The organism is Bradyrhizobium canariense, from assembly GCF_019402665.1.
Taxonomy (GTDB): domain Bacteria; phylum Pseudomonadota; class Alphaproteobacteria; order Rhizobiales; family Xanthobacteraceae; genus Bradyrhizobium; species Bradyrhizobium canariense.
The window spans coordinates 1-57671 of the sequence record NZ_VSST01000016.1 but is presented as its reverse complement, the minus strand read 5'-3'; the positions used below and the strand labels follow the sequence as shown (position 1 = coordinate 57671).

At 64.5% G+C, this 57671-nt stretch carries 43 protein-coding genes (1 of these 43 running past the window's edge); 26 read left to right on the top strand and 17 right to left on the bottom strand.

The features are described from left to right. The 5 genes from FXB41_RS08415 to FXB41_RS08395 all read left to right on the top strand — a co-directional run. Window positions 1–312 carry the end of an NAD(P)/FAD-dependent oxidoreductase gene (locus FXB41_RS08415; RefSeq protein WP_219681234.1) on the top strand. Its footprint begins 954 nt before the window's first position, so the window shows 312 of its 1266 coding nt (coding positions 955–1266); its start codon lies beyond the left edge, outside the window; it ends in the stop codon at window positions 310–312. Between the two features lie 9 nt (window positions 313–321). After that, window positions 322–1065: an aspartate/glutamate racemase family protein gene (locus FXB41_RS08410; RefSeq protein WP_219681232.1), complete on the top strand. Its 744-nt coding sequence runs from the start codon at window positions 322–324 to the stop codon at window positions 1063–1065. A 325-nt stretch (window positions 1066–1390) separates the two neighbouring features. Further along, the gene (locus FXB41_RS08405) at window positions 1391–1930 is read left to right on the top strand and encodes a thiamine pyrophosphate-binding protein (RefSeq protein ID WP_007595796.1); all 540 of its coding nucleotides are present in this window, start codon (window positions 1391–1393) and stop codon (window positions 1928–1930) included. After that, on the top strand, window positions 1930–2520 hold the full coding sequence (locus FXB41_RS08400; RefSeq protein ID WP_219681230.1) for a thiamine pyrophosphate-dependent enzyme: 591 nt from the start codon (window positions 1930–1932) through the stop codon (window positions 2518–2520). Before FXB41_RS08405 ends, FXB41_RS08400 begins: the two co-directional genes overlap by 1 nt. A 57-nt stretch (window positions 2521–2577) precedes the next feature. After that, window positions 2578–3360: an SDR family NAD(P)-dependent oxidoreductase gene (locus FXB41_RS08395; protein ID WP_007595793.1), complete on the top strand. Its 783-nt coding sequence runs from the start codon at window positions 2578–2580 to the stop codon at window positions 3358–3360. 148 nt (window positions 3361–3508) lie between these two features. Here FXB41_RS08395 and FXB41_RS08390 read toward each other — a convergent pair whose 3' ends face one another. Genes FXB41_RS08390 through FXB41_RS08380 form a run of 3 tightly spaced genes read right to left on the bottom strand, consistent with a single transcriptional unit; the run spans window position 3509 to window position 7276 of the window. Continuing rightward, window positions 3509–4303: an IclR family transcriptional regulator gene (locus tag FXB41_RS08390; protein WP_219681228.1), complete on the bottom strand. Its 795-nt coding sequence runs from the start codon at window positions 4301–4303 to the stop codon at window positions 3509–3511. Window positions 4304–4320: 17 nt separating this feature from the next. Beyond that, window positions 4321–6054 (bottom strand): FAD-dependent oxidoreductase, encoded by a 1734-nt coding sequence (locus FXB41_RS08385; protein WP_219681226.1) that lies wholly within the window; start codon window positions 6052–6054, stop codon window positions 4321–4323. A 7-nt stretch (window positions 6055–6061) separates the two neighbouring features. Next, complete coding sequence (locus tag FXB41_RS08380; RefSeq protein WP_219681224.1) at window positions 6062–7276, bottom strand: ABC transporter substrate-binding protein; 1215 nt, start codon at window positions 7274–7276, stop codon at window positions 6062–6064. Window positions 7277–7626: 350 nt separating this feature from the next. Between FXB41_RS08380 and FXB41_RS08375 the strand changes: the two genes are divergently transcribed. The 9 genes from FXB41_RS08375 to FXB41_RS08335 all read left to right on the top strand — a co-directional run bounded on the left by FXB41_RS08375 (window position 7627) and on the right by FXB41_RS08335 (window position 18755). Continuing rightward, the gene (locus FXB41_RS08375; RefSeq protein ID WP_219681223.1) at window positions 7627–8928 is read left to right on the top strand and encodes an MFS transporter; all 1302 of its coding nucleotides are present in this window, start codon (window positions 7627–7629) and stop codon (window positions 8926–8928) included. A 263-nt stretch (window positions 8929–9191) separates the two neighbouring features. Then, the gene (locus FXB41_RS08370) at window positions 9192–10541 is read left to right on the top strand and encodes an ABC transporter substrate-binding protein (protein WP_219681221.1); all 1350 of its coding nucleotides are present in this window, start codon (window positions 9192–9194) and stop codon (window positions 10539–10541) included. A 55-nt stretch (window positions 10542–10596) separates the two neighbouring features. Next, a complete protein-coding gene (locus FXB41_RS08365) occupies window positions 10597–11526 on the top strand; it encodes an ABC transporter permease (RefSeq protein WP_219681218.1) in 930 nt (309 codons plus the stop codon). Continuing rightward, on the top strand, window positions 11523–12425 hold the full coding sequence (locus FXB41_RS08360) for an ABC transporter permease (protein ID WP_219681216.1): 903 nt from the start codon (window positions 11523–11525) through the stop codon (window positions 12423–12425). The genes FXB41_RS08365 and FXB41_RS08360 overlap by 4 nt, the downstream gene beginning before the upstream one ends. A 7-nt stretch (window positions 12426–12432) precedes the next feature. Then, a complete protein-coding gene (locus tag FXB41_RS08355) occupies window positions 12433–13539 on the top strand; it encodes an ABC transporter ATP-binding protein (protein WP_007595769.1) in 1107 nt (368 codons plus the stop codon). Window positions 13540–13560: 21 nt separating this feature from the next. Continuing rightward, window positions 13561–14052 (top strand): (2Fe-2S)-binding protein, encoded by a 492-nt coding sequence (locus FXB41_RS08350; RefSeq protein WP_219681214.1) that lies wholly within the window; start codon window positions 13561–13563, stop codon window positions 14050–14052. Between the two features lie 2 nt (window positions 14053–14054). Beyond that, on the top strand, window positions 14055–16442 hold the full coding sequence (locus FXB41_RS08345; protein WP_219681212.1) for a xanthine dehydrogenase family protein molybdopterin-binding subunit: 2388 nt from the start codon (window positions 14055–14057) through the stop codon (window positions 16440–16442). 11 nt (window positions 16443–16453) lie between these two features. Next, a complete protein-coding gene (locus FXB41_RS08340) occupies window positions 16454–17251 on the top strand; it encodes an FAD binding domain-containing protein (RefSeq protein ID WP_219681210.1) in 798 nt (265 codons plus the stop codon). Between the two features lie 16 nt (window positions 17252–17267). Next, the gene (locus tag FXB41_RS08335; protein WP_219681208.1) at window positions 17268–18755 is read left to right on the top strand and encodes an amidase; all 1488 of its coding nucleotides are present in this window, start codon (window positions 17268–17270) and stop codon (window positions 18753–18755) included. Window positions 18756–18758: 3 nt separating this feature from the next. On the opposite strand, the gene FXB41_RS08330 is transcribed toward FXB41_RS08335, so the two are convergent. Further along, window positions 18759–19658 (bottom strand): LysR substrate-binding domain-containing protein, encoded by a 900-nt coding sequence (locus FXB41_RS08330; RefSeq protein WP_027519799.1) that lies wholly within the window; start codon window positions 19656–19658, stop codon window positions 18759–18761. Between the two features lie 202 nt (window positions 19659–19860). On the opposite strand from FXB41_RS08330, the gene FXB41_RS08325 reads away from it, so the two are divergent. Further along, window positions 19861–20658, top strand: a complete 798-nt coding sequence (locus tag FXB41_RS08325) for a fumarylacetoacetate hydrolase family protein (protein WP_219681205.1) — start codon at window positions 19861–19863, stop codon at window positions 20656–20658. A 193-nt stretch (window positions 20659–20851) separates the two neighbouring features. Here the strand turns inward: FXB41_RS08325 and FXB41_RS08320 are convergent, their stop codons facing one another. After that, window positions 20852–21703, bottom strand: a complete 852-nt coding sequence (locus FXB41_RS08320) for an HpcH/HpaI aldolase/citrate lyase family protein (protein ID WP_219681203.1) — start codon at window positions 21701–21703, stop codon at window positions 20852–20854. Beyond that, entirely contained in the window at window positions 21703–22206 is a 504-nt protein-coding gene (locus FXB41_RS08315) for a MaoC family dehydratase (RefSeq protein ID WP_376707487.1), read from the bottom strand. Before FXB41_RS08315 ends, FXB41_RS08320 begins: the two co-directional genes overlap by 1 nt. Window positions 22207–22385: 179 nt before the next feature. On the opposite strand from FXB41_RS08315, the gene FXB41_RS08310 reads away from it, so the two are divergent. Then, window positions 22386–23552 carry an acyl-CoA dehydrogenase family protein gene (locus tag FXB41_RS08310; RefSeq protein WP_007613843.1) on the top strand — a complete coding sequence of 389 codons (1167 nt, stop codon included), beginning with the start codon at window positions 22386–22388 and terminating at the stop codon, window positions 23550–23552. Window positions 23553–23613: 61 nt separating this feature from the next. Here FXB41_RS08310 and FXB41_RS08305 read toward each other — a convergent pair whose 3' ends face one another. From FXB41_RS08305 to FXB41_RS08295, 3 genes are all read right to left on the bottom strand, one after another. Beyond that, window positions 23614–25200, bottom strand: a complete 1587-nt coding sequence (locus tag FXB41_RS08305; protein ID WP_219681199.1) for an AMP-binding protein — start codon at window positions 25198–25200, stop codon at window positions 23614–23616. A 33-nt stretch (window positions 25201–25233) separates the two neighbouring features. Then, window positions 25234–25869, bottom strand: coding sequence for a uracil phosphoribosyltransferase (gene upp / locus FXB41_RS08300; protein ID WP_219681197.1), 636 nt, complete (start codon window positions 25867–25869; stop codon window positions 25234–25236). A gap of 63 nt (window positions 25870–25932) precedes the next feature. After that, window positions 25933–26400 (bottom strand): hypothetical protein, encoded by a 468-nt coding sequence (locus FXB41_RS08295; protein WP_219681195.1) that lies wholly within the window; start codon window positions 26398–26400, stop codon window positions 25933–25935. 422 nt (window positions 26401–26822) lie between these two features. Here FXB41_RS08295 and FXB41_RS08290 point away from each other — a divergent pair, with 422 nt between their 5' ends. From FXB41_RS08290 to FXB41_RS08265, 6 genes are all read left to right on the top strand, one after another. Continuing rightward, on the top strand, window positions 26823–26912 hold the full coding sequence (locus FXB41_RS08290) for a K(+)-transporting ATPase subunit F (RefSeq protein ID WP_219681193.1): 90 nt from the start codon (window positions 26823–26825) through the stop codon (window positions 26910–26912). Window positions 26913–27024: 112 nt separating this feature from the next. Beyond that, entirely contained in the window at window positions 27025–28728 is a 1704-nt protein-coding gene (gene kdpA, locus FXB41_RS08285; RefSeq protein ID WP_219681191.1) for a potassium-transporting ATPase subunit KdpA, read from the top strand. 24 nt (window positions 28729–28752) lie between these two features. Then, window positions 28753–30870 carry a potassium-transporting ATPase subunit KdpB gene (gene kdpB / locus FXB41_RS08280; protein ID WP_219681190.1) on the top strand — a complete coding sequence of 706 codons (2118 nt, stop codon included), beginning with the start codon at window positions 28753–28755 and terminating at the stop codon, window positions 30868–30870. Window positions 30871–30978: 108 nt separating this feature from the next. After that, the gene (locus FXB41_RS08275) at window positions 30979–31584 is read left to right on the top strand and encodes a K(+)-transporting ATPase subunit C (RefSeq protein ID WP_219681188.1); all 606 of its coding nucleotides are present in this window, start codon (window positions 30979–30981) and stop codon (window positions 31582–31584) included. 40 nt (window positions 31585–31624) lie between these two features. After that, window positions 31625–34348, top strand: coding sequence for a DUF4118 domain-containing protein (locus tag FXB41_RS08270; protein ID WP_219681186.1), 2724 nt, complete (start codon window positions 31625–31627; stop codon window positions 34346–34348). After that, the gene (locus FXB41_RS08265) at window positions 34345–35034 is read left to right on the top strand and encodes a response regulator (RefSeq protein ID WP_219681184.1); all 690 of its coding nucleotides are present in this window, start codon (window positions 34345–34347) and stop codon (window positions 35032–35034) included. Before FXB41_RS08270 ends, FXB41_RS08265 begins: the two co-directional genes overlap by 4 nt. Window positions 35035–35162: 128 nt before the next feature. Here FXB41_RS08265 and ku read toward each other — a convergent pair whose 3' ends face one another. Beyond that, complete coding sequence (gene ku, locus FXB41_RS08260) at window positions 35163–36047, bottom strand: non-homologous end joining protein Ku (RefSeq protein WP_007595745.1); 885 nt, start codon at window positions 36045–36047, stop codon at window positions 35163–35165. Window positions 36048–36164: 117 nt separating this feature from the next. On the opposite strand from ku, the gene ligD reads away from it, so the two are divergent. Then, window positions 36165–38834, top strand: a complete 2670-nt coding sequence (ligD, locus tag FXB41_RS08255; RefSeq protein WP_219681293.1) for a DNA ligase D — start codon at window positions 36165–36167, stop codon at window positions 38832–38834. A 93-nt stretch (window positions 38835–38927) separates the two neighbouring features. On the opposite strand, the gene FXB41_RS08250 is transcribed toward ligD, so the two are convergent. After that, window positions 38928–39092, bottom strand: coding sequence for a DUF3309 family protein (locus FXB41_RS08250; protein WP_007595743.1), 165 nt, complete (start codon window positions 39090–39092; stop codon window positions 38928–38930). Window positions 39093–39276: 184 nt separating this feature from the next. Here FXB41_RS08250 and FXB41_RS08245 point away from each other — a divergent pair, with 184 nt between their 5' ends. Next, complete coding sequence (locus FXB41_RS08245) at window positions 39277–39594, top strand: polyhydroxyalkanoic acid system family protein (protein WP_219681182.1); 318 nt, start codon at window positions 39277–39279, stop codon at window positions 39592–39594. A 3-nt stretch (window positions 39595–39597) separates the two neighbouring features. On the opposite strand, the gene treY is transcribed toward FXB41_RS08245, so the two are convergent. Genes treY through FXB41_RS08215 form a run of 6 tightly spaced genes read right to left on the bottom strand, consistent with a single transcriptional unit; the run spans window position 39598 to window position 53601 of the window. After that, window positions 39598–42384, bottom strand: a complete 2787-nt coding sequence (treY, locus tag FXB41_RS08240) for a malto-oligosyltrehalose synthase (RefSeq protein ID WP_219681180.1) — start codon at window positions 42382–42384, stop codon at window positions 39598–39600. Between the two features lies 1 nt (window position 42385). Beyond that, a complete protein-coding gene (gene treZ, locus FXB41_RS08235; protein ID WP_219681178.1) occupies window positions 42386–44140 on the bottom strand; it encodes a malto-oligosyltrehalose trehalohydrolase in 1755 nt (584 codons plus the stop codon). Continuing rightward, window positions 44137–46215, bottom strand: a complete 2079-nt coding sequence (gene glgX, locus FXB41_RS08230) for a glycogen debranching protein GlgX (protein ID WP_219681176.1) — start codon at window positions 46213–46215, stop codon at window positions 44137–44139. Before glgX ends, treZ begins: the two co-directional genes overlap by 4 nt. Before the next feature lie 3 nt (window positions 46216–46218). Continuing rightward, on the bottom strand, window positions 46219–48357 hold the full coding sequence (gene glgB, locus FXB41_RS08225; protein ID WP_007595727.1) for a 1,4-alpha-glucan branching protein GlgB: 2139 nt from the start codon (window positions 48355–48357) through the stop codon (window positions 46219–46221). Next, window positions 48350–51643 (bottom strand): maltose alpha-D-glucosyltransferase, encoded by a 3294-nt coding sequence (treS, locus tag FXB41_RS08220; protein ID WP_219681174.1) that lies wholly within the window; start codon window positions 51641–51643, stop codon window positions 48350–48352. The genes glgB and treS overlap by 8 nt, the downstream gene beginning before the upstream one ends. Before the next feature lie 11 nt (window positions 51644–51654). Continuing rightward, complete coding sequence (locus FXB41_RS08215) at window positions 51655–53601, bottom strand: maltotransferase domain-containing protein (protein WP_219681172.1); 1947 nt, start codon at window positions 53599–53601, stop codon at window positions 51655–51657. Window positions 53602–53805: 204 nt separating this feature from the next. On the opposite strand from FXB41_RS08215, the gene malQ reads away from it, so the two are divergent. Next, window positions 53806–55767 carry a 4-alpha-glucanotransferase gene (gene malQ / locus FXB41_RS08210; protein ID WP_219681170.1) on the top strand — a complete coding sequence of 654 codons (1962 nt, stop codon included), beginning with the start codon at window positions 53806–53808 and terminating at the stop codon, window positions 55765–55767. Window positions 55768–55810: 43 nt separating this feature from the next. Further along, window positions 55811–57610 carry a glycoside hydrolase family 15 protein gene (locus FXB41_RS08205; RefSeq protein WP_219681169.1) on the top strand — a complete coding sequence of 600 codons (1800 nt, stop codon included), beginning with the start codon at window positions 55811–55813 and terminating at the stop codon, window positions 57608–57610. Window positions 57611–57671 lie beyond the last annotated feature (61 nt).

Below are 57671 nucleotides of genomic sequence, written 5' to 3'. Positions count from 1 at the left end.
GGCCTCGAGGCCGCACCGAACTGGAAGCGTGCCGAGATACTGCGCAATAACCTCTTCAGCATGTTCCCGAAACTGCGCACGGACATTCCGGCTTCGCGGATCAAGACCTGGTTTGGCCATCGGCCGAGCATGCCGGACGGACGTCCCTGCATCGGCTACGCGCGGGCATCGCGCGACATCGTCTATGCCTTCGGCCACGGCCATATCGGCCTGGTCGGTTCGGCCCGCACCGGCCGTCTCGTCGCCCAGCTTCTGAGCGGCAAGCCGCCGGAAATTCCGCTTGCACCGTTTTCGCCCGATCGTTTTCTCTGAGATCGTACCATGACCGCTCCAGCCAACTCGTCCCCCCGAATCGCCCGCGGCGGCAAGGCCGTCTATGGAGCACCGCTCGGCATCCTGATGTTGGAGGCGCGCTTTCCCCGCATTCCCGGCGACATGGGCAACGGCACCACCTGGCCTTTCCCCGTGCTCTATCGCGTGGTGAGCGGTGCCTCGCCCGAGAAAGTGGTGCTGAACGGTGCGGCCGGTCTGCTGCCTGATTTCATCGATGCGGCGAAGGATCTGGTGCGGCTCGGGGCGGAAGCCATCACCACCAATTGCGGCTTCCTCTCGCTGTTCCAGAAGGAGATCGCAGCCGCGGTCGGCGTTCCCGTCGCGACCTCGTCACTGATGCAGGTGCCGTGGGTGCAGGCGACCTTGCCGCCGGGCAAGCGCGTCGGCCTCGTCACGGTCTCAGGTTCATCCTTGACGCCGGCTCATCTCGAAGGTGCCGGCGTGCCGCTCGATACGCCGCTGGTCGGCACCGAGCACGGCAAGGAATTCTTCCGCGTCCTGATCAAGGCCGAGAAGGAGGACATGGATATCGCGCAGGCCGAACGTGACGTGGTCGAGGCCGGCAAGGAGCTGGTCGCCAGCAACCCGGATGTCGGCGCGATCGTGCTGGAATGCACCAACATGCCGCCTTATGCGGCGGCGCTTCAGGCCGAAGTCGGATTGCCCGTCTATGATATCTATTCCATGATCACCTGGTTTCATGCAGGACTGCGGCCGCGCCAGTTTGGCTAGAGGTCGAGAAGTTGCCTATGGCTCCTCTTCCTTCTACCCTTGTGGGAGAAGGTGGCGCGAAGCGCCGGATGAGGGGTATCTCTCCGCGCATATAGATGCGGATGAGTGCACGGAGAGATACCCCTCATCCAAATGAGTTTGTATCTGTCAGCGGTGATGCCCTCTCCCGCAAGGGGAGAGGGCGCAGCCATGCGCATCGTGCGCTGTCCCACCGGCAGCGGAAGAGGCAGCTATACAATCCCTCGATACCTGATCGCGCCAGACGGTCAGAGCTTTCGCGCCTGAACATCGTTAGAGTGCCGCTCGAAATCCACGGAGACATGCGGTGCACAGCCTTCAATCCAATCCCGACACGCGCGCAGACAATTGGCCGTCCGAGCTCTACCGCATCCTGAAAGCCGCCGACGTGCGGCAGATGTCATACGTCCCCGATGCCGGCCACAGCCAGCTCATCAGCCTGTTCTCGGCCGATCGCGACGTCACCACCAACGTGCTGACGACGGAAGAGGAGGGCGTCGCCATCGCCGCCGGCGCCTGGCTCGGCGGCCAGCGCAGCGTGCTCTTGATGCAGTCGAGCGGGGTCGGCAATTGCATCAACATGCTGTCGCTGTCGGCGATCGGACGATTTCCACTGCTGATGCTGGTGACGATGCGCGGCGAATGGGCCGAGTTCAATCCCTGGCAGGTGCCGATGAGCCGGGCGACGCAGCCCTCGCTGGAAGCGATTGGTTTGAAGGTGATGCGGGCGGAGACGGCGGAGGATCTGGTCGAGACGGTCGAATCGGCCGCAGCGCTCGCCTACGATTCCGATCAGCAGATCGCGGTCCTGATCGGGCAGCGCCTGATCGGCAAGAAGAAGTGGTGATGCCAATGCAAGCCCAACTCGACCGCCGCGCCGCCGTCGCCGCTCTCCTGAAGAATCGCAACGACACTCTGGTCGTCTCCGGCCTCGGCTCGCCGACCTATGACCTTCATTCGGTCGGCGACCACGACGGCAATCTCTATCTCTGGGGCGCCATGGGCGGCGCCGCGCTGATCGGGCTTGGCCTCGCGCAAGCCCAGCCGGGAAAACGTGTCCTCGCCTTGACCGGGGATGGCGAGCAATTGATGGGCCTCGGCGGCATCGCCACCATCGGAGTCGCGCGCCCGCGCAATCTCGACATCGTCGTGATCGACAACCAGCATTTTGGCGAGACCGGGATGCAGGCCAGCCACACCGGGCGCGGCGTCGATCTCACCGCAATCGCCGTGGCTTGCGGCTTTGCCGCTGCCGGAACCGTGCGGACGATCGAGGAGGTGCAGCGCCTCGCAACCCAAATCGCCGAGCCGGCCGATGGCCCGCGGCTGTTTGTCATCAAGGTTCTGGCGGAAAATCCACCGCGCTCGCTGCCCTCGCGCGATGCTGTCTTTATCAAGAACCGGTTCCGTGCTCATCTCGGCTTCGCGGCGGCCTGAGCCGGGTTTCTCACCCGGCGACAGTCTGCTGTGAAGCAGCTATCCTGGAGTGAGACCATGAAATTATCCGGCAAGGTCGCCGCCATCACCGGCGCGGCGCGCGGTATCGGCAAGGCTTGCGCAAAGCGATTTCTGGATGACGGCGTCAAGGTCGTCATTTCGGACGTCGATGCCGAGGGTTTGGCCGCGACGGCCGCCGAACTCGCGCGGCCGGATGCCTTGCGCACTGTCGTCGGCAATGTCGCCAAGCGTGTCGATGTCGACCAGCTGGTCGCAACGGCTGCAAGAGAGTTCGGCCGGCTCGACATCATGGTCAACAATGCCGGCGTCGCCCGCAACCGGGACCTCCTGGAGATATCCGAAGAAGAATTCGACGAGATCATCGGCATCAACCTGAAGGGCGCCTTCTTCGGCGTGCAGGCGGCGGCCAAGCAGATGATTGCGCAAGGTAGCGGCGGCGGGGTCATCATCAACATGTCGTCGGTCAATGCACTGCTGGCAATCCCGGCACTTGCGACCTACGCCATGTCCAAGGGCGGCATGAAGCAGCTCACATCAGTGGCCGCCGTCGCGCTCGCGCCGCACAACATTCGCGTCGTCGCGGTCGGGCCGGGCACGATCCTGACCGACATGGTGGCGTCGTCCATCTACACCTCGGAGGATGCCCGCAAAACCGTGATGTCACGCACGCCGGCCGGCCGTGGCGGCGAGCCGAGCGAGGTTGCCTCCGTCGTCGCGTTCCTGGCGAGCGACGATGCGTCCTATATCACGGGGCAGACGATCTATCCGGATGGCGGGCGGTTGATCCTGAACTACACGGTGCCGGTGAAGGAGAAGTAGGACTCGGAAGGTTGTCCCACACTCGCTGTCATCGCCCGGCTTGACCGGGCGATCCAGTACTCCGAGATAGCAGCGACAGGGCCGATGGGCCGCGGCGTACTGGATGCCCCGCCTTCGCGGGGCATGACAGCGGTGGTTGCAGGCAACCTCACTCCGCCGCAACCGTCATCCCGTAACCGAGCCGCTTCGAGATCCCGCCGGCGCAGTCGCGTAGCGCGTGGGCGATCGCGCTGTCCCAGCGGGCATCGAACGTGCCTTCCGGCCCCATCGCGGTGATCACCAGTGCGACATGGCCGGAATGGTCGAACACCGGCGCGGCGAACGCATTGACGCCGGGCAGGGGGTCGCCGAGCGCGCGGGCGAGGCCGTGCTTGCGCACTTCGGTGAGCATGTCAGCGAGCTTCACGCCCTTGATCGGCCGCTTCGGGTTATAGCCGACACCGTGACGATCGAGACCGCTTGCGAGTGCGGCGTCGATGGTCTTCTCCGGCAGGAAGGCGGCAAAGGCGCGGCCGGTCGCGGTCTCCAGCAGTGCCATCACCGAGCCGGCCCGCATCACGATGTGCACGGGCTGGCCGGGTTCTTCGAGCTGCACCACGGTCGGGCCATGCGTGCCCCAGATCGCCAGCGAGACCGCGTGCCCAATCTGGCTCGCAAGCGCCGCGATCTTCGGTCCGGCGATACGCACGCCGGAGAGGCGGCGCAGGCTGATCAGGCCGAGCTCCAGTGCCAGTGCGCCGATCTCGTAGCGGCCGGTGGCCTCGTCCTGCTCGATCAGGCCGATGCGGGAGAAGCTGGCGAGATAGGGATGCGCCTTGGCCGGCGTCATGCCGGCCTCGCGCGCGAGATCGCGCAGCATCATCGGCCCGCCGCTTCTCGCAAGCGCGCGGAGCAATTCTCCGCCGACCTCGATCGACTGGATGCCGCGGCTCTCTCTCTTCATGCGCCTCCTGGCGTGGCTTATGCCGCGTTGCGCTTGGCGGCGCTGTCGGCGAGATGACGGCCGGCAATGTAGCCGAAGGTCAGCGCCGGCCCAAGCGTGATGCCGGCGCCGGGATAATTGCCGCCCATGATGCTCGCCATGTCGTTACCGGCGGCATAGAGCCCCGGAATGACCCGTCCTTCTGCATCCAGCGCCCGCGCATTCTCGTCGGTGACGATGCCGGCATAGGTGCCGAGATCGCCGACCACCATCTTGATGGCGTAGAACGGACCGTTCTCGATGGGCGCGACGCACGGGTTCGGGCCGTGCAGCGCATCGCCCTGGTAGCGGTTATAGGCCTTTGAGCCCTTGCCGAAGGCCGCATCATGCCCCTGTGGTGCGGTCGCATTGAACTGCTTGACGGTCTCGACGAACGCCATGCTGTCGATGCCCGCCTTTGCCGCGAGCGCCTCCAGCGTCTCGCCGCGCATGAGATAGCCGGTCTTGAGGTGATGACCTAGCGGCATCGGGAATGGCGGCACGCAGCCGAGGCCGTACTTCCGAAGCGTCTGGTGATCGCAGACGAGATAGGCCGCGATCTCCTCGCCGGGCTTCGCAGCCTTCACCATGGCCTGGACGAAGTCGTGATAGGAATTGCCCTCGTTGGCAAAGCGCTTGCCGTCACGCATCACCGCGATCACGCCGGGTTTGGCGCGGTCGATGAAATGCGGCATCACACCGCTTGAGCCGTCCTTGCGCTTGGTGACCGAGACCGGGACCCAGGCTGCCGCGTTCGGCAGCCGGTCCTCGACCTGTCCGCCGGCGCTTTCCGCAAGGCGCAGGCCGTCGCCGGTATTGCCGGTCGGTCCCGGCGAAAAATGCTCGTTCCCAGTCGGCGCGTGCGGGAACAGCTTTTTGCGCCGTTCGACATCATGCGGGAAACCGCCGCAGGCGAGCACGACGCCTTGTCTGGCACGAATGCGGACGTCGCGTCCCTCGCGGGCGACGATGGCGCCGGTGACGGTGCCGTTCTCGACCGTCAGCTCGCGTACCGGCGCGGACAGCCACATCGGAATCTTCAGATCCTGCGCGGATTTTGCCAGGCGACCGGCGAGCGCATTGCCGTTGGTCAGCGTCATGCCGCGGCCATAGCGCAGCAAGTCCATCAGATGCCGCGACAGGCGCTTTGCGACATAGACCCCCGAATTCAGCGACTTCGTCGCGCGCATGAAATGGACGATGTCCTTGCCGGATCCAAGCATCATTCCGAATACGGTCAGCTCGGGCAGGGGCATGCCGAGGGTCTTGATCTGGTCGCCGAGCTCGCGGCCGTCGAACGGGCGTGCCACCATCGAACGACCGCCCTGGGTGCCGCCGGGCGCCTCGGCGTGGTAGTCCGGGAACACCAGCGGCATGTCGAAACGGAGCGCCGTCTTGCTGGTGAAAAAATCGACCGCCTCGGGTCCGGCGCTCAGGAATGCATCGACGCGCGCGGCGTCAAAGTTGTTGCCGGCTTCGTGCCGCAGGTAAGTCCGCGCCTGCTCGGGCGTCTCTTCGATGCCGTAGGCCTTTGCCAGCGACGTCCCGGGAATCCACAACCAGCCGCCAGACCGCGCGGTGGTGCCGCCGAAGCGCGGCTCCTTCTCGACGATCAGCACGTCAAGGCCGCGATAGCGCGCGGTGATCGCGGCCGACATGCCGGAGCAGCCCGATCCGGCCACGAGCACATCGCACTCGTAAGTCTCAATTGCGTTGCGCTCGTTGCCGGTCATGCAGGCCTCACTTCTTGAGCAGCGGACATTTGGACTCGGAGACCGGGCGGAACGCGTCCTCGCCCTTCACCGTCTTGATGATCTCAAGGTAATCCCACGGTTCTTTGGACTGCTCGGGTGTTTTCACCTTGGCGAGATACATGTCGCGAATGACGCGGCCGTCCTCGCGCAAGCTTCCGCCATGAACAAATGTATCCTCGATTGGCAGCTCGCGCATCTTGGCCATCGCCTTGGCGGGATCATCGGTGCCGGCGGCCTTGATGGCCTTGAGATAATGCAGCACCGAGCCGTAAACGCCGGTCTGGATCATGGTCGGCATCACCTTGGTGCGCTCGTAGAATTTCCGCGACCAAGCGCGGGTCGCCTCGTCCATGTTCCAGTACGACGCCGTGGTCATGTAGGTGCCCTGCGCGGCCTTGAGGCCGACCGCATGCACGTCGGTGTCGAACATCAGGAGGCCGACCAGCTTCTGACCACCCTGGACCAGGCCGAACTCGCCGGATTGTTTGATGGCATTGTCGGTGTCCTGGCCGGCATTCGCGAACGCGACGACCTCGGCTTTCGAGCTCTGCGCCTGCAGCGCGAAAGAGGAGAAATCGGCGGTGTTGGTCGGGTGCTTCACGCCGCCCAAGACCTTGCCGCCCATCTCGTTGATGAAGCGCGTGGCGTCCTTCTCGAGCTGCTGGCCGAAGGCGTAGTCGGCGGTGATGAAGTACCAGGATTTGCCGCCTTCCTTGATCACGGCGGAGGCCGTCACCTTCGACAGCGCGTAGGTATCATAGGTGAAGTGCACGGTGTTCGGGCTGCAAAGCTCGTCGGTCAACGAACTCGCGCCGGGGCCTGACAGCAGCGCGATCTTGTTGCGCTCGCGCACCATGTTGTGGACGGCGATCGCGATGCCGGAATTGGGGATGTCGACGACGGCATCGACCTTGCCGTTGTCGAACCAGCCGCGCACGATCTGCACGCCGACGTCGGTCTTCATCTGATGGTCGGCGCTGATGATCTCGATCGGCTTGCCGAGCACGGTGGGCCCGAACTCCTCCACCGCCATTTTCGCGGCCTCCACGGAGCCTGGCCCGCTGTTGTCGCGGCCCCAGCTCGACAGATCCGTCAGCACGCCGATCCGCACAGCGTCGTCGGAGATTTGCGCGTTCGCAACGGTGGTTATGGCAGCCGAAGTCATGGCCCCGAGCATAGCGCAGGCCAAAAGCCCTCTCATCGTCGTTCCCTCTCGTTTATGGGCCGCTTGGCGCGGCTTGTTATTGTGAGAGCAAGTTAGATAATGTTGAATAAGTTTGTCAATGGCGAATAATGGCTGCACGTCGTCCCGGCGAAGGCCGGGACCCATACCGCGTGATCTCTGGATGCCGGGCGGTCGCAGTACCGGAGCACGCGTCCTCGCCAAACTCCCCTTCTGGTTATGGTCCCGGCCTTCACCGGGACGACGGTGAGGAGGCAGTGGCGCGAGAAAAATCTCGCATCGTGATCTGGGGAGAACTAACACTCCCGCAAGTTGCAACCGCAATCATGTTTAGCCATGATGCCACCCGGAAATTGTGGGGCATGGCAATGACGGCAGCATCGGGGGTCTCCAGTGCGGCGGAGAAATCTACGACGGCGCAGGTGGTGTGGGCAGCCGCGCTCGGCACCGCGATCGAGTGGTATGACTTCCTGATCTACGGCACGGCGGCGGCGCTGGTGCTGAACAAGCTGTTCTTCCCGAGCTTCGATCCCTTCGTCGGCACACTGGCGGCATTCTCGACCTATGCCGTCGGCTTCGTCGCGCGGCCGATCGGCGGTGCGATCATCGGGCATTATGGCGACCGGCTCGGCCGCAAGAAGATGCTGGTCGCCACCATGATCGCGATGGGACTGGGCACGTTCCTGATCGGCTGCCTGCCGACCTACAGCCAGATCGGCGTCTGGGCGCCGATCTTTCTCGTCATTTTGCGCTTCGTCCAGGGCATCGGGCTCGGTGGCGAGTGGAGCGGGGCGGTGGTCATGGTGGCCGAGCACGCCGGCAACCGCCGTGGCTTCTACGGCAGCCTGGTGCAGATCGGCTTCCCCGTCGGCGTCGCCGCGTCTACCGGCATTTTTGGTCTGATGACGCAGCTGCCCGAGGCGGACTTCCTGAGCTGGGGCTGGCGCGTGCCGTTTCTGATCAGCATCCTGCTCGTCGGCGTGGGCTTCATCGTGCGGCTGAAACTTGCGGAGACCCCGCACTTCAAGGAGGTGCTCGAGCGCAAGGAGGTTCTGGCGCAGCCGGCGCTGGAAGTCCTGCGCCGCGACTGGCGCAGCTTCCTGCTCGCGATCGGCATCACGGTGTCCGAAGTCGGGCTCGCTTATCTCCTCACTGTTTTCACCGTGGTCTACGCCACGACGCAGCTCGGTCTGCCGCGGCAGGTGATCCTGAATGCGGTGGTCTATGCCGCGCTCGTCGAGTTCGCGACGCTGCCCCTCGCAGGCTGGCTGTCCGACATATTCGGCCGCAAAGCGCTGTATCTCGCCGGTGGCGTGTTCTCGGTGGCGCTGGCGTTTCCGTTGTTCTGGTTCCTCGACACCAGGGACCCGGCGCTGATCACGCTCGCGCTCGTCGTCACGATGACACTGACGCATGCGCTGCTGTTCGGGCCGAAGGCGGCCTTCATGCCGGAGCTGTTCCGTACCCAGGTGCGCTACAGCGGCGCATCGCTGGGAGCCAACGTTGCCGCCGCGCTGAGCGGCGGCTTCTCGCCGCTGATTGCGACGGCACTGTTGGCATGGGCCGGTTCTTATTGGGCCGTGTCGGTCTACATCATCGCGCTGTCGGTCATCACCATCATCGCAACGCTGATGGCGCCGGAGACGGCGCGGGACCAGCTCAGGTCCTGAGTACCGCCTTCATCACGTCTGCCGCGCCAGCGGGCCCGCACGTTCGAAGCCATCATTTTGTACGCAGGTCCTGACGCCTTCTTATGCGCGCTGCCAAAAGCCGATGCAGCGGGGCGAACCATTAGCCGCGTTTATGCGGCGAATTTTTACTTCCAATTTTACTTCACCACATCCCGCCCATAGCCTCCCACGCAATTGATCACATCCGCAGCCGGTCAATGGCGACCGGTGCGCAGCGTTCATCGTAGCCAACGAGGGTTGCCATGCTTGACAGGGACAAGGGGACATCCACTGCCAATCCGGTGGGGACGAGCGACAAGCCTGCGAAAAAACTGAGCCGGCGCACGCTGTTGAAGGGCGCTGCGGCGGTGGCCGGCGCGGCCGCAGGATCGGACGCGATCCGCGGATTCCCGACGATCTGGGCACAGGAGATCAAGGACATCGAGCTGCGCCATGTCGGCGTGTCCTATTCGGTGGTGAAGGCGATCGGCGACCAGGCGGCCAAGGATCTCGGCTTCAAGGTGACGATGCAGAACCTCGACACCTCCGCCGCCATCAACCGCTTCATAAGCCAGCCTAATACGGTCGACATCGCCGATCTCGAGGGGTGGCAGGCCAAGCTCGCTGCCAAGCGCGGCGTGATCCAGGGCATCGAGGTCAAGAAGGTCAAGGAGTTCGACAACATCCTGCCGATCTTCACTAAGGGCGAGATCGACGGTCACAAGATCCCGCGCCAAGGCATCTCGCCCTACGAGGCCATGTATATCGCCAAGCCGGATTCGACCGATCTGAACGACGGCGTGACCGAATGGGCGACCTTCCTGCCGCAGGTCTACAACGCCGACTCCATCGGCTATCGCCCCGACCTCGTAGGCCATGAAGTCACGGAATGGAAGGATCTGATCGATCCGAAATTCAAGGGCAAGGCCGCGATCCTCGACGTGCCCGCAATCGGCATCATGGATGCCGCGCTCTGCTTCGAAAGCGCCGGGCTGATCAAGTACGGCAACAAGGGCAACATGACCAAGGAGGAGATCGACTTCACCTGCAACAAGCTGATCGAGCTCAAGAAGCAGGGCCAGTTCCGCGCGACCTGGACCACCTTCGACCAGTCGGTGCAGCTGATGGCGGCGGGCGAAGTGGTCATCCAGTCGATGTGGTCGCCGGCGGTGGCCGCGGTACGCGTGAAGGAAATCCCCTGCGTCTACGCGCCGGTCAACATCAAGAACGGCAAGGAAGGCTATCGCGGCTGGTGCAACGGCATGGGGCTGATGAAGCATCTCTCCGGCAAGAAGCTGGACGCGGCCTACGAATATCTCAACTGGTATCTGTCGGGATGGCAGGGCGGCTTCGTCGCGCGCTACGGCTATTACAGCCCGGTGCCTTCGACTGCGAAGAAATTCCTCACGCCGGCCGAATGGGCGTTCTGGTACGAGGGCCAGCCCGCGCCCGAGGTGGTCAACGACCCCTATGGCGTGCCAATGGAGAAGAGCGGCACCAAGCGTGACGGCGGCTCGTTCCTCGACCGCGTCAAGAACATCTCCTGCTGGAACACGCTGATGGACGAAGCCGCCTACATGAACAAGCGCTGGAACGACTTCAAGGTGGCCTGAAACCTGCTTTTCCTGACGTGAACGAAGCGCCGGCGTGGCGATGCGCCGGTGCCAAATGACCGAGTTCGAGGCGTTTGCCGACATGCAGCCAAGCCTTAGTCCAGCTCTTAGTCCAGCTCAAATCTCACCACGCGCAAATCTCGCCGGCTGGCTCTACGTGTCTCCGCTCGTGCTGGTGCTCGTGCCATTCTTCGTGGCGCCGATCCTGGTCGTGCTGGCCGCGAGCTTCTTTGCCACCGACGGCTTTGGCGGGCTGACGCCGGGCTTCACGCTCGCAAGCTATGTCGAGGTGCTGCATTCGGCGCTGACGCTGAAGCTGTATCTCGCGACCATCAAATTCACGGTGGTGACCTGGATCTTCACACTGATCATCGGCTTCTTCGTCGCCTACTTCCTGGTTTTCCACGTCCGCAACCAGTTGCTGGCGATTGGCCTGTTCCTGCTCTGCACGGTGCCGTTCTGGACCTCGAACATCATCCGGATGATTTCCTGGATTCCGCTGCTCGGCAAGGAAGGCCTGATCAACCAGGCGCTGCTGGGGCTTGGCGTGATCCGCCAGCCGCTGGAAGTGCTGCTGTTCTCGGACCTGGCGGTCGTCATCGCCTATGTCCACCAGCTCACCATTTTCATGATTGTGCCGATCTTCAATTCCATGGCGCGGATCGACAAGAAGCTGATCGAGGCCGCGATCGATGCAGGCGCCAGCCGTTTCGACATCATGCGCCTGATCGTGGTGCCGATGTCCAAGAGCGGCATCGCCCTCGGCACCATCTTCGTCGTCTCGATCGTGATGGGCGATTTCTTCGTGGTCAAGGTGATGTCCGGCGGCGGCTCGGCTTCGGTGGTGAGCGCGTTCTACGAGGACGTCGGCGTGCTGCAATATCCGAGCGCGGCGGCCAGCGCAGTGTTGCTGACGCTGGTGCTGGTCGCGATCGTCTCGCTGATCCTGCGCACCGTCGACATCAGGCAGGAGATCACGCGATGAGCGCGGTTCTCGCCGACATGTCCAAAACCGATGTGTCAAAGACGATCGCGCCGGCGACAAAGGCGATTGCGCCGAGCAAGGGCGGCCGGCCGTGGACGTTCTACGTCCTGGCAACGCTGTTTGCGTTCTATGTGATCGCGCTCTACGGCCCGATGTTCTGCATCTACGTCCTGTCGTTCCAGGACATCCGCGGCGGCCTCGTGTTCCCGATGAAGGGCACTTCGCTGCACTGGTTCGTCGATCTCTTCACCCAGGTGCGGACCGGTGACGTCAAGGGCTCGTTCGACCGCTCGGTCAAGCTCGCCGTCATTGTCACTGTTATCACGGTGGTGGTCTCGTTCCTCGCCGGGCTCGGTTTTCGCAAGCGCTTTCGCGGCGACACCGTCGTGTTCTACATGATGATCGGCAGCCTGGTCGCGCCGGGTCTCGTGCTCGGCCTCGGCACCGGTCTGTTGTTCCAGGCGCTCGGGCTCAATGCGAGCTGGTACACCTCGGCGCTCGGCGCGCAACTGTCCTGGACGCTGCCGTTCGGCGTGCTCGTGATGTTCGCGGTGATGTCGCGCTTCAACCATGTCTGGGAGGAGGCGGCCTACGACCTCGGCGCCAGCCGCTGGCAATCGATCCGGCTGGTGATGATTCCGGTGCTGGCGCCCGGCCTCGTCGCGGTCGCGCTGTTCGGCTTCACGCTCTCCTACGACGAGTTTGCGCGCAGCCTCCAGACCGCGGGCTCACTGAACACGCTGCCGCTGGAGATATGGAGCATGACGCTGAACGTCACGTCCCCCTCACTCTATGCGTTCGGGACGGTGACGACGATCGTCTCCTTCATCGTGATCGGCGCAAGCCTGGGCAGCATCGTGCTGATCCAGAAAAAGCGCGGCAGCAGCACAAAGGGTTGAGCTGAGAATGAAGAGTGATCGCGGCGATATCGAACTGGCGGGCGTCTGCAAGAGCTTTGACGGCGTCACCAATGTGGTGGACGGTGTCAATCTCAAGATCGCCGACGGCGCCTATTGCTGCTTCATCGGTCCCTCCGGCTGCGGCAAGACCACGATTTTGCGCATGATCGCCGGCCACGAGGACCCGACCGCCGGCGAGATCGTGATCGGCGGGCAGAACGTCGTCGGTCTTGCGCCGGTGCAGCGGCGCACCGCGATGATGTTCCAGTCCTACGCGCTGTTCCCGCATCTCACCGTGCGCGACAACATCGCGTTCGCCTTGCGCGTGCGCGGCATGTCGAAGGCTGATCGCCTGCGCGCTGCGGATGCCATGATCGAGAAGGTGCGGCTGACGCAATTCGCCGACCGCCTGCCGGCGCAGCTCTCCGGCGGCCAGCAGCAGCGTGTGGCGCTGGCGCGCGCCGCGATCACCGAGCCGAGGGTACTCTTGCTCGACGAACCGCTGTCCGCCCTGGACGAGCAGCTCCGCGTGCAGATGCGCCAGGAGCTCAGGCGGATGCAGCAGGAGCTCGGTATCACCTTCATCCACGTCACCCATACCCAGCTCGAGGCGATCGCGCTCGCCGATCTGGTGGTGGTGATGGAGCAGGGCAGGATCAAGCAGGCGGGCGCGGCCCGCGACGTCTATGCCCATCCGCACGATCGTTACGTCGCTGAGTTCATGGGCGGGCAGAACGTGCTGTCGGGGCGGGTCGAGAAGGTCAACGGTTCGACCTTTACGCTCGCGCAGGCCGCGCCTGATGGCATCGAGGTCCCGCTTCAGGCGCGGTCCACGGTGAGCGTCGGTGACAAGATCGATATCGCCGTGCGCCGCGACGATGTCGCGCTGGTCCGGCCGGGCAGGGAACTACCGCCGGGCTGCACCACGTTGCTGCCGAGTCGTGTGCTCGCGATCGAATACCAGGGCTATTTCGTCAAGGTCATGCTCGACACGGTGCCGGACGACGCGTTCGTCGCCTACGTGCCGGAAAAGACTTTCTTCGCGGATCCGTTCACCGTCGGCGACGTCGTGATGGCCACATGGGCCACCGGCAGCGCGCTTCCACTCGCGTAAAGACCCGTCGCGCACAGGAGTATGATCGTGCAGATATCCTTCACACTCAACGGACGGCCAACCACTGTCGATGTCGAACCGGCGATGCTAGTCGCCGAGCTGCTGCGCGAGCGGCTCAACCTCACCGGTACCCATATCGGCTGCGACACCAGCCAGTGCGGCGCCTGCGTGGTGCACCTCGACGGCCTGCCGGTGAAGAGCTGCACACTGCTCGCGCCCGCGCTCGACGGCGCGACGCTCCTCACTATCGAGGGGCTTCATGGAGCGCCCGGTTCGAACCAGCTGCATCCGATGCAGGAAGCGTTTCGCGAGCATCACGGCCTGCAATGCGGCTTTTGCACGCCCGGTATGCTGATGACAGCGGTGGCGCTTGCGACCGAGAAGCCGGATCTGACGGAAGTCGACGTCCGCCATGGCCTTGAAGGCAATATCTGCCGCTGCACCGGCTATCAGAACATCGTCGTCTCGGTCATGGCTGGCGCTGCCGCCATGAACGCCGCCAGGGGAGAGTGACCATGGGCAATGTGATCGGGATCGGCGCTTCGCCAAAACGGAAAGAGGACCAGCGCTTCCTCACCGGCCGCGGCAATTACGTCTCCGACATCAAGCGTCCCGGCATGACGGCGGGTGTGTTCGTGCGCTCGCCGCACGGACACGCGATCCTGCGCGGCATCGACAAGAGTGCGGCGCTCGCATCGCCCGGCGTCATCGCGGTCCTGACCGGCGAGGATGCCGCCGCGGACAAGCTGGGATCGCTGCCCTGCGGCTGGGGTATCTCGGATGCCAAGGGCGTGCCGATGAAGGAGCCCCCATTCCCGATGCTGGCGCAGGGCAAGGTGCGCTTCGTCGGCGACATGGTGGCCTTCGTCGTCGCGGAGACGCCGGCGCAGGCCAGCGCGGCGGCCGAACTGCTCACGGTCGATTACGAGGTGCTGCCCTCAGTGGTCGGCGTGCTCGAAGCCGTGCGGCCCGGCGCGCCGCAATTGTTCGACGACGTGCCGAACAACCTCTGTTGCGATTGGGAGCTCGGCGACAAGGCCGCGGTCGAGACTGCGTTCCGGAAAGCGGCGCATGTCGCAAAGCTCAGCCTCGTCAACAACAGGCTGATCGGCAACCCAATGGAGCCGCGCGCGGCGATCGCCGAATACGAGCCCGGCACGGATCGCTTCACGCTGTGGACCACCAGCCAGTTCCCGCATGTCGTACGCTTCCTGATGGGCGCGCTGGTGCTGAACATTCCGCAGCACAAGCTGCGCGTGGTCGCGCCCGATGTCGGCGGCGGCTTTGGAGTCAAGCAGTTCCACTACGGCGAGGAGGCCGTGATCACCTGGGCCGCCAAGCGCGTGATGCGGCCGATCAAATGGGTCGCGAGCCGGTCGGAAGGCTACGTCTCCGATCGTCACGGCCGCGATCACGTCACCGAGGCCGAGCTTGCACTGGACGAGACCGGGAAGTTTCTGGCCTTCCGTGTCAACACGCTCGCCAATATGGGCGGCTATCTCTCGACCTTCGGGCCGAACATCCCGACCAATCTCTACGGGCCGCTGCTCGGCGGCGTCTACACCACGCCAGCAATCTACTGCAACGTGAAGGTGGTGTTCACCAACACCGTTCCGGTCGACGCCTATCGCGGCGCCGGCCGTCCCGAGGCGACCTTCGTGCTGGAGCGAATCGTCGACGTCGCAGCCAGCGAGATGGGGATCGACCGCGTCGAGATTCGCCGACGCAACATGATTCCGAAGGAGGCCTACCCGTATCAGACGCCGGTGCTGGTGCAATACGATTCCGGCGATCCGATGGGGTGTCTCGACGGCGCCCTTGTCGCGGCCGACGTCAAGAACTTCGGTATCCGCAAGGCGGAGTCGGCGCGCAGGGGCAAATTCCGCGGGCTCGGCTACTCGACCTATGTCGAGGCCTGCGGCCTCGCACCGTCGCGCTTCGCGGGACGATTGGGCGCGCGCGGCGGGCTCTATGAGAGCGCCACGGTGCGGGTGCATCCGACCGGCCAGGTCACGGTCATGATCGGCACCCACAATCACGGCCAGGGCCACGAGACGACGTTCGCGCAGATCGTCTCGGAAAAGCTCGGCGTCGCGTTTGACAATGTCGACATCGTGTTTGGCGATACCGATCGCGTGCAGTTCGGCATGGGTACCTATGGCTCGCGTTCGCTGGTGGTTGGCGGCGCGGCGCTGTCGAAGGCGACCGACAAGGTGGTCGCGAAAGGCAAGAAGATCGCGGCGCATCTGCTTGAAGCGGCCGAGATGGATATCCAGTTCGAGGCCGGAAAATTCTCGGTCGCAGGCACCGACCGCATGAAGACGTTCGAGGAGATCGCGGGCGCCGCCTACGTGCCGCACGACTATCCGCTCGAAGTGCTGGAGCCGGGACTCGAGGAGCAGGCTTATTACGATCCCGTCAACTTCACCTATCCCGGCGGCTGTCACATCGCCGAGGTCGAGGTCGATCCGGAAACCGGCACGGTGACGCTGGTCAATTACACCGCGGTCGACGACGTCGGCACGGTCATCAACCCGATGATCGTCGAGGGCCAGTTGCACGGCGGCATCGTGCAGGGCGTCGGTCAGGCGCTGTACGAGAACGCGGTCTATGACGAGGGCTCGGGCCAGCTGCTATCGGGCTCGCTGATGGACTACTGCATGCCGCGCGCCGACCACATGCCGATGATGAACATCTCGACCCATTCGACGCTGTGCACGCACACGCCGATGGGCGTGAAGGGTTGCGGCGAGGTCGGCACCATCGGTTCGCCGGCTGCGGTCATCAACGCGGTGGTCGATGCGCTGTCGCATCTCGGCGTCACCCATGTCGACATGCCGGCGACGCCGAACCGGATTTGGCGCCTGCTTCAGAATGCATCGCTGCCGGTCGCTGCGGAATAGGGAGGACAATCATGAAACCGTTTGCCTATCACCAGCCGGACCGGATTCCCGACGCTGCCAAACTGCTGACCTCGATCGAGGACAGCAAGCTCGTCGCCGGCGGCATGACGCTGATCCCGACGCTGAAGCAGCGGCTGGCCAGCCCGCCTGCCTTGATCGACCTGTCGAAGCTCGGGAATCTGAAGGGCATCACCGACGGCGGCGCCACCATCACCATCGGTGCGATGACGCCACACGCGGTGGTGGCCGCCTCGAAGCTGGTGCAGGGAAAGATTCCCGGTCTCGCCGCGCTGGCGTCGATGATCGGCGATCCCGCCGTGCGCATCCGCGGCACGATCGGCGGTTCGGTCGCGAACAACGATCCGGCGGCCGATTATCCGGCAGGTGTGCTGGGCCTTGGCGCGACCGTCGTCACCAGCACGCGCGAGATCGCGGCCGACGGGTTCTTCCGCGGCCTGTTCGAGACCGCGCTCGAACCTGGCGAGATCATCACCGCGATCCGCTTTCCCGTACCGCTCAAGGCGGGCTACGCCAAGTTCAAGGCGCCAGCGTCGCGCTATGCGCTGGTCGGCGTGTTCGTCGCGAAATTCGCCGATGGCGTTCGCGTGGCCGTGACCGGAGCGGGCTCCGGCGTATTCCGCGTTCCCCCGATGGAAGATGCGCTGTCTCGAAGTTTCGATCCGTCCGCGATCGCGGCGATCAAGATCGACACCGAGGGTCTCACCTCCGACATCCATGCCGAAGCCGACTACCGTGCGCATCTCGTCACGGTCATGGCCAAGCGCGCCGTCGACGCGGCGCTCAGCTAGTACTTTAGGGTTGATGATGACTGATGGTTTTGGCCGAGCGGCCTTCCCGCCGGCGCCGACTGGCCTTGGCTCGCTTTCCGCAATCGAGATCCTGGCCGGCTACCGGCGCAAGGCGTTCACTCCGCGCGATGTCGTCGACGACACCATTGCCGCCCTGGAGGTGACGAATGGGGCCTGCAACGCGGTGGTGACGCCGATGTACGAGCAGGCGAGGGCGGAGGCCGATCGTCTCACCAGGGAGATGCGCGCCGGCGAGGCCAAGGGGCCGCTCGCCGGTATACCTGTGACGATCAAGGACCTGGTCTTTGTTGCAGGCGTGCCGGCCCATGGCGGCTCGCCGATGAACAAGGCATTCGTGCCCGATGTCGACGCGGCCGTTGTCTTGGCGCTGAAGGAGGCGGGTGCAATCGTCACCTGCAAGACCACGACCTGCGAGTCCGGTTACAAGTTGACGGCGGACAGCCCGGTCACCGGCACCACGCGCAATCCCTGGAACCCCGGTCGCACCAGTGGCGGATCGAGCGGCGGCGCGGCGGCGGGCGTTGCCGCCGGCTGCGGTCCGATCGCGATCGGAACGGACGGCGTGGGCTCGATCCGCGTGCCTTCGTCTTTTTGCGGAGTGTTCGGCCTCAAGCCGACCTTTGGCCTGGTGCCGCGTTCACCCGGCTTCTCGCCACCGTCCTGGGGCTCGCTCGCGCATACCGGGCCGATCACGCGCACGGTCGCGGATGCCGCGCTGACGCTGGAGATCATCGCCGGCTACGATCTGCGCGATCCCGCGAGCCTGCCGGTGGCGGCGCGGCGGTTTGATACGAAGGCGGCGCCGTTGAACGGCATTCGTATCGGCGCCAGCGTCGATCTCGGCTACGCCGCCGTCAGCCCCGATGTGCGCGCGGCGTTCGGCAAGGCGTTGGCCATTCTCGATGCCTGCGGCGCGCAGGTCACCATGGATGGTCCGGGCCTCGATCCCGGCATCCTCGAGCACACGCTGAAGCCGATCGCCTTTACCGAACAGGCGGCGGCTGTCGCGAGCAAGACCACGGCCGATCTCGCCAGCTCCGAAGCAGATTATCTTGACGTCATCAGTGCCGGTCGGCGCTACAGCGGCACGGACTATATCGAAGCGGGGTATCGCCGCGGCCAGGCTCGCAGCGGCTTCCTGAAGCTTTTCGAGCGCGTCGATGCGCTGGTGACGCCGACCGTCGCGGTGACTGCGTTCGAGGCCGGCCGTCTCGGCGTCGAGACGATCGACGGCGGGAAGGTCGATCCGCATCTCGGCTGGTCGCCCTTCACCTGGCCGATCAATCTCGCCGGCCTACCGGCCGCGACGCTGCCCTGCGGCTTCGATCGCGAGGGAATGCCGATCGGCTTGCAGATCGTCGCTGCCTGGCTCGACGAGCCCACGATCTTCCGCATCGCCGCTGCGTTCGAAGCGGCGCAGCCCTGGGCAGCGTTCTGGCCGTCACTGGCGCTCCGCGAAAAGCCGGCGCGCGCGAAGGCATGAAGCTCAGGACAGCTCGATCGGATCGCCGCGGCCGCTGAGCTCCTCGTCGAGGCGCAGATAGTGCGCGAGATAATCGTGCAAGGCGGTTGCCGCCTTCGAGGTCGCGCCGCTCGACTTGTAGAGCAGCAGCTCGATCTTCGGCAGCGGCGGCAGGCCCTCGTTCGGGCCGATCTCGCGCATCGCCGGCACCAGCGCGCTGCGGCCAAGTACAGTCACGGCCATGCCGGCGAAGGCCGCCGCCTGGAGGCCGCCGACGCTTTCGCTGACGCAAGCGATGCGCCAGCGCAAATTCGCGCGTTCCAGCGTGTCGATCGCGTAGTCGCGATAGATGTTGCCCGGCGGTAGCAATGCCAGCGGAATGGGCCGTTCCTGGTGCGCGGCGGACTGCTCGCCGGTCATCCAGACCAGTTGCTCGCGCCGTACCACCTGGCCGCCCGTAAAATCGTTCATGCGGGTGACGAGCGCGATGTCGACATCGCCGCGCTTGACCAGGCCCACCAGCGGCGTCGAGAGCGCGCAATTGAGCTCGACCTGGACGCGCGGGAAGGATTTTCGGAACACGCTGAGGATCTGCGGCAGCATGAAGGCGGCATAGAGGTCGGGCGTGCCGAGTACGACCTGACCCTCGATCTCCTGCGACGCCAGCTGCGAAATCAATTCGTCATGCAACCGCAGGATGGATTTGGCGTAGGTGAGAACCGTGGTGCCGTCCTCGCTCAGCGTCAGCCGGCGCCCGGCATGCTCGAACAATTGCTTGCCGGTGAGCTCCTCCAGCCGCTGCAATTGCAGGGTGATCGCCGGCTGGGTGCGGCCCAGCCGCCGCGCGGTCTCGGTAATGCTGCCGGTCTCGACCACGGAGATCAGCGACCGGAGCATGCGGATATCGAGGCTGATGAGGTTCATGCGGCATCCATGTCGCCCAGAATTTATGCAAGTTCCATGCTAGTGGCGAAAGGGAGCCGGTTTGGAAGGCGCGGCTGCAGGTGGCCTGTTCTCGTCGATCAGAGGACGTGCCGGTGCAGCATTGCTGGCATACTGAATATTGATTATCAGGCGGGTCGGCGCGCATGATGCGCCCAACGAACATAAAAAGGGAGCACAAAACATGAAAGAGATCTCACCAACGCGACGAGAGCTGCTCGCAATTGCCGCGGCCGCAGGTGCTGTCTCGATCGCGGAAGTTGCGCCGGCTGCGGCGCAGACCGGGCCGAAGCCGATCTTTCCAGTGCCGATGGTCACCATCCCGATCGTCGGCGAAACCCAGGTGTTCCAGGTCCGACGCATCTACTGCATCGGGCGCAACTACGCGGCGCATGCGATCGAGCGCGGCTCGGACCCGAACCGCGAGCCGCCGTTCTTCTTCCAGAAGCCGACCGACGCAATCCAGAACGTCGCGATCGGCGAGGTCGCCGATCATCCCTATCCGTCGCTGACCAAGAACTATCATCACGAGGTCGAGCTGGTCGCCGCGCTGAAATCCGGCGGCAGCAACATCCCGGCCGAGAAGGCGCTCGACCACGTCTATGGTTACGCGCTCGGCCTCGACATGACCCGGCGCGATCTCCAGAACGGCATGGCCGCGGAGAAGAAGCCCTGGGAGATCGGCAAGAGCTTCGACCACGCCGCGGTGCTCGGCCCGATCCACCCGGCCAGCAAGACCGGCCATTTCGACAAGGGTGCCATCTCGCTCGCGATCAACGGCACAGTGAAGCAGAGCTCGGATCTCAGCAAGATGATCTGGAGTGTGGCCGAGCAGATCGCAAAGCTGTCGGAAGCGTTCGAGCTCAAGGCCGGCGACATCATCTATTCCGGCACGCCCGAGAATGTCGGTCCGGTCGTGAAGGGCGACGTGCTGTTGTGCAAGCTCGACGGCTTGCCGGACATGTCGATCAAGATCGTCTAGCGGCGGGCTTCCGCTCTCCCCAACTGCGTAACCTGAGGGGCGAGACGTTTTCGCTTCGTCATGCCCGGGCTTGTCCCGGGCATCCACGTTCTTGGGCGCCGGTTGTGTGGAAGCCCGTGAATGGCCGGGACAAGCCCGGTCACGACGACGCTGAGAGTGGCCTCGATCCCTTGTCGCAGCGCGGCGTCCTGCTCTAGCTCTGGCCGAGAATCTTCATCGCAGCACGAAGATGCGGCTTGTCGATCATCTCGCCGTCGAGGCGCAGCGTGCCGGAGTTCGGATTGCTCGCGAATGCTGCGATCACCTTCTCGGCCCAATTGCGCTCGGCCTCGGTCGGTTCGAACGCCGCGTTGACCACGTCGACGTGCTTGGGATGGATCAGCGCTTTCGCCGAAAAACCGTCGCGCCGCGCCGCGCGCGTTTCCTGTTCGAGCCCCGCCAGATTGTCGATGTCGGTATAGACGGTGTCGATCGGCGCGACCTCGGCCGCGGCCGCCGCCATCAGGCAGAGATCGCGCGCCAGACGATAAGGGCTGTGGAACACGCCGCCTGACGCCTTTTCAGTAGCGCCGAGCGAGGCCGAAAGATCCTCCGCGCCCCACATCAGGCCCGCGAGGCGAGGGGAGCAGCCCTTGTAGCTGCCGAGCCCGAAGATCGATGCTGCGGTTTCGGTCGCGACGCAGACGATGCGCGTTGAGCCGATGGCGATGCCAGCCGCAGCCTCCAAAGCTTCGAGCCAGGTGGCGACCTGCCGCACGTCGTCGCCGCCCTGCGATTTCGGCAGCACGATGCCGTTGGGTTTGCCTGGAATCACCGCCGCGAGATCGGCGAGCGTCATGCCGGTGTCGAGCGCGTTGACCCGGACATAGAGCTGATGGGGCTTGTTGCGGCCGTTGAGCATCGCCAGCGTCAATCCGCGCGCCTCCGGCTTCTTGTCGGTGACGACGGAATCCTCGAGATCGATGATCAGCGCGTCGGCGTTGCCTTCGCTGGCCTTCTCGAATTTGCGCGGGGAGTCGCCCGGCACGAACAGCATCGAACGCATCAGACCGGCCTCTTGTGCATCATCGCCATGCGGCGGCATTTGCCGACGATTTCGTCGTTCTGGTTGAGAGCGTGGTGCTCGAACTCGACGATGCCCGCCTTGGGGCGCGATTTGGATTCCCGCAACGAAAGCACCTTCGTCGTCGCCCGCAAAGTGTCGCCATGGAAGACCGGTTTCGGAACAGTGACGTCGGTCATGCCCAGGTTGGCAACGGTGGTTCCCATGGTCGTATCATAGACCGTCATGCCGATCATGATGCCGAGGGTGTAAAGGCTGTTGAAAATGCGCTGGCCGAACTCGGTCTGGGCCGAAAAATGCGCGTCGATGTGCAGCGGCTGCGGATTGAGCGTCAGCAGGCTGAACATCGTGTTGTCCATCTCCGTGACGGTCCGGGTCAGCGGATGCCTGAACTCCTGGCCCACGGAAAAGTCCTCGAAATAAAGTCCGGCCATCGCGGTTTCCTCCCTGCGAAATAACGGCGCGCTCCTACAGTCGCGCCGCATGACCCTATGCATGGTACACACAGTTGATGGGGAAATTCACGTATCTGTACCCTGTTTTTCAAGTTAAAGAACGCAAGCGAAGGCACGTTCGGGCGCACCAATCCGCCACGGCCTTCGAGTGGGGAACGCGACGAGGGGGAGATTGCGCGGTCGCTTCTCCCAAGAAGGAGATCAAGAATATGGATTTCGCGCTCACCGCCCAGCAGGAAGCCATTCGCGACGCCGTCGCAAAGGTTTGCGAAGACTTTCCCGACGCCTATTGGCTGAAGAAGGACCACGACGGCGGCTTCCCGCACGACTTTCACAAGGCCATGGCCGACGCCGGCTGGCTCGGCATCTGCGTGCCAGAGGAATATGGCGGCTCGGGCCTCGGCATCACCGAGGCCGCGATCATGATGCGCGCCATCGCGGAATCCGGCGCCGGCATGTCCGGCGCCTCCGCGGTGCACATCAACGTGTTCGGCCTCAATCCTGTGGTCGTGTTCGGCACTGAAGAGCAGCGCAAGCGCATGCTGCCGCCGATGGTCGAGGGCCGCGAGAAGGCCTGCTTTGCCGTCACCGAGCCCAACACCGGCCTCAACACCACCCAGCTCAAGACCCGCGCGGTGGCCAAGAACGACCGCTACATCGTCAACGGCCAGAAGGTGTGGATCTCGACCGCGCAGGTCGCGCACAAGATCCTGCTGCTGGCGCGCACCACGCCGCTGGAGGACGTGCGCTCACCGACGCATGGGCTGAGCCTGTTCTATACGGACTTCGATCGCAACAGGATCAAGGTCCACGAGATCGAGAAGATGGGCCGCAAGGTCGTCGATTCCAACGAGCTGTTCTTCGAGGATTTCGAGATCCCCATGGAAGACCGGATCGGCGAAGAAGGCAAAGGCTTCCAGTACATTCTCGAAGGCATGAACCCCGAGCGCATCCTCATCGCCGCGGAAGCCGTCGGCCTCGGCAAGCTCGCGCTGTCGCGCGCGACCGAATACGCCAAGACCCGCGTCGTGTTCAACCGCCCGATCGGCAAGAATCAGGGCATCCAGCATCCGCTCGCGGTGAACTGGGTCGAGCTCGAGGCGGCCTGGTTGATGGTGATGTCGGCGGCCTGGCAATACGACAAGGGCATGCCTTGCGGCGGCGCCGCCAATGCCGCGAAATACATTGCGGGTGAGGCCGGATATCATGCCTGCGAGCAGGCGGTGATGACCCATGGCGGCTTCGGCTACGCCAAGGAATTCCATGTCGAGCGTTACTTGCGCGAAGTGCTGATCCCACGCATCGCGCCGGTCAGCCCGCAGCTTGCGCTCAGCTTCATTGCGGAAAAGGTGCTGGGGCTGGCCAAGTCATACTAGGCTTGAGCGCGCACCATTGCGGGGCGCTGCGATGGTTGCCTCCAAGCGAAGCCCATAAACGTTATTCCGCAGCGATCCGGTCCATCGCCATGGCCCGAAGCCGGGCGCGCTGGATCTTGACGCCATTGGCGCTGTCGGTGACGGGGAAGGCGTCGACGACATAGATCCGCGCCGGCACCTTGTAGCCTGCGAGCCGCTCGCGCAGGCATGCAACCAGCGTCTGTTGCTGCGGCGGGTCCTCCTGGGAATCCTGGGCGGCGATCACGAAGGCGACGCAGCGCGCCTGGCCCTTCAGATCGACCGCGACGACCTGGGCATCGGCGACCCCAGTGCAGGATTTGAGCTCGTCCTCGATCTCGCCGGGAGCCACGAGAAAACCGCCGAGCCGCATGGCGTCGCCCGCGCGAGTCTCGTAGACGAAGGAGCCGTTGCCGCGCCGCCGGCCGATGTCGCCGGTGCGGAAGAAGCCGTCCGCGGTGATCGCATCGCGGGTCGCGTCGGGGTTGTTGAAGTAGCCGAGGAAACATGACGGCGCACTGATCTCGATCTCGCCGGAGACCCCGGGAGCTGCGAGCTCGCCGGTCTCGGTGTTGCGCACGCGGACCTCGGCCTCCGGCGACATCGGCCAGCCGCCGCCCTCGATCCGGTCGGCGAAGGCGTCGGTGGCGCGGCCGATCGAGAACAGGGCCTGCACCTCGCTCGAACCGTAGAGGCCGAACAGCGGCATGCCGCGCGCCTCGGCCTCGGCGGCAAGCTCGCGCCAGCCAGGCTGGAACGCGGCGAAGCCGCAGATTTCGAGATACGGGAACGGCCGCGGTCCATCGGTGAGCGCAAGGATGCGGCGGAACATCTCGTCCGAGCCGAATGAGTGCGTGATCTCGCGCTCGGCGAGGATCCTGGCCGCCGGTGCGGCCTCGAAGGCATCGAGCACATGGACGGTCGCGCCGGCTGCGATGAAGCCGAGCAGGCTGGTCATGCCGAAGGTACCGCAGAACGGCAGCATCGCCAGCAGCGAATGGCGTTGCGGAGAGAGTCTTAGCGCCGTGGCAACGGAGGCGGCGTGCGTCGCCAGCGTGCGCTGCGAATGCGCGACAAGCTTCGGTCCCTTGGTGGTGCCCGATGTCGTGTAGAGCAGAACCGGCAGATCGAAATCATCCTGAGCAGGCGGGGCAGGCGGATAGCGCTTCTCGAAGGCATCGAGGCGCACGCAGGGCCATTGGGCGGCAATCTCATCCGCGCCGACCACCGCGATCTCTCGCAGCGCAGGCACGTCGTCCTTCGCAATGTCGGCGAGAATAGCGACAAAGTCGATCGAGCGGAACGCGGCTTCGATCACCATCAGACGGGCGCCGGACAGCTTCAGGAGATGCGCGACCTCCGCGCTGCGGTAGCGCGTATTGACGGCGGCGACGATTGCCCCACGCCGGGCGGCGGCGAACAGCAGCGCGATCCATTCGATGCGGTTGACCAGCCAGACCGCAACGACGTCGCCCTTGCCGATGTCCTGCGCGGCGAGCCAGGCGGCAGTCTGCTCGACCTTTGCTGCGAATTCCGCGCGCGAGACCGGCGTGCCGTCGAACACGAAGGCCGGGTCGGCGGCGGCTTCGGTCCGGATCAGCGATTGCAGCGAAAATTCGTTAGCGCTCATGGCAACCGGACTAACCCGATCGCGCGAACCTGTCTACTTGGTGCCGAACATCCGGTCGCCGGCGTCGCCCAGCCCCGGCACGATGTAGCCGTGGTCGTTCAGCCGCTCGTCGATCGCAGCGGTCCAGACCGGGACGTCCGGATGTTCGCTCTGGAACTGCGCAATGCCTTCGGGCGCGGCCAGCAGGCAGACGAAGCGGATGTCGCGGGCGCCGCGGTTCTTGAGCAGGGAGGCGCCGGCGCAGGCCGAGTTGCCGGTCGCCAGCATCGGGTCCATCAGGATCACTGTGCGGTCGGACAAATCCTGCGGCGCCTTGAAGTAATATTCCACGGCCTGCAATGTTTCGGGATCGCGATAGAGCCCGATATGGGCGATGCGCGCCGACGGCATCAGCGCCAGCATGCCGTCCAGGAAGCCCACCCCGGCGCGGAGGATCGGCGCCAGCGTGAGCTTCTTGCCGGCGATCTTCGGCGCCTGCATCGGTGCGATCGGCGTCTCGATATCGACCAGCTCCAGCGGCAGGTCGCGCGTCACCTCGTAGCCGAGCAGCATCCCGATCTCGTTCAGGATCTCGCGAAAGCTCTTGGTCGAGCGGTCCTTCTCCCGCATCAGGGAGAGCTTGTGCTGGACCAGGGGATGGGCGACGACGTGGACGTTGCTGCTGCTCATGAAACCGATCTACACGGTTCCGTGAAATTGCGCCAGATCGGCTGACGATTTTCCGCGGCGCCGCTAGCTGAAATTGCCGCAGCCGGCCGGCTCGTAGAGCGGGTCCAGCGACCGACGCACCGAGGGGGCGCCCGGCCGCGATAGCTCCATGGCCGACGCTTGCACCTCAACGAAGGCGGACAGCAGGGCCAGCGCGAGGTCGGCATGTTGCGCCTCGATCGCGGCATCCAGCCAGTCCGGCAATTCGCGTTCGCGCGAGAGCGCGCAGTGCCATTCGCCGTCGTCGTAGGCGATGCGGCGGACCTGCCATAGCCGCAACTCGAGCTCCATCAGCAACAGCGCAGTATCGGTCCAGGCTTCCGCGTCGATCAGGTGCATGAGGCGTGCCGTGTGCTCGCTCTGGCCAAGCGACGGGACGCGCCGGCAGGTTTGCATGACGTCGAGCATCAAGGACGGCGTCATTGCCTGCGCGCGACGGAGGCGTGCGCTGAGCGATGCTGGATCTTCATGTCGGAGAGCGGCGGCGGTCATCTCAGGCCTCCTGGAATCGGCGTCGGTCAGTCGGCCGGCGTCTCCAGGATGGCTAAAGCGGCATTTGAAAACGAGATGAGAAGGGAGCGAGAGATATAGGGATTTCATAAATGTCCCTAGTCCGATCAGCACGGCGCCCCCGGCCTTTATGAGATTCCTATAACGTCGCCAGACCCCTCATCTCGAAAACCTATGCCCGTGCTGGCACTTCAGCACGGTCAAAAGTCCCGGTCGGCACCGTGGACATGCGTTGCAGTCATCGCGTGCCTCGCCGGGTCGCAGAGAAATGGTTGTGCCGGACCTAAGGACGCAACGAGGAGCAATCCCATGATGGACATTCTGATGCTGGCGCTGGGCTTCGCCTTCTTCGCCCTTGCGATCGGCTACACCTACGCCTGCGAACGACTGTGAGGGAGCGGACCATGATGTTCGATTATGCGCTCGCCAGTGCGGTCTCGTTCGGCCTGCTGATCTACCTCACTTATGCGTTGCTGCGGCCGGAACGGTTCTGACCTGTGCTGTTGCTCGTCGAGTTGCTGCTGGCTGATGCCGCGCTCGTCGCAGGCCTGCTCGCGATAGTTCTGCCGCTTCTGCGCGGGACACGAAGTCTGAAGGGTTAATGCCATGACTGTGCTCGGTTGGTTCCAGATCATTCTATTCTGCGTCGTCATCGTCGCGCTGGCGAAGCCGCTCGGCTGGTACATGACGCGTGTATTCAACGGCGAGAAGACGTTTCTTTCGCCGGTGCTGCGTCCCATCGAGGCCGGCATCTACTGGTTCTCCGGCGTCGACGAGAAGCGCGAGCAGCATTGGCTGACCTATACGGTCGCCATGCTGCTATTCCACGTCGGCGGTTTCCTGATCATCTATGGCGTGATGCGGCTCCAGGCCATTTTGCCGTTCAATCCCGCCGGGCAGGGCGCGGTCGCCGAGGACCTCTCCTTCAACACCGCGATCTCCTTCATCACCAACACCAACTGGCAGAACTACGGCGGCGAGAGCACGATTTCCTATCTCGTGCAGATGCTCGGCCTGACGCACCAGAATTTCCTGTCGGCTGCAACCGGCATCGCGCTGGCGGTGGCGCTGATCCGTGGCTTCTCGCGCGCCTCGACGCGCACCGTCGGAAATTTCTGGGTCGACGTGACACGCTGTACGCTCTACGTGCTGCTGCCGATCTGCATCGTCTACACGCTGTTCCTCGTCTCGCAGGGCATGCCGCAGACGCTCGGCGACTATGTCGAGGCCACCACGCTCGAGGGCGCCAGGCAGACCATCGCGGTCGGCCCGGTTGCCTCGCAGGTTGCCATCAAGATGCTCGGCACCAATGGCGGCGGCTTCTTCAACGCCAATGCCGCGCACCCGTTCGAGAATCCGACCGCGCTGTCGAACTTCGTCCAGATGCTGTCGATCTTCGCGCTGGGCGCCGCACTGACCAACGTGTTCGGCCGCATGGTCGGCAACCAGCGTCAGGGCTGGGCGATCCTCGCCGTGATGGGCGTGCTGTTCGTCGCCGGCGTTGCCATTACCTATTGGGCGGAAGCCAACGGCACCTCGACGCTTCAGGCGCTAGGCCTCGTCGGCGGCAACATGGAGGGCAAGGAGGTCCGCTTCGGGATCGTCGCGTCCTCGCTGTTCGCCGTGATCACGACTGCGGCCTCCTGCGGCGCGGTCAACGCCATGCATGACAGTTTTACCGCGATCGGCGGCATGATTCCGCTGATCAACATGCAGCTCGGCGAGATCATCGTCGGCGGCGTCGGCGCCGGCCTTTACGGCATGCTGCTGTTCGTCGTGCTCGCGATCTTCGTCGCGGGACTCATGGTCGGCCGCACGCCGGAATATGTCGGCAAGAAGATCGAGGCGCGCGAGGTCAAGATGGCGATGCTTGCGATCCTGGTGCTGCCGCTGATGTATCTTGGCTGGACCGCGGTCGGCGTTGTCTATCCGGCTGCGGTCGCCTCGATGGCGAATGCCGGGCCGCACGGCTTCACCGAGGTGCTCTACGCCTTCACTTCGGCGACCGGCAACAACGGCTCGGCCTTTGCGGGTCTCACCGGCAACACCTTGTTCTACAACCTCACGCTCGCCAGTGCGATGTTCGTCGGCCGCTTCTTCATGATTATCCCGGCGATGGCGATCGCCGGGTCGCTTGCCGCCAAGAAGTCAATCCCGGCGTCGGCGGGCACGCTTCCGACCACGGGCGGGCTGTTCGTCGGTCTCGTCGTCGGGGTGATCCTGATCATCGGCGGCCTCACCTTCTTCCCGGCGCTCGCACTCGGTCCCATCGTCGAGCATCTCGCGATGAACGCCGGCAACCTCTTCTGATCGAGCTCTCTCGGAGTTACGTCCATGGAATCTGTCCCTAAACCAAACAAGCGCATGCCGGTTTCGGCGATGCTCGATCGGAAGATCGTGATACCCGCGATCCGTGCCTCCTTCGCCAAGCTCAATCCTCGGTTGATGGTGAAGAACCCCGTGATGTTCGTGGTTGAGATCGTTGCCGCGCTCACCACCGTGATTTTTCTGCGCGATGTCCTCACGGGAGGTGTCGGCCTCGGCTTCACCTTCCAGATCATCCTCTGGCTCTGGTTTACGGTGCTGTTTGCCAATTTCGCCGAAGCGGTCGCCGAAGGCCGCGGCAAGGCGCAGGCCGAATCCCTGCGCAAGACCAGGACCGAGAGCCAGGCCAAGCTGCTGACCGGTGTCGGCCAGGCCTTCAAGCTGGTGCCAGGCACAAGCCTTAAGGTCGGCGATGTCGTGCTGGTCGAGGCCGGCGACACCATCCCTTCCGATGGCGAGGTGACCGAGGGGGTCGCCTCCGTCAACGAAGCCGCCATCACCGGCGAGTCCGCACCCGTGATTCGCGAATCCGGCGGCGATCGCTCGGCCGTGACAGGCGGCACGCAAGTGCTGTCCGACTGGATTCGCGTCCGCATTACCGCCGCGCAAGGCTCGACCTTCATCGATCGCATGATCAAGCTGGTCGAGGGCGCCGAGCGGCAGAAGACGCCGAACGAGATCGCGCTCAACATCCTGCTGGCGGGCCTCACCATCATCTTCGTGTTCGCCACCGTCACCATCCCGAGCTATGCGGCCTATGCCGGCGGCTCGATCTCGGTGGTTGTGCTGGTCGCGCTGTTCGTGACGCTGATCCCGACCACGATCGGTGCGCTATTGTCGGCGATCGGCATTGCAGGCATGGACCGCCTGGTGCGCTTCAACGTGCTGGCGATGTCGGGCCGCGCGGTGGAGGCGGCCGGCGACGTCGACACGCTACTGCTCGACAAGACCGGAACGATCACGCTCGGCAATCGCCAGGCCACGTCGTTCCGCCCGGTGCGCGGCGTGACCGAGCAGGAGCTGGCCGACGCGGCGCAGCTCGCCTCGCTCGCCGACGAAACGCCCGAAGGGCGTTCCATCGTCGTGCTGGCGAAGGAGAAATACGGCATCCGCGGCCGCGACATGGCCGAGCTTGGCGCGACCTTCATCCCGTTCACGGCGCAGACCCGCATGAGCGGCGTCGATGCCGGCGGCTCGTCGGTGCGCAAGGGGGCGGTCGATGCCATGCTCAACTACGTCGGGGGCGGTACGCCGCTGGCCGTTGCCTCCGGCAACACCGTCCGCACCATCCAGCCGATGGCGCTCTCGGACGTCGGTCGCGAGATCCAGAGCATTGCCGACGATATCGCCAAGGCCGGCGGTACGCCGCTCGCGGTCGCCAGGGACGGCAAGCTGCTCGGCGTCATCCAGCTCAAGGACATCGTCAAGGGCGGCATCCGCGAGCGCTTTGCCGAGCTGCGGCGCATGGGCATCCGCACCGTCATGATCACCGGCGACAATCCCATGACGGCCGCCGCGATTGCAGCGGAAGCCGGCGTCGACGACTTCCTGGCGCAGGCAACCCCGGAGGACAAGCTCAAGCTGATCCGGGACGAGCAGGCCAAGGGCAAGCTGGTGGCGATGTGCGGCGACGGCACCAACGACGCGCCGGCGCTCGCTCAGGCCGACGTCGGTGTCGCCATGAACACCGGCACTCAGGCCGCCCGCGAGGCCGGCAACATGGTCGATCTCGACTCCAACCCGACCAAGCTGATCGAGGTGGTCGAGATCGGCAAGCAGCTGCTGATGACGCGCGGTGCGCTGACGACTTTCTCCATCGCCAACGACGTTGCGAAGTATTTTGCCATCATTCCGGCGATGTTCCTGGCGTTCTACCCGCAGCTCAACGTGCTCAACGTGATGAACCTCTCGAGCCCGCAGAGCGCCATCCTGTCGGCCATCATCTTCAACGCGCTTGTTATCATCGCGCTGATTCCGCTCGCACTGAAGGGCGTTGCCTATCGTGCAGTCGGCGCCGGCGCACTGCTGCGACGCAACCTCTTGATCTACGGGCTTGGCGGCATCGTCATTCCCTTCATCGGCATCAAGGCGATCGACCTCGTGGTGACCGCTTTACACCTGGCCTAACCGCGTCATTGCGAGGAGCGAAGCGACGAAGCAATCCAGACTGCTTCCGCGGAAAGATTCTGGATTGCTTCGCTTCGCTCGCAATGACGAACGAAATAGGAGAAATACATGCTCAGAGAAATTCGCCCCGCGATCGTCCTGCTGCTGGTGCTCACCGCCATCACCGGCCTCGCTTATCCACTCGCGATGACAGCCATTGCCGGCGCGATCTTCCCGGCGAAAGCGAACGGCAGCCTGATCGAGCGCGACGGCAAGGTGGTCGGCTCCGCCCTGATCGGGCAGGCGTTCAAGGAGGACAAGTACTTCCACGGCCGTCCTTCGGCGACGCTGGCGCCGGATCCGAGTGATTCGACCAAGACCGTTTCGGCGCCCTATAACGCCGCGAACTCGGGCGGCTCCAATCTCGGCCCGACCAGCAAGGCGCTGGCCGACCGGCTGAAGGAGGACGTGGACAAGCTGAAGGCGGAAAACCCGAACGCGAACGTGCCGGTCGATCTGGTCACCACCTCTGCCAGCGGCCTCGACCCGGACATTTCGCCGGAAGCCGCGCAATTTCAGGTGCCGCGGGTCGCCAAGGCGCGGAATATGCCGGAAGAGGCTGTGAAGCAGCTTGTGGCCGCCAATGTCCAGGGTCGTTTGCTCGGTCTGCTGGGCGAACCGCGCGTTAACGTATTGGCGTTGAACCTCGCGCTCGACCGCGCCGCCGCGAAGTAGCGGACTAGGCTCGCGGCGCCCCGATGATTATATTGGCCTGATGGTCCGAGAGCGCCGCGATCCCGAACAACGTCCGTCGCCGGAGGCGCTGCTGGAAGCCGCGCGCCGGGAGGAGAGCGTCAGCGGCAAGCTGAAGATATTCGTCGGCGCCGCGCCCGGCGTCGGCAAGACCTATGAGATGCTGCAGAGCGCCCATGCCAAGCGCAAGGCCGGCGTCGATGTCGTCGTCGGTTTCGTCGAGACCCATGGCCGCACCGAGACCGAGGCGCTGGTGCGCGGGCTGGAAGTCGTCCCGCGCAAGAAACTCGATTACCGGGGCCAGATCGTCGAGGAGATGGATCTCGATGCCGTGATCGCGCGCCGCCCGAAAGTTGCGCTGGTCGACGAACTCGCTCACACCAATGCCAGCGGTAGCCGCCATCCCAAGCGCTATCTCGATGTCGAGGAACTGCTGTCCCACGGCATCGACGTCTATACCGCGGTCAACATCCAGCACATCGAAAGCCTGAACGACGTCGTCGCCCAGATCACCCATGTGCGGGTGCGCGAGACGGTGCCGGATTCGGTGTTCGACCGCGCCGACGCCATCGAGCTGATCGACCTCACGCCCGACGATCTGATCCAGCGATTGAAGGAAGGCAAAGTCTACGTCCCCAGGCAGGCTGAGCGGGCGCTGGACCACTACTTCTCGCCGGGCAACCTCACCGCGCTGCGCGAACTCGCGCTGCGGCGCACGGCCGAACGCGTCGACGAGCAGCTTCTCACCCACATGCAGGCGAACGCCATCGCAGGCCCCTGGGCCGCGGGCGAGCGCATCCTGGTCTGCGTCAGCGAGGATCCACGCGCGGCCGGCCTCGTCCGCTACACCAAGCGGCTGGCCGACCGGCTGCACGCTCCGTTCACCGCGGTCTCGATCGAGACGCGGCGGTCGCTGCAATTGTCCGACGAGCAGCGCGATCGGCTTGCCGACACTCTGCGGCTCGCAGAGTCGCTGGGCGGTGAAGCCTTGACCATTCCCGCTGTCGGCCGCCACATCGCCGACGACATCGTCAACTTCGCTCAGGGCAACAACGTCACCCAGATCGTGATCGGCAAGTCGACGCGCTCGCTCTGGTTCGAGATGACGCGCGGTTCCGTCGTGCACGATCTGGTGCGCCGCGCCGGCAATATCAGCGTGCATGTCATTCCTGGCGACGAACTCACGAGCGAGCCGGCGCCGAAGACGACGGTGCAGACCGCAACGCGATCGGACCCGTTCGATGCCAGGCCCTATCTGAAGGCGCTCGGGATCACCGCGCTTGGCCTCGCTGCTGCCGTGGCCATCAAGCCGTATTTCGGCATTGAGAACGTCGACCTGATGTTTCTGACCGCCGTGGTGACGGTTGCCGTGCGCTACGGATTGTGGCCGTCGTTGCTTGCGAGTGTCGCGGCGTCGCTCGCCTACAATTTCTTCTTTCTGCCGCCGGTCTATACCTTCACCATCACCGATCCGACCAATGTCGCGGCGTTCTTTTTCTTCATGCTGATTGCGTTCGTGGTGTCGAACGTCGCGGGGCGGGTCCGCACCCAGGCCGATGCTGCGATCGGTCGCATCCGGACCACCGAGCAACTCTATGCATTCAGCCGCAAGCTCGCCGGTACCGGCACGCTCGACGACGTGCTGTGGGCGACCGCCTACCAGATCGCGCTGATGCTGAAAGTCCGCGTGGTGCTGCTGTTGCCGGAGGACGGCCTGCTCACGGTGAAGTCGGGCTATCCCCCCGAAGACGATCTCGATCAGGCCGACCTTGCCGCCGCCAACTGGGCCTGGAGCAACGACCGCCCTGCAGGCCGCGGCTCGGACACGCTGCCGGGTGCAAAACGGCTGTTCCTGCCGATGCGCACCGGGCGCGGCCCGATCGGGGTCATCGGCATCGACGACGACCGCACCGGTCCCTTGCTGACGCCGGACCAGCGCCGGCTGCTCGATGCGCTGGTCGACCAGGGCGCGCTGGCGATCGAGCGCGTGCTGCTGGTCGAGGACGTCGATCGCGTCAAGCGCTCCGTCGAATCCGAGCGGCTGCGTTCCGCATTGTTGACGTCGATTTCACACGACCTGAAGACGCCACTCGCATCCGTGCTAGGTGCGGCCTCGACCATGCGCGATCTCGCCAGCGCGCTCTCCGACACCGAGAAGCGCGACCTGCTCGCGACGGTCATCGACGAATCCGAACGGCTCAACCGCTTCATCGCCAATCTGCTCGACATGACCAAGCTCGAATCCGGGGCCATCGTGCCCAACACGGCGTTGCACGATCTCGGAGAGATCGTCGGCAGCGCGCTCCGGCGGGCAGCCAAGATCCTCACCGCCCACAAGGTGGAGCTGGAGTTGGCCGCAGACCTTCCTATGCTCCAGCTCGATGCGGTGCTGTTCGAGCAGGTGCTGTTCAACCTGCTCGACAACGCCGCCAAATATTCGCAGCCCCACGCCACGGTTTCGATCCGCAGCCGGCGCGACAGCGATCATGTGGTGCTCCAGATTGCCGACGAGGGCGACGGCATTCCGTCGGAGGAGCTCGAGAGCGTGTTCGACAAGTTTTATCGCGCGCAGAAGGGCGACCATGTCCGTCCCGGCACCGGGCTCGGGCTCGCCATCTCCCGCGGCTTCGTCGAGGCGATGCATGGCACGATCTCGGCCGCGAATCGCAGCGACCGGAGCGGCGCGGTTCTGACCATCCGCCTGCCCATTCCGGCCCCGACCCACGCATTGGATACCGCCGCATGAGCGCAGCCCCGATCAAGGTGCTGGTCATCGACGACGAGCCGCCGATCCGCAAATTGCTGCGGATGGGGCTCTCGACGCAAGGCTATGAGATACTGGAGGCGTCGAACGGCAAGACCGCGCTGGAGAAGCTCAGCGAGGGCCCCGCGCTGATCATCCTCGATCTCGGCCTTCCCGACATCCAGGGCCATGAGTTGTTGCGTACCATCCGCGCCCGCAATGACGCGGTGCCGATCGTGGTGTTGTCGAGCCGTGGCGACGAGGCCGGCAAGGTGGAGGCGCTCGATCTCGGGGCCGACGATTACCTGACAAAGCCGTTCGGCATGGACGAGCTGCTGGCGCGCCTGCGCGCGGCGCTGCGGCACCAGCTTCAGATCCAGGGCGAACGCCCGGTGTTTCGTGCCGGCGATCTCTCAGTCGATCTGGTGCGCCGGATCGTGAAGGTCGGCGAGCGCGACGTCAAACTGTCGCCGAAGGAATATGACCTCCTGCGTGTGTTGGTGCAGCACGCCGGCAAGGTGCTCACTCACCGCTTCCTGCTGAGGGAGCTCTGGGACGAGTTGACCGACGCGCAATATCTGCGCGTCTATGTCCGCCAGCTCCGGCAGAAGATCGAGGCCGATCCGGAACGGCCGCAATATGTGCTGACGGAGACGGGGATTGGGTACAGGCTGAAGGCGGGGGATTAGGCTGCCCACGTGCGACGGGCGGCGCAAGCCTGCATCAGCATCGTCATTGCGAGCGCAGCGAAGCAATCCAGACTGCCTCCGCGGAAAGATACTGGATTGCTTCGCTGCGCTCGCAATGACGGATTAAATCAACCCGCCTTCCTCTGCCGCGCCGTCGATCGGTGCGTCTTCTTTGGGGCCCTGGTTCGCCCCGATGCTCGGCGCGCATGGGACTTCGCCGCCGTCTTCTTCCCACCGCGTCCCTTCAAGCTCTGCTTCAGCGCATCCATCAGGCTGACGACATTGCTCGGCTTCTCCTCAGGCTCCGGCAGTTCGATTGTCTTGCCGCTGGCCTTGCGCTTCACCAGGGCCTTCAGCGCGTTCTCGTAGTCGTCCTTGAATTTGCTCGGATCGAAATGGGAGGCCTTGGTCTGGAGGATATGGCCGGCGAGCTCAACCATGTCCTTGGTGATCTTCGGGCTCTTGATGTCGTCGAAGAACTGGTCCTCGTCGCGCAGTTCGTAGGGGAAACGCAGCGTGGTGCCGAGCAGTCCCTTGCCGAGCGGCTCGATCGCGATGATGTGCTCGCGATTGGTGAGCACGATTTTGGCGAGCGCGACGCGATCCTGGTCCTTCATGGCGTCGCGGATCACGGCAAAGGCATCGACCGCGGCTTTGCCGTCGGGCGCGATGTAGTAGGGATGGTTGAGGTAGCGCTGGTCGATCTCGTCGCTCGGCACAAAGCTCTCGATGTCGATGGTGTGGTTGCTCTCGATCTGGACCGCTTCGAGCTCCTCCGGCTCGATCTCGACATATTTGCCCTTGCGCAGCTCGTAGCCGCGGCCCTTCTGGTCGCTCTCGACGACGTCGCCGGTCTCGGCGTCGATCATCTGCTGCTTCAATCGGTTTCCGGTCTCGCGGTTGATCATGTGAAACCGCGTCTTCTCGGCCGCGGTGGTCGCCGGATAAAGCACAACGGGGCAACTGACCAGCGAGAGCTTCAACGTTCCCTTCCAATAGGCGCGCGGTGCCATTCCGTTCTCCAGCGTCTGCGAGTCATTTTGGAACCCCAACCGTCCCGCGGGGTTTTGGTTCCGGGTGGGATGCGGGCCGTGATAGGCTTTCACGCCAAAGAGAATCCGGGACCAGTCGTGCTGCAAAAGCTCTCCAAGTATCGACAGAAACGTGATTTCGAGAAGACGCCGGAGCCGTCGGGCAAGGCCGCGGTGGCGCCATCGAAGCAACGGCGCTTCGTGATCCAGAAGCATGACGCTTCGCGGCTGCACTACGATCTGCGGCTCGAGTTCGATGGCGTCTTCAAGTCCTGGGCGGTGACGAAAGGGCCCTCGCTCGATCCGCACGACAAGCGGCTGGCCGTCGAGGTCGAGGACCATCCGCTCGACTATGGCGACTTCGAGGGCACGATTCCGGAAGGCCAGTACGGCGGCGGCACGGTCATGCTGTGGGACCGCGGCACCTGGGAATCCGAAGATCCCGAACGCGGTTTCAAGAAGGGCGATCTGAAATTCACACTGCATGGCGAGAAGCTGCACGGCAGCTGGGTCCTGGTGCGCATGCGCAACGATCGCACCGGCGGCAAACGGACCAATTGGCTCTTGATCAAGCATCGCGACGAATATGTTCGCGAGGGCGCAGACAACGACATTCTCGAGGAGGACAAGTCGGTCGCCTCAGGGCGCGCGATGGAGCAGATCGCCGGAGGCAAGGGGCGCGCGCCAAAACCGTTCATGCTGGCGAAGGGCACCAAGGCCAAGGCCGACGCGGTCTGGCAGTCCGATCGGGCGGACGAGGCGAAAGGGCGCACGGTCAAGCCGGCGCCGCGCGCGGCGTTGAAGGCCGGCAGGACGGCAAAGAAGAAAGCCACGACCGCGAAGAACGCGGCGGAGATGCCGGACTTCGTCGCGCCGCAGCTCTGCACGTCGGTCGAGCGCCCGCCGGGCGGCGATGGCTGGTGCCACGAGATCAAGTTCGACGGCTACCGCGTGCAGCTGCGGGTCGAGGGCGGCAAGGCGACGTTGAAGACGCGCAAAGGCCTCGACTGGACCGAAAAATTCGCGAGCATCGCGAAAGAAGCGGGCGCGTTACCGGACATGATGATCGACGGCGAGATCGTCGCGCTCGACCATAATGGGGCACCGAACTTTTCGTCGCTCCAGGCGGCGCTGTCGGACGGCAAGACCGAGGAGCTCATCTTTTTCGCCTTCGACCTGTTGTTTGCGGAAGGTCTCGATTACCGCCGGCTGCCGCTCGGCGAGCGCAAGGCGCGGTTGAAGGAGCTGCTGGAGGCGCGCAAGCGCAAATCGAGCCAGATTCGCTATGTCGAGCATTTCGAAAGCGGCGGCGACGCCGTGCTGCAATCGGCCTGCAAGCTCGAGCTCGAGGGCGTGGTGTCGAAGAAGCTCGACGCGCCCTATCGCTCGGGGCGGACGGAAAGCTGGACCAAGGCCAAATGCCGTGCCGGCCATGAGGTCGTGATCGGCGGCTACAAGACCACCAATGGCAAATTCCGCTCGCTGATGGCCGGCGTGCACCGCGGTGATCATCTCGCGTTCGTCGGCATGGTCGGCACCGGTTTCGGCGCCGACAAGGTCAAGCGCATCATGCCGTCCTTGAAGGCCATGGAGGCGAAGCAAAGCCCCTTTGGCGGCAAGAACGCACCGAAAAAAGCGCGCGAGGTGCACTGGCTGAAGCCGGAGCTCGTGGCCGAGATCGAGTTCGCCGGCTTCACCGCCGACGGGAATATCCGCCAGGCCGCCTTCAAGGGTCTGCGGCAGGACAAGCCGGCGGAGGAGGTGGAGGCTGAGACACCGGTCGATACCGAGCTTGCCGAGCCCTCGACGAAGCCGCGCGCGAAAGCGAAGACCGGCGCACGAACGGCCCAGGCCGGCGGCAGTGCCGAAGTGATGGGAGTCGTCATCTCCAAGCCGGACAAGGAGCTCTGGCCGGACGATGGCAATGGCGATCCCGTCACCAAGCTGGACCTCGCGCGCTATCTCGAAGCCGTCGGCGAATGGATGATCGCGCATCTCAAGGGTCGGCCGTGCTCGCTGATCCGCGCCCCCGATGGCATCAAGGGCGAATGCTTTTTCCAGCGTCACGCCATGCAGGGGACATCGAATCTTCTGGAGCTCGCAAGGGTCTCCGGCGATCGCAAACCCTATTTGCAGATCGACCGCATCGAGGGGCTCGCCGCCGTAGCGCAGATCGGCGGTGTCGAGCTGCATCCCTGGAATTGCGCGCCCTACGCCTACGATACCCCGGGCCGGCTGGTGTTCGATCTCGATCCGGCGCCCGACGTCGTCTTCGCCGAGGTCGTCGATGCCGCCAAGGAGATGCGGCAGCGGCTGACCGACATCGGCATGGAAAGCTTCTGCAAGACCACCGGCGGCAAGGGCCTGCACGTCGTGGTGCCCTTGCGTCATGGCGCGCGCGACCAGGTGAGCTGGAAAGAGGCCAAGGCCTTCGCGCAAGGCGTTTGCCAGTGGATGGCGGACGACGCTCCCGAGCGCTATCTGCTCAACATGTCGAAGAAGCTGCGCAACGGAAAGATCTTCCTGGATTATCTGCGCAACGATCGCATGTCGACGGCGGTGGCCCCGCTGTCGCCGCGTGCGCGCGCCGGCGCCACCGTGTCGATGCCGCTCACCTGGGCGCAGGTGAAGACCGATCTCGATCCGAAGCGCTATACGTTGCGGACGGTGCCTGGGCTGCTGCCGCGGTCGAAGGCGTGGGATGGTTATGACGATGCGGCCGTGTCGATCAAGGCAGCGATCAAGAAGCTCGCGGGGAAAACGAAGTAGGGTGGGTTAGCGGAGCGTAACCCACCACTTCTGTTGACACGGAAAGAAAGAGGTGGGTTACGCCTTGCGGCCAACCCACCCTACCGAGCCCGGCTAGATCCGTCCCAGCAGGAGCAGGATCAGCAGGATCACGATGACGAGCCCGAGACCGCCGCCGCCGTAATAGCCGGTGCCGTAGAACGGGCCGCCGCCGATGCCGCTGAAGCCGCCGAGCAGCGCGATGACCAAAATGATCAGAATGATCGTACCGATAGACATGCCAAATCTCCTCCAGCCCTTCGTTGAAGGGTCTCTTGCAACCTGTCCCGTTGTGCGAGGGCAACTTGCCGCAGGTTTTATAGTTCCGCCTATGAAACACGGGGTGCACGCGCAACTTGCATGGAACCTTTGTGGTACCGGTGGGCATGATTATGTGAGGTTCAATCACTAACGGGGCAGAGCCATGTCAGCACCGCTTGTCGTCTCTATTCCCCACCGCCTCGGCCGCGAGGAGGCGGTACGCCGGCTCAAGACCGGGCTCGGCCGTGCTGCCGCCAGCATTCCGGTGATGCAGGTCGAGGAGGAGCGCTGGAGCGGCGACAGCATGAATTTCCGCATCCGCGCGCTCGGGCAGATCGCGACGGGGCAGGTCGACGTCGCCGACGATCATGTCAAGGTGCAGGTCGTGCTGCCCTGGCTGTTGCAGCGCTTTGCCGAGATGGCGCAGGCCACGATCCGCAAGCGCGGCCAGCTGCTGTTGGGCAAAGACGCGAAAAGTTAGCGTTCAAGCGCGGGCGCGCTGCCGCACCGGCTTCGCCGCGTCCACGGGCCGCGCCGGGATGACCGAAGCGGGAAAACCGCGAAGCGCCTGCGCGAGCGGCAGATCGTTGCCGGCGAAACCTGGCATGCTGTAGCCCGTGACGTCGATGGTGGCGTCGGCCTCATCGAGCGCCGGCCATTCGCGTCCTGCTTGCGTGAAAGGCGCGAAGTGGCGCCCGACAATGACGATCGCAGCAGTGCGGCCGTGGCGGCGGGCAAAGGCCACGACATGGTCGGCATGTGCGCCCCGCACCTGAAGCGGCTGGTAGTCGCCTCGCGCGAAGACGTCGGACAACTCGTTGCGCAGCTTGAGCAGGTGCCGCGTCCAGGCCAGCTTGAGCTGGCCGTCCGGCCAGCTCTTGATCAGGTGATTCCAATCCGGATTGTCCAGCGTGCCCAGCGCCGCGTGTCGCGCGGAAAAATCCACCGGGCGGCGGTTGTCGGGATCGACCAGCGACAGGTCCCAGAATTCGGTCCCCTGATAGAAATCGGGCACGCCCGGCAGAGTCGCCTTGAGCGTGAGCTGGCTCAGCGCGTTCAGCGCGCCGAGCAGCGCGACGCGGCGAGCCAGGGTTTGCAGCGCCTCCAGGAACTCGCCTGATTGCGCGGGATCGAGGATCTTCGCGATGAAGCTCTTGACGCCGCTCTCGTAGGCCTCGTGCGGGTTGAGCCAGCTGGTCTCCTCCTTGCCCTCGCGCGCGGCCTTGAGCGCATAGGCCTGGATACGCGCGACGAAACCGGCATCGGCCGTCTCTACAAGCGGCCAGGCGCCGAGCAGCGTCTGATAGAGCATGTATTCGAACGTTGCCGACGGAGCGCGCAGATTGCCGTCGAGCGCGAGGTGCGGCGCGTTCAGGACTTTCCAGCGTGCCACGGCGCTGGTCCATTCGCCGGGAATTTCACTTAAGGCAGCGATCCGCGCGCGGGCGTCCTCGCCACGTTTGGTGTCGTGCGTGGCGGTCGCCGTCATCCCTTGCGGCCATTCCCTGGCGCGGGCCTGCATGGTCTCGTGGAAAGCGGGAATGGTGAGGCCCTTGCTCGCGGGATCGCCGCCGACTTCGTTCAGGGCGAGCAGCCGGTGGAATTGATAGAAGGCAGTGTCCTCCAGCGACTTCGCCATCATCGGCCCGGTGAATTGCTGCACCTTCAGCGCAAAGCGGCGCACGCGCGGGGCGCTGTGCGGGGGACGGCCGGGCTTGAGCAGGTCCATGGTGAGGGCGTCGCGCAGGAAGTCGAAAATGCCTTCGTCTGCGGCGAACCATTCCTGGCGAGCGGCCTCGATGGTGTCGTCGATCAGCTTGCGATCGTTCGCGGTCGGCGCGCTTGTCGTCAAATAGGTGCGGTACACCGGGAAATGCAGCACGTAGAGCTCGAGCGCCTGCCGCAGGCTGTCGGCGGAAAAGTCGCGGGTGGAGTAGTGCCCGTTGGCGATGCGTGCAAGCAGGCGCGTCAGAACCGTGAATTCGCTGGTCAGTAGTGTCTCCAGCACGCGCCGTTTGGCGTCCTTGACGTAAGGCGCGAGCCGCGGCGGCCGGTTGCTGATCTGCCGCCAGGTCTCGTCCAGCGCCTCCAGCCCCTTGGGGTCGACCAGAACGTGGGTGATGGCATTCATCCACTCATAGCCGGTGGTGCCCTGGACGCCGGCGAAATGCGGCAGGCGCTCGTGCTCGCACAGGATTTTCTCGATCACCGTATAGAACGGCTTTGTGGTGCCCTGAGCGTCGCGCACCAGGCGGCGCAGCCGCTGGCAATATTGCGCGGGATCGCGCAGGCCGTCGATATGATCGAGCCGGATGCCCTGCAGTTTGCCGTCGGCAATGAGTTGCTTCACCAGCCGGTGCGTGGCGGCGAACGTGCCGGGATCCTCGACGCGCATGCCGGCGAGCCCGTTGACGTCGAAGAAGCGGCGATAATTGATGTCGCTGGAGGCAAGCCGCCAGTGCCCGAGCTTGTAGTGCTGGCGCTCCAGCAAATGATGCAGCGCCAGCGTCTGCGCGGGGCGGTCCTTGGCGGCGCGATAGGCGCCGAGGCCGCGCGCGATGATATCGGCGCTGCCTGCGATCTCTTTGAGCTCCGCCTTGAAGCCGGGCGCTTCCTTGCGGTTGGGGCGGCGCAGTCCCGTGTAGCGGGCCGCCAGCGACAGCAGGCGCTTGCCGGCCTCGGTTTCGGCGGCGTCGGCTTCCTTCACGATCATCCGCAGCATCTCGCCATAGCGCTCCGGCGCGATCGGCAATCGATGCTCGAAATACCAAGCGGAAAAACTACCTTCGTTGGGATCGTAGCGCAGCTCGATATCGCCGCTCTCGAGCGCTTCGCCATAGGACGCTCCGAGGATCGGCAGCAGCACGCCGCCACGGGCGCGGAAAGCCAGTTGATCCCAGTCGATATCGAAGGAGACGGCATGCGGCGAGGCCTGGCCCCATTCCAGCACGTCCAGCCACCAGGGATTGTCGGCAAAGTGAACGCCGACGTGGTTCGGTACGAAATCGATGATGAGGCCGAGGTCGTGTCGCGTCAGCGCCTCGCTCAGCCGCGCGAAGCCGGCCTCGCCGCCGAGCTCCGGATTGAACTGGCTGTGATCGACGGTGTCATAGCCGTGGGTCGAGCCCTTGCGGGCCTTCATCACCGGCGAGGTGTAGAGATGCGTGATCCCCAGCGCCTTCAGGTAGGGCACGACTGCGGCGGCCCTGTCGAAATCGAAATCCGCGGTGAGCTGAAGCCGGTAGGTTGCGAGAGGAATGGCTGGAGGCATGTCAACCTCCGAGGCGCCAGACCACCGACCAGGGCGCAAGCCGATCGCCGGTCGCGCCGCCCCAGATCAGGGTCCCCACACCGTCGTCGGAATATGCGGCGTCCTTGTCGGAGAGTTTGGCCACGAGGCGCAACGTCGCGCCATCCCCCATGTGCCAATGTGCGGTGAGCAGCCCGCTATCGGCCACGGCGGCATCACCGAAGCGCGCACCTTTCAGTCGTGGCGCGACCTCCTTGTGGCGGAGTGCGAGCAGCTCCCGCACCAGCGCGAGGCGTGCATCCTGCTCCGGCGTGTGGCCGCTCCAGTCGAGCACGGCCGATTGCAGCGTTGCCGGATCGAGCGGGTCGGGCACGTCGTCGCCGTACTTTTCATAGGCCCAGGCGTATTCCTGCCTGCGCCCCTTGCGGACGGCATCAGCCAGTCCGCCCTGGAAGTCACAGAAGAACGGGAAGCGCACGGTGGAGCCCCACTCCTCGCCCTGGAACAGCATGGGCACCATCGGCGCGAGCAGGGTCACCGCGAGTGCTGCTTCGATCTGCTTGGGCGATGCCAGGCTTTCGAGCCGGTCGCCGAGCGGCCGGTTGCCGATCTGGTCGTGGTTTTGCAGGAAATTGACGAAGGTTGCCGGCGGCAGCTCGCCGCTGTTCTCGCCGCGCGGCTTCTTGCCCCAGAATTCAGAGATTTCGCCCTGATAGACGAAGCCGGAGGCGAGCGCGCGTGCGAGATCGAGGCGCGGTGTTTGATAGTCCGCGTAATAACCAGCGAGCTCGCCCGTCAGCATCACGTGCCAGACGTGGTGGTAGTCGTCGTTCCACTGGGCGCGATATTTGCCGTTCGGAGGCTCCTGCGCGGCGTCGAGCAGGCTCGCGCGATTGTCGCCGTTCTCCAGCACGAGATGGATATGCCGTCCCGTCGCCTTGGCAAGCTCGCCCGCGGCGACGCTGAGGTCCTGCAGCATCGATTGCTCGCCGGGGATCGCCATGATGTGATTGGCGGCATCCAGCCTCAGGCCGTCGAAGCGATAATCGCTGAGCCACGACAGCGCGTTCTCGACGGCAAAAGCGCGAACCTGCGGCACGCGATAATCGATCGCGCTGCCCCATGGCGTGTGCGCGTCGGTGAAGAAGGCCGGCGCGTAGCGGCCGAGGTAATTTCCCTCGGGGCCGAAATGATTGTAGACGACGTCGAGGAACATCATCAGCCCGCGCAGATGGGCTTCGTCGATCAGCGTCTTCAAATCATCGGGATGACCATAGGCGCTGTCGGGCGCGTACCACAGCACGCCATCATAACCCCAGCCGCGACGACCGGCGAAGTCGGCCAGCGGCATCAGCTCGACCGCCGTGATGCCGGTCGCGACGAGATGATCGAGCTTGTCGATCATGGCACGATAGGTACCTTCCGCAGTGAAGGTGCCGACATGCGTCTCGATCAGTACCGTCTCTTCCCAGGGACGCCCGCGCCAATCGGGCGTGCGCCAGGCGAAGGCGTCATGATCGATCACCTCGCTCGGGCCGAACACGTCGTCGGGCTGGAATGCAGACGCCGGATCGGGCACGTCGATCGCGTCGTCGATCCTGAATTTGTAGTTGCTGCCGACGGGCAGATTGGCAATCTCGGCGACATACCAGCCATCCTGCCGGCGCTGCATCGCGTGTCGTCTGTCGAGCAGGAGATCGACACGGCGCGCGGCAGGTGCCCATAGCCGGAACGACACGCCGTCCTTCGTCGGCCTCGCCCCGAAGGATGGCCTCATAGCGCCCCCGCGAAAGCGAGCACGGAGCGCGGCGGCGCCTTGCTGTCGCTTCCGGGCAGGAAGTCGACCGTGTTCAGCTTGGCGTCGGTCGTGTTCAGGATTTGCTGCCAGCTTTTGTATTCGCTCATTTTTGGCAATTTGAATGCGATCTCTTCGGGGGCTGCGTTGAGTACGATAAAGATCGCGGCGCTGCCCGGTTCCATCGGCCCCATCACATAGGAGAGGAACCGCCCTTCCGGGAATTTCCAGTCGCTTTCCGTCATTTCGTCGCCGGCCGGCGTCAGCCACAGCGCGCCGTAGGAGATGCCGTCCTTGGGGCGGCCGTCGAGCCAGCGATGGCTGCGAAGCTGCGAGAACCGGCGGCGGATATCGGCGAGCTCGGCGACGAAATCGACCATGTCGTCGCCGTCCTTGCCGAGATTGTCCCAGCCGACCCAGCCAACCTCGTTGTCCTGGCAATAGGCGTTGTTGTTGCCTGATTGCGAATTCCCGACTTCGTCGCCGGCGAGGATCAGCGGAATGCCCTGCGCCAACATGAGGCAAGCCAGTACGTTCTTGCGAAGCTGCCGGCGCAAGCTGACGATTTGGGGATCGTCGGTCGGGCCCTCGACACCGCAATTGTTGCTGTGGTTGTCGTTGGAGCCGTCGCGATTGTCCTCGCCATTGGCCTCGTTGTGCTTCTCGTTGTAGCTGAAGAGATCGGCGAGGGTGAAACCGTCATGCACGGTGATGTGGTTGACGCTGGCGCGGGGCCGCCGTCCATCGTGGTTGAACAGGTCGGAGGACGCCGTCATGCGGCTGGAGATGTCGCCGATCAGGCTGCCTTCGCCGCTCCAGTAGCGGCGCATGGCGCTGCGATAACGGTCGTTCCACTCCGACCATTGTGAAGGAAATGCGCCGACCTGATAGCCGCCAAGGCCGAGGTCCCAGGGTTCGGCGACGAGCTTGACGCTCGCCAGCACCGGGTCCTGGCGTATCGCGGTCAGGAACGAGCTGCCGCGATCATAACCGTTCGGCCCGCGCGCCAGCGTGGTGGCGAGGTCGAAACGGAAGCCGTCGACGTGGCAGACCTCGACCCAGTAGCGCAGGGAATCCATCACCATCTGCAGCACGCGCGGATGGGTGAGGTTCACCGACGAGCCGCAGCCGGTAAAATCGTCGTAGTAGCGCGGGTTCTCGCGGTTCAGCCAGTAATAGGAGGCGTTGTCGATGCCGCGGTAGCACAGCGTCGGGCCGAGATGATTGCCCTCGGCTGTGTGGTTGTAGACGACGTCGAGCATCACCTCGATGCCGGCATCGTGCAGGCGTGCGACGGTGGTGCGGAAGGAATCGAGGGCGTTGTCCTGGGCGTAGCGCTGCTCGGGCGCGAAGAAGGACAAGGTGTTGTAGCCCCAGTAATTGGCGAGCTTCTTCTCCACCAGGATGCGGTCATCGACGAAACTGTGCACCGGCAGGAGCTCAACGGTGGTGACGCCGAGCTTCTTCAGGTGCTCGATCATCGCCGGCGAGGACAGGCCGCCATAGGTGCCGCGCAAATTCGGCGGGACGTCGTCGCGCTTCTGTGTCAGTCCCTTGACGTGGGCCTCGTAGATGATGGTGTCTTCCCAGGGAATGTTGGGCCGGATCTCGCGGCGGCCCCAGTTGAAGGTCTCGTCGACGACGACAGCCTTGGGCATGCCGCGCGCGTTGTCGCGCCGGTCGAACGACAGATCCTCGCGCGGGCTTCCGGTGCGATAGGCGAAATGCGCGTCACTCCAGACCAGCCGCCCGGAAAGCCGCTTGGCATAGGGGTCTAGCAGGAGCTTGTTGGCGTTGAAGCGGTGGCCTTGTTCGGGCTCGTAGGGGCCATGCACGCGGTAGCCGTAGAGCTGGCCGGGCGAGACGTCGTTGAGATAGCCGTGCCAGACATCCTCGGTGCGCTCCGGCAGCTCGACGCGCTCGAGTTCGCGGCGGCCCTGCATGTCAAACAGGCACAGCTCGACCTTCTGCGCGTTGGCGGAGAACAGCGCGAAATTGGTGCCGCGTCCGTCCCAGCTTGCGCCGAGGCGTGCGGGCGATCCAGCAGTCAGGCGCATCGTTCAGCTTTCCGGAACGAGGAAGATCGCGGCGAGCGGCGGAATGGTGAGGCGGAGCTCGCCATTGACGGCGTGGACTTCGCCGATATTGCCGACATTGCTGCCGCCGTAATGGGCGGAGTCGGAGTTGAACACTTCCTTCCACTTGCCACTGAGGGGCGCGCGAACGCGGTAGTTGCGATAGACGTTGGGTGAGAAGTTGACGATCACCATGCACCGGGCGTGCTCGTCAAATCCCTTGCGCAGCCATGCGAACACGTTGCGGTTGGCGTCGTCCGTGATCAACCATTCGAAACCGGCCTGCTCGCAGTCCATCTGGTGCAGCGCGGGCACCGCGCGATAGAGCCGGTTGAGATCGCGGATCAGCGCCTGGATGCCTGAATGGAGCTTGTACTCGAGCAAGTGCCAGTCGAGCGACTGGTCGTGATTCCATTCGCGGCTTTGTGCGATCTCGGCGCCCATGAACAGCAGCTTCTTGCCGGGATGGCCGAACATGAAGCTGTAATAGGCGCGCAAATTCGCGAAGCGCTGCCATTCGTCGCCGGGCATGCGCCCCAGGATCGAGCGCTTACCGTGCACGACCTCGTCATGCGACAGCGGCAGGACGAAGTTCTCCGAGAAGGCGTAGTGCAGGCCGAACAGGATGTCGCCGTGATGATGCTTGCGGTGGATCGGATCCTTGCTGATGTAGTTCAGCGTGTCGTGCATCCAGCCCATGTTCCACTTGTAGCCGAAGCCGAGCCCGCCGAATTCGACCGGGCGCGAGACCTGCGGCCAGGCGGTGGACTCTTCGGCGGCCGTGGTCGCCTGCGGGAAACGTGCGAACAGCTCGGTGTTGAAGCGGCGCAGGAACGCGATCGCCTCGATGTTCTCCCGGCCGCCATGCTGGTTCGGAATCCACGCGCCGGGCGGACGGCTGTAGTCGAGGTAGAGCATGGACGCGACGGCATCGACGCGCAGTCCGTCGATCGCGTAGCGCTCGAGCCAGAACAGCGCGTTGGACACCAGGAAGTTCGTGACTTCGGTGCGGCCGTAATTGTAGATCAGCGTACCCCAATCGAGATGCCGGCCCTGGAGCGGATTGGCGTGCTCGTACAGCGCTGTGCCGTCAAAGCTGCCGAGCCCGTGCGGATCGTCCGGGAAGTGGCCGGGCACCCAGTCGAGCAGCACGCCGACGCCCTCGCGGTGGCAGGCATCGACCAGTGCGGCAAAATCCTCCGGCGTGCCGAAGCGGCTGGTCGGCGCATACAGGCCAGTCGGCTGATAGCCCCATGAGCCGTCGAAAGGATGCTCGCTCACGGGGAGGAATTCGAGATGGGTGAAGCCCATGTCGCGGGCGTAGGCCGGCAGCTGCTCGGCCAGTTCGCGATAGGTCAGCCATTCATTGCCGTTCTTGCGCCGCCACGAGCCGAGATGGACCTCGTAGATCGACATCGGCGCGGACAACGCGTTGATGCCGTCGGGTGCCGGTCGCGGCCGGGGCAGATGTGCTTCGTCGAACACGATGGAAGCGGTCTTCGGCCGCACCTCGCTTGCAAAGGCCATCGGATCGGACTTCAGCGGAAGCAGATGGCCATGCGGTCCGATAATTTCGAACTTGTAGTGGTCGCCCGCCTTGGCGTGCGGGATGAACAATTCCCAATAACCCGCGCCGCGCACCCGCATCGGATGGCGCCGTCCGTCCCAGAAATTGAAGTCGCCGACCACGGAGACACGGCGGGCGTTGGGCGCCAGCACCACGAAGCCGATGCCATCGATGCCGTCGAGCCGCATCGGATGCGCGCCGAGCTTGTCGTAAAGGCGCTGGTGCGTGCCTTCGCCGAGCAGATAGAGGTCGAAATCGGTCAGGATCGGCGGAAAGCGATAGGTGTCCTCGAATTCGATGACGTTATCGCCGAACTTCGCGCGGAGCTGGTAGTGCTTCGCGCCGTTCGGCAGAGCGCCGATGAACAGGCCGGCATCATGGACGCGATCGAGCTTCGCCACCTCGCCGTGCTCGCCCACCGCCTCGACATTGGAAGCATCGGGAAGAAACGCGCGCACCACGCTCTTGTCGCCCTCGGGATGCAGCCCGAGATAGTGGAAGGGATCGGAGTGGCGACCCTCGATGATCGCATAGGCCTCGGCAGGGAGTTTAGGCATGGGCTTCGCTCTCGATACTGGACAGAATGCGAAGCAGTCCGGACAGCGGCGCATGGAGCCCCTCAGGCCGGTGGGACAGCTCGTACTCTACTTCCTCGAACGCTTGATCAAGCAGGAAAAACCTTAACAGGCCTGCCGCGGATTGCGGATCTTCCGGCCACAGCCGCCGATCGGTCATGGCTTCGCGGTAGGCGGTGAGGAACGTCGCGGTGGTGCGCTCGCGCCATTCGTCGAGCGCAGCCGTAAGCCGGCCCTGTTCGTCGGAAGCACCCGTGAGCGCGCGGTGGAGCGCCGCGTTAACCGAAAGATCAATCGAGCGGATCAGGCCGGCAACGTCGCGCGCCGCAGGCAGCTTGCGCCGCTTCTCCGCCAGCGGCAAACGCGGATCTCCGTCGAAGTCGATGATGAAGATATCGTCCTTCACGATCAGAGTTTGCCCGAGGCGGAAGTCGCCATGATGACGGATGTTCAACCCGCCGATCTCGGCAGGTAGTAGCGCGCTGAGCCGGCCGGACAGGGACGCGCGCTCCGCGGCGAGCTGATTGATCAGCGGCCGATCTGCCTCCCGCAGGCCGTCGGTGCTGGCGGCCAGCCGCTCGAAAATCCGCTCGGCCCGTGCCTTGAGCTCGGATGACCAGCGCTTGATGTGTGCGGAGCCAATCGGCTCCGGCGCGAGATCGCCGGGCTTTGCGGCGGCCAAAGCCACATGCAGCTCGGCGAGCCGTCGACCGATCTGTGTAATGAAGTGCAGATAGGGCGCTTGCTCCTGGGTCTCGCGGGGCATCTCGCCCGGTGGCAGCACCCGCTGCTCGTCGATATAGCGGTCGAGATAGCCCGCAGTGACGCCCCAGCCGTCGCCCTGGTTCTCGACATAGGCGTGCAGCACGCCGACTGCGCTGCGACGGTCGTCTTCGACCAGTTCGACGCTGCCGAGCAGTGCCGGCGTATTGGCAAAGCGGGCGATTTCCGTGAGGTAGGAGCCGATCTCGATCTCGGGATTGATACCGGCTTCGAGCTGGCGATAGATCTTGGCGACATACTGGTTGTCGACCAGCGCGGTGCTGTTCGACTGTTCGATCGCGCGGATGCGTTCGGGCTCCTTGATGGTGTACTCGGCAAACCGGCTGGTCGCCTTGAACTCCAGCCGCAGATTGTTTTCTTCCACCACCAGGTTCTGCGACAGATTGCGCAGGAACAGGCCAATGAAGATCTGCTCGGTTGCCACATCCAGCAGCGTCCCTTCGCGGGCGCCCTGACGCACGGCGGCGAGCGCCCTGGGATTGAAGCGTTCGCGGTCGAAGCGCACCCATTCGATCTGCATCGGCAGCACGTAGCGCGTGGTGACATCGCCCTGCGCCGCCTCGAAGAACGCGATCCAAGGCCTGTTGTCGCCGATGTCGCAGAACGGCACCGCCGAGGTCAGCGTCGGCTTGATGTGCTTGGGATTGTGCTCGGGATACCAGCGCGTGCGCGACAGGAATCCCGGCAGCACCTCGTGCTCGAACACGCCCCGCTCGCGCGCCAGCGACACCCAGGTCGAGTTCACCGGCACCACCAGCGTCTCGAATTCCGGCACCGCGCGCGGCGTCACCGGCTCGGACTTGTCGCGCTCGGTGAGCTGGAACCAGTAGAAGCCATAGGGCCCCAGCGTGACCATATAGGGCAGTTCGCCGATCGCCGGAAAACGCGTGCGGCCGAGCATCTCCTGCGGGATACGGTCCTTCCAGGGCGACAGATCGAGCTCGGTCGCCTGGGCCGCCCGCGACAGATTGGCGACGCAGAGGATCACCTCGTCGCGGTACTGCCGGACGTAGGCCAGCACGGCGCGGTTGGCCGGGCGGATGAAGGTCATGGTGCCGCGGCCGAAGGCGAGCGTCGATTTGCGCACCGAGATCAGGCGCTTGGTCGCGCTGAGCAGCGAGGACAGGCTGCGCGACTGCGCCTCCACGTTCACCGATTCGTAGCCGTAGACCGGATCCATGATCAGCGGCGCGTAGAGGCGGGCCGGGTCGCAGCGCGAGAAGCCGCCGTTGCGGTCCGGGCTCCACTGCATCGGCGTGCGCACGCCGTTGCGGTCGCCGAGATAGATGTTGTCGCCCATCCCGATCTCGTCGCCGTAATAGATGATCGGCGTTCCCGGGAAGGACAGCAGCAGCGAGTTCATCAGCTCGATCTTGCGCCGGTCGTTGTCCATCAGCGGCGCGAGGCGCCGGCGGATGCCGACATTGATGCGGGCACGTGGATCGTTGGCGTAGGTGGTCCACAGGTAGTCGCGCTCGACGTCGGTCACCATCTCCAGCGTCAGCTCGTCATGGTTGCGCAGGAACAGCGCCCATTGGCAGCTCGCTGGAATGTCCGGCGTCTGGCGCAGGATGTCGGTGATCGGGAAGCGGTCCTCCTGGGCGATCGCCATGTAGATGCGCGGCATCAGCGGGAAGTGGTAGGCCATGTGGCACTCGTCGCCGCGGCCGAAATATTCCTGCACGTCCTCCGGCCATTGATTGGCCTCGGCCAGCAGCAGCTTGCCCTTGGAGTAGGAATCCAGCTCGTGGCGCAGCCGCTTGATGATGGCATGTGTCTCGGGAAGGTTCTCGTTCGAGGTGCCTTCGCGCTCGCAGAGATAGGGAATGGCGTCCAGACGGAAGCCGTCGACACCGGCATCGAGCCAGCGCTTCATTACCTGGATCAGGGCGCTGACGACGCGCGGATTGTCGAAATTGAGATCCGGCTGGTGCGAGAAGAAGCGGTGCCAGTAGAAAGCGCCGGCCTCGTGATCCCAGGTCCAGTTCGACTTCTCGGTGTCGGTGAAGATGATGCGGGTGCCCTGGTATTTCTGGTCGGTGTCGCTCCAGACATACCAGTTGCGGGCGCTCGAGCCCGGAGGGCTGCGGCGCGCGCGCTTGAACCAATTGTGCTGGTCCGAGGTGTGGTTGACGACGAGCTCGGTGATGACGCGCAGCCCGCGCTTCTGCGCTTCCTGGATGAAGCGCTTGAAATCCTTCATCGTCCCGAAATCGGGATTGACCGCGCCGTAGTCGGCGATGTCGTAGCCGTCGTCGCGGCCGGGCGAAGGATAGAACGGCAGCAGCCAGAGCGCGGTGACGCCGAGCTCCTGGAGATAAGGCAGCTTCTCGGTCAGCCCGGCGAAGTCGCCGATGCCGTCCTGATTGCTGTCGGCAAACGCCTTGACGTGGAGCTGATAGATGATCGCGTCCTTGTACCAGAGCTCGTCCACGATCTCGGCAGCCTCGGCTTTCTTGGTGTCGACGGAAGACAATACGTTCATGGCGTGCGCCCTTACGCCAGGCAGCGGAACAGTAGCGCCGGATCGCGCTCGGGATCGATACGCAACCTGATCCCGCCCCATTCGATGCGGGCCTGTTCGCCGGTGAGGAGGTTTTCGAGTGCCGACACATGGTGTCGCTGCCCGCCGGCGTCAACCGTGACGTCGCCGAGCGGCAACCAGAATTCGCGCACGTCGCGCGACAGTGCAACCACGGCGACGACGACGTTGGCCGGGCCGGTCGCCTCCTTCACGAAGGCGATCGTCTCGCCGTCTTCGATGCCGAGGAAGCGCAGGTTCGCGGTCTGGTGAAGCGCAGCATTCTCGTTGCGGATGCGATTGAGCTCCGTGATGTAGGCCTTGATGTTGCCGGGCTTGTTCCAGTCGCGCTGCCTGACCTGGTATTTCTCAGAATCGAGATATTCCTCGCGGCCGGGGATCGCGTCATGCTCCAGCAACTCGAACCCGCTGTAGACGCCGTAATTGCCGGACAGCGTCGCCGCCAGCGCGAGGCGCGATTTGAACGCCCAGGTCTCGCCGCCCTGGAGATGATAGGGCAAGAGATCGGGCGTATTCACGAACAGGTTCGGCCGATAGAAATCACGTTCGGGATAGCGCGTCAGCTCGCCGAGATATTGCTCCAGCTCCCACTTCGCCGTGCGCCAGGGGAAATAGCTGAACGATTGTGCAAAGCCGAGCTTGGCAAGCCCCTTCATCAGCTTCGGGCGCGCAAACGTCTTGGAGAACAGGATCACCTCGGGATGCCGGCGGCGGATGTCACGGATCAGCCACTCCCAGAAGGCGAGCGGCGCGGTGTCATGATTGTCGATGGCGAAGATGGTGACGCCGTGGTCGATCCAGAACAGCATGGCGTCGCGAAACGCGTTCCACAGTCCAGCCCGGTCGACGGACGTGAAATCGGGGATGACGATATCGGAATAGGGCCCGTCAGCCGTCCGCACCGAGCGATCCGGGCGCCATTTGAACCATTCCGGATGCTGCGTCAGCCAAGGGTGGTCCGGCGAGCATTGCACGGCGAAGTCGAGCGCGAGTTCGAGGCCGTATTCCAGGCAGGTCGCGACCAGCGCGCGAAAATCCTCGATTGTGCCGAGTTCGGGGTGCAGCGCATCGTGCCCGCCCTCGATGGCGCCGATCGCATAAGGCGAGCCGGGATCGCCTTCGGCCGCCACCGGCGTGTTGTTGCGGCCCTTGCGCCGGGTGCGGCCGATGGGATGGATCGGCGTGAAGTAGAGCACGTCAAAGCCCATCGCGGCGATGTCGGGCACGCGCGCGATGCAGTCGCGGAGCGTGCCATGCTGTCCTGGCACCACGCTCTGGCTGCGCGGCATCATCTGATACCAGGCGCCGAAGCGTGCCTTGTCGCGGTCGACGAACAGTGGGAATACCGCCGAGCGCGTGAGATCAGGCCGCGACTGGCTCTCGGCCATGGCTGCGCCGAGCTCGGTTGCCAGCAGCGGGGCAACGTCGCCGGTCTGAAGATAGTCCTCGCATTGCCTGACGATGACGGCGGCGGCGTCCTGCTGCGCGCCATGCGCCTTGGTCAGAAGGCCGGCGCCCTCGATCGCATCGAGACTGACATCGGCACCGGAGCGCTGCTTGCGCGCGACCGCGTGCGACCACGTGGCGAATTCGTCGGTCCAGGCTTCGATCGCATAGACATATTTGCCGGGCTCGACCGGTGTGAACGCGCCGGACCAGCGGTCATTGCCGTGAGGGATCATCGGCTCGCTCTGCCATTCGCGGTCCTGCTCCTGTCGCCAGATCAGCGCTGCGCCGATCACGGCGTCGCCGTCCCGGTAGATGTCGGCCCAGACCTCGACCGGTTCGCGCGCGATCCGCTTCACGGGGAAGCGCCCGCCGTCGATCAGGGGATAGACGTCCTCGATGAGGAAAGTGCTGCCCGCTGCGGCACTCTCGACAGTTTGAATTGTCTTGTTCACGGTGATGCCATTGACAAGAAAGCAGGAGCCCGTTTCCCTTGCCGGGAACCTACGCTTGATACCACTATAGAAAGCCGCTTGTGTGTCATTGGTTCCCTGGGGAACGGCAGGCGCGGCTTGCGAGTTGACCCTGACTAACCTCTTCCGCGACCTCGTTAAAATCGATGCCCCCGGCCAAAAAATGGCCTGCAAGCTGCGTGCCGAATGGATCTTTTAGCTCAAGCCCGGATCAAGGGCGTTCAATCCGAATTCGTCGATGCCCTCGGAAAGCTGCGGGTCACCGATCCCGTGGCCCTCAAATCCATCCTCGACGCCTTGCCGGAAAAGCGGGTTTACCGCTTCGTCAGCGGGCCCGTGGTGGTACGCGCCTTGGGCCATCCGCGCACCGAATTGGTGACGATCGGTGCGCCGCCGCTCAAATGGAAGATGACCGGCAACGGCAATTTGATCGCGCAAGGTGAGACGCGCGAGCCCGTGATTGCCTGGCCCGCCGGCCTGCCGCTCGGCTATCACCGCCTGACGCTGACCGATGCCGAAGGCGTGACCGAAGAGGTGCCGATGATCGTGGCGCCGGAGCGGGCCTTTGGCGGCGATTTCGACCGCGGCTGGCTGCTTGCCGTGCAGCTCTACAGCGTCCGCTCGGACCGCAATTGGGGCATCGGCGATTTCACCGACCTCGCCGGTCTCGTCCGGCTCGCCAAGCAGTTGGGGGCCGACGGCGTCGGGCTCAATCCCCTGCATGTGTTGTTCGACGACCATCCGGCCGATTGCAGTCCGTATTCGCCGAACAGCCGGCTGTTTCTCAATCCGCTCTATATCGACGTCGAGGCGATCCCGGAATTTTCCCCCGACCTCGTCCCCGACGCGGCCGCGACCGCCGCGCGGCTCCGTGACGGCGATCGCGTGCCCTATCCCGACATGGCGGCCTTGAAATGGCTCGGCCTCCGCGCCGCCTTCGACAGCTTCGTCAAAACCGCGAGCGGCGTCCGCCGCAACCAGTTCGACGCCTTCCGCGCGGCTCGCGCGCCGCTGTTGTCCCGCTTTGCCTGCTTCGAGGTGCTCCGTCATCGCTTCGCGGCGCCGTGGTGGGAATGGCCGGAGGAATGGCAAAAGCCGGACGAGACGAAATGCGCCGAGCTGCGCAATGGCCCGGACAAGCACGAGGTCGAGTTCGTCGAATTCGTGCAATGGACGGCTGATAGCCAATTGCATGCCGCCAAGGAGCTGGCCGGCCAGCTCGGCATGCGGGTTGGGCTCTATCTCGACGTTGCCGTCGGCGTGCAGTCGAACGGCTTCGATGCCTGGAACGAGCAGGGGGCGATCTCCCGTCATCTCGCCGTCGGCGCGCCGCCGGACGTGCTCAATACCATCGGCCAGGATTGGGGCCTCGCCGGCTTCAATGCCGGCGGCCTGGAGGCGCAATCCTTCGTGCCATTCGCCGATATGCTCGCGGCTTCAATGCGCCATTCCGGGGCCATCCGTCTCGATCACGTGCTGGGCCTGAAGCGACTTTATCTGGTGCCGCGCGGCTTCAAGCCCGACAACGGCGCCTATGTGCAAATGCCGTTCGAGGCGCTGCTGGCGACTGTGGCGCGCGAGAGCGCGGCCCATAAGTGCATCGTGATCGGCGAGGACCTCGGCACGGTGCCGGAAGGTTTTCGCGAGACCATGCAGGATTTCGGCATCTGGTCCTACCTCGTCATGATGTTCGAGCGCGACGATGCCGGTCATTTCCGGCCCGTCGATCACTACCGGCCCAACGCGCTGGTGACGCTGAACACGCATGATTTGTCGACCTATGCCGGCTGGCGCTCATTCAGCGATCTCAGGATGAAGCGCTCGCTCGGGCTCGATCCCGGCGAGAACGATCAGGCCCGCTGGGATGCGCTCGGCCTGCTCGACGAGATCCTGCGCGCCAACGGCATCCGTGCCAATGATGTCTATTCGGTGCTCGCCTTCCTGTCGCGCACGCCGTCGCGGCTGCTTGCGGTGTCGCTGGAGGATCTGCTCGGGGTGATCGACCAGCCCAACATTCCCGGTACGATCGACGAGCATCCGAACTGGCGCCAGCGCCTGCCTGTGACGCTCGACAAGATTGCCTCGAAAGTCGATCTCGCGGCTTTGAAGGCCGCGACACGGGAACGCTCGTTGCCCGGCGGGCGTTGATCGCCGGGGCTCCAAGGGTGCCGTTTTCGAGGCTCGTACGACCTTGTCTCAGAGGATTGAGGACTATGCGCTGATCGGCGACTGCGAGACCGCGGCGCTGGTCGGCCGCAACGGCTCGATCGATTGGCTGTGCTGGCCGGCCTTCGATTCCGACGCCTGCTTTGCAGCGCTCCTCGGCACGCACAAGAACGGCCGCTGGCTGATCGCGCCGAGCGAGGACGTCACCGCGACGTCGCGCCGCTATCTCGGCGACACCCTCATCCTCGAGACACGCTTTGAGACGAAGAGCGGCACCGTTGCGCTGATCGACTTCATGCCGCCGCGCGGCAAGGCCTCCGACATCGTGCGGCTGGTCCGCGGCGTCAGCGGCACGGTGAAGATGCGGATGGAGCTCGTCATCCGCTTCGGCTTCGGCGTCGACATCCCGTGGGTGCGGCGGATCGACCATTCCCTGCTGGCGGTCGCCGGGCAGGACATGACGGTGCTGCGGACTCCCGCGAAGACCCGCGGCGAGGATCTGACCACGGTCTCCGATTTCGAGGTGAAGGCGGGCGAGACCGTGCCGTTCGTGCTGACCTACGGCCCCTCGCATCTCGAGCCACCCGCACCGATCGACCCGGAGCTCGCGCTGCAGGAGACGGAAAAGTTCTGGCAGGACTGGTGCAGCCACTGTAATCGCGATGGCGACTATCGCGACCTGATCGTGCGCTCGCTGATCACACTCAAGGCGCTGACCTTCGGTCCGACCGGCGGCATCGTCGCGGCGCCGACCACCTCCTTGCCGGAGAAGCTCGGCGGCGCCAGGAATTGGGACTACCGCTTCTGCTGGCTGCGCGATGCCACCTTCACGCTGCTGGCGCTGATGAACTCGGGTTACACCGAGGAAGCCTCGGCCTGGCACAATTGGCTGTTGCGGGCGGCTGCAGGCTCACCGTCGAACATGCAGATCATGTACGGCATCTGGGGCCAGCGGCGACTGCTGGAATGGGAAGCCGGTTGGCTCGACGGCTACGAGGGCGCCCAGCCGGTGCGCGTCGGCAATGCCGCGCATGCGCAGCTTCAGCTCGACGTCTACGGCGAACTGATCGACGCCTTCCATCAGTCGCGGATGGCCAAGCTCAAGCTCGACGACGAGAGCTGGGCGCTGGAATGCGCCGTGCTCAAGCATCTCGCCGAAGTCTGGGACCAGCCCGATCACGGCATCTGGGAGCGGCGCGGAGAGCCGAAGCACTATGTCTTCTCCAAGGTGATGACCTGGGTCGCCTTCGACCGCGGCATCAAGAGCGCCGAGACCTTCGGCTTCAAGGCGCCGCTGCTGCACTGGCGCACCTTGCGCGACGCCATTCATCGCGACGTCTGCAACCGGGGCTTCGACACGGAGGAGAATGCCTTCGTGGAGTCCTACGGCTCGAAGCTGCTCGACGCCAGCGTGCTGCTGCTGCCGGCCGTCGGCTTCCTGGAAGCGTCGGATCCGCGCATTCGCGGCACCATAGTGGCGATGGAAAAGCACATGATGCCTGACGGTTTCGTGCTGCGGCACGATCCCCGCGAGGTGCCTGCGGGGCAGCCGCCGCTCGAAGGCGCCTTCCTCGCCTGCAGCCTGTGGCTGGCCGATGCCCATGTGCTGGCGGGCGATCTCGACAAGGCGCAAGCCTTGTTCGATCGCGTGGTCGGGATCGCGAATGATGTCGGGCTGCTGGCCGAGGAATATGATTCAGGCGCCAAGCGTCAGACCGGCAATTTCCCGCAGGCGCTGACGCATATCGCGCTGGTCAACACCGCGCATAATCTGTCGGCGGCAAGGCAGGGCAGCGAGAAGCCCGCGATGCAGCGGTCGAAGTAGTGACGTGGATTAGTATCGATTGTATCCGGGGCGGAGGTGCGCCCCTCTCCCGCTTGCGAGG

Bases quoted from the DNA above. Each gene is read 5' to 3' on its own strand.
- FXB41_RS08410 (WP_219681232.1), top strand. From the start codon at position 322: ATGACCGCTCCAGCCAACTCGTCCCCCCGAATCGCCCGCGGCGGCAAG.
- FXB41_RS08400 (WP_219681230.1), top strand. From the start codon at position 1,930: ATGCCAATGCAAGCCCAACTCGACCGCCGCGCCGCCGTCGCCGCTCTC.
- FXB41_RS08395 (WP_007595793.1), top strand. From the start codon at position 2,578: ATGAAATTATCCGGCAAGGTCGCCGCCATCACCGGCGCGGCGCGCGGT.
- FXB41_RS08390 (WP_219681228.1), bottom strand. From the start codon at position 4,303: ATGAAGAGAGAGAGCCGCGGCATCCAGTCGATCGAGGTCGGCGGAGAA.
- FXB41_RS08385 (WP_219681226.1), bottom strand. From the start codon at position 6,054: ATGACCGGCAACGAGCGCAACGCAATTGAGACTTACGAGTGCGATGTG.
- FXB41_RS08380 (WP_219681224.1), bottom strand. From the start codon at position 7,276: ATGAGAGGGCTTTTGGCCTGCGCTATGCTCGGGGCCATGACTTCGGCT.
- FXB41_RS08375 (WP_219681223.1), top strand. From the start codon at position 7,627: ATGACGGCAGCATCGGGGGTCTCCAGTGCGGCGGAGAAATCTACGACG.
- FXB41_RS08370 (WP_219681221.1), top strand. From the start codon at position 9,192: ATGCTTGACAGGGACAAGGGGACATCCACTGCCAATCCGGTGGGGACG.
- FXB41_RS08365 (WP_219681218.1), top strand. From the start codon at position 10,597: ATGACCGAGTTCGAGGCGTTTGCCGACATGCAGCCAAGCCTTAGTCCA.
- FXB41_RS08360 (WP_219681216.1), top strand. From the start codon at position 11,523: ATGAGCGCGGTTCTCGCCGACATGTCCAAAACCGATGTGTCAAAGACG.
- FXB41_RS08355 (WP_007595769.1), top strand. From the start codon at position 12,433: ATGAAGAGTGATCGCGGCGATATCGAACTGGCGGGCGTCTGCAAGAGC.
- FXB41_RS08350 (WP_219681214.1), top strand. From the start codon at position 13,561: ATGATCGTGCAGATATCCTTCACACTCAACGGACGGCCAACCACTGTC.
- FXB41_RS08345 (WP_219681212.1), top strand. From the start codon at position 14,055: ATGGGCAATGTGATCGGGATCGGCGCTTCGCCAAAACGGAAAGAGGAC.
- FXB41_RS08340 (WP_219681210.1), top strand. From the start codon at position 16,454: ATGAAACCGTTTGCCTATCACCAGCCGGACCGGATTCCCGACGCTGCC.
- FXB41_RS08335 (WP_219681208.1), top strand. From the start codon at position 17,268: ATGACTGATGGTTTTGGCCGAGCGGCCTTCCCGCCGGCGCCGACTGGC.
- FXB41_RS08330 (WP_027519799.1), bottom strand. From the start codon at position 19,658: ATGAACCTCATCAGCCTCGATATCCGCATGCTCCGGTCGCTGATCTCC.
- FXB41_RS08325 (WP_219681205.1), top strand. From the start codon at position 19,861: ATGAAAGAGATCTCACCAACGCGACGAGAGCTGCTCGCAATTGCCGCG.
- FXB41_RS08320 (WP_219681203.1), bottom strand. From the start codon at position 21,703: ATGCGTTCGATGCTGTTCGTGCCGGGCGACTCCCCGCGCAAATTCGAG.
- FXB41_RS08315 (WP_376707487.1), bottom strand. From the start codon at position 22,206: ATGCGGCGCGACTGTAGGAGCGCGCCGTTATTTCGCAGGGAGGAAACC.
- FXB41_RS08310 (WP_007613843.1), top strand. From the start codon at position 22,386: ATGGATTTCGCGCTCACCGCCCAGCAGGAAGCCATTCGCGACGCCGTC.
- FXB41_RS08305 (WP_219681199.1), bottom strand. From the start codon at position 25,200: ATGAGCGCTAACGAATTTTCGCTGCAATCGCTGATCCGGACCGAAGCC.
- upp (WP_219681197.1), bottom strand. From the start codon at position 25,869: ATGAGCAGCAGCAACGTCCACGTCGTCGCCCATCCCCTGGTCCAGCAC.
- FXB41_RS08295 (WP_219681195.1), bottom strand. From the start codon at position 26,400: ATGACCGCCGCCGCTCTCCGACATGAAGATCCAGCATCGCTCAGCGCA.
- FXB41_RS08290 (WP_219681193.1), top strand. From the start codon at position 26,823: ATGATGTTCGATTATGCGCTCGCCAGTGCGGTCTCGTTCGGCCTGCTG.
- kdpA (WP_219681191.1), top strand. From the start codon at position 27,025: ATGACTGTGCTCGGTTGGTTCCAGATCATTCTATTCTGCGTCGTCATC.
- kdpB (WP_219681190.1), top strand. From the start codon at position 28,753: ATGGAATCTGTCCCTAAACCAAACAAGCGCATGCCGGTTTCGGCGATG.
- FXB41_RS08275 (WP_219681188.1), top strand. From the start codon at position 30,979: ATGCTCAGAGAAATTCGCCCCGCGATCGTCCTGCTGCTGGTGCTCACC.
- FXB41_RS08270 (WP_219681186.1), top strand. From the start codon at position 31,625: ATGGTCCGAGAGCGCCGCGATCCCGAACAACGTCCGTCGCCGGAGGCG.
- FXB41_RS08265 (WP_219681184.1), top strand. From the start codon at position 34,345: ATGAGCGCAGCCCCGATCAAGGTGCTGGTCATCGACGACGAGCCGCCG.
- ku (WP_007595745.1), bottom strand. From the start codon at position 36,047: ATGGCACCGCGCGCCTATTGGAAGGGAACGTTGAAGCTCTCGCTGGTC.
- FXB41_RS08250 (WP_007595743.1), bottom strand. From the start codon at position 39,092: ATGTCTATCGGTACGATCATTCTGATCATTTTGGTCATCGCGCTGCTC.
- FXB41_RS08245 (WP_219681182.1), top strand. From the start codon at position 39,277: ATGTCAGCACCGCTTGTCGTCTCTATTCCCCACCGCCTCGGCCGCGAG.
- treY (WP_219681180.1), bottom strand. From the start codon at position 42,384: ATGCCTCCAGCCATTCCTCTCGCAACCTACCGGCTTCAGCTCACCGCG.
- treZ (WP_219681178.1), bottom strand. From the start codon at position 44,140: ATGAGGCCATCCTTCGGGGCGAGGCCGACGAAGGACGGCGTGTCGTTC.
- glgX (WP_219681176.1), bottom strand. From the start codon at position 46,215: ATGCGCCTGACTGCTGGATCGCCCGCACGCCTCGGCGCAAGCTGGGAC.
- glgB (WP_007595727.1), bottom strand. From the start codon at position 48,357: ATGCCTAAACTCCCTGCCGAGGCCTATGCGATCATCGAGGGTCGCCAC.
- treS (WP_219681174.1), bottom strand. From the start codon at position 51,643: ATGAACGTATTGTCTTCCGTCGACACCAAGAAAGCCGAGGCTGCCGAG.
- malQ (WP_219681170.1), top strand. From the start codon at position 53,806: ATGGATCTTTTAGCTCAAGCCCGGATCAAGGGCGTTCAATCCGAATTC.